Origin of the sequence: Bacillus sp. FSL W8-0183, from assembly GCF_038006825.1 — a bacterium.
Lineage (GTDB): Bacteria > Bacillota > Bacilli > Bacillales > Bacillaceae > Bacillus > Bacillus altitudinis.
Genome location: NZ_JBBOVY010000001.1, coordinates 2,013,598 through 2,071,268, shown reverse-complemented (window position 1 = coordinate 2,071,268; position 57,671 = coordinate 2,013,598). Strand labels below are relative to the sequence as shown.

The window sequence follows — 57,671 nt, the reverse complement described above, 5'->3', positions numbered from 1 at the left end:
AAGAATGAAAGATTACATGCAGCAAAGCGGGGTTCGGCTTCTATGGAACACGGCTAATATGTTTAAGCATCCAAGATTTGTTCACGGTGCAGCGACATCCTGTCATGCCGATGTATTTGCCTATGCAGCTGCACAAGTGAAAAAGGGCATCGAAACAGCAAAGGAACTCGGCGCAGAAAATTATGTTTTCTGGGGAGGACGAGAAGGTTACGACACACTACTGAATACAGATATGAAAAGAGAGCTTGACCATTTGGCGACCTTTTTGCATATGGCGGTCGATTATGCAAAAGAAATTGGATTTACAGGTCAATTTTTAATTGAGCCAAAGCCGAAGGAACCGACAACTCATCAATATGATACGGATGCAGCGACATCAATCGCCTTTTTAAAACAATATGGATTGGATACACACTTTAAATTAAATATCGAGGCCAATCATGCGACATTAGCGGGTCATACGTTTGAGCATGAGCTGCGTGTAGCAAGAATTCATGGACTGCTCGGTTCCGTTGATGCCAATCAAGGAAACTCCCTTCTAGGCTGGGACACAGATGAATTCCCAACGGATTTATATGCCACAACACTCGCCATGTATGAAATTTTGCAAAATGGCGGACTTGGAACAGGCGGTCTCAATTTTGATGCAAAAGTCAGAAGAGCCTCCTTTGAACTGGAAGATCTTCTGTATGCCCATATTGCGGGGATGGATGCATTCGCAAAAGGGCTGCGGGTGGCTCATAGACTCATTGAAGACCGTGTGTTTGAAGATGTGATCAAGCACCGGTACCGTAGTTTTTCTGAAGGAATTGGACGGGAGATTTCAGAAGGAACGGCAAACTTTCATACATTAGAAGAATATGCACTGAAACATCCGCTCATCAGAAACGAATCTGGCAGAGAGGAACAGCTGAAAGCCAGATTGAATCAATATTTGTTAGAAGATTAATGGAGCGGGCTGCTGTTTTGAAGGAGTGAACACATGAAGTATGTGATGGGAATTGATCTTGGAACGAGCGGAGTCAAAGCGATATTAGTAGATGAGAGCGGGAAGGTATGCTGCGAGACGACTAAATCTTACCGCCTCATTCAAAGCAAACCAGGTTATTGTGAGCAAAATCCTGAAGACTGGGTAGAGCAGACGATGGCCGCGATGACAGAACTTATGGAGAGAAAGCCTGTTCAGTCAATGCAGGTAGAAGGCATCAGTTTTTCTGGACAAATGCACGGACTTGTTTTATTGGATGAATCCCTTCAGGTGCTCAGGCCTGCTATTTTGTGGAATGACACAAGAACAACATCGCAATGCGTGCGCATGACAGAAAAGCTAGGAGGCAGGCTGCAAGCGATCACAAAAAACCAGGCGTTAGAAGGGTTTACACTGCCAAAGTTGTTATGGGTAAAGGAACATGAACCAGAAATTGATCAACGAATCCATTTGTTTTTACTTCCAAAAGATTATGTCAGATATCGATTAACCGGCGCTATTCATATGGACTATTCTGATGCGGCTGGTACGTTACTGTTGGATATTGGAGAACAAACATGGAGTGAGGAGATTTGTCAAACCTTTGATATTCCGATTCGTATTTGCCCGCCGCTCGTTTCATCGGAGGCGGAGGTTGGAACACTTTTGCCGCAGATCGCAAAGGAAACCGGGATGACAGAAGAGGCGAAGGTTTTTGCAGGTGGAGCGGATAATGCTTGCGGTGCCATTGGTGCCGGCATTTTATCATCAGGTCACACACTATGCAGCATTGGCACATCAGGTGTCATTCTTTCCTATGAAGAAAATCATAACAGAGAGCTGAATGGAAACTTGCATTTATTCCATCATGCCAAAAAAGACGCTTTTTATACAATGGGAGTCACTTTATCAGCAGGTTATAGCCTCGATTGGATAAAATCTTTACTTGCTCCAAATGATTCGTTTAAAGCCCTTTTAGCCGGAGCAAAGGATATAGCGCCTGGCGCAAATGGATTGCTGTTTACGCCATATTTAGTTGGGGAAAGAACGCCTCATGCAGATTCAGTCATTCGTGGAAGCTTCATTGGATTAGACAGCCGGCATGAAAAAGCGCATATGGTTAGAGCTGTGCTCGAAGGAATCACTTTTTCATTAAATGAATCGATCGCTTTATTCAGGCAGGCCGGAAAAAGAATAGATGCTATTGTGTCCATTGGTGGAGGTGCGAGAAGTCATACATGGCTTCAAATGCAGGCAGATATTTTTCAAGCTAAGGTGATTCAGCTTGAAAATGAGCAAGGGCCTGCGTTAGGTGCAGCGATGCTTGCAGCAGTTGGATGCGGCTGGTACGAGTCACTCGAGGCGTGCGCGGATCAGTTTATCCATCAAGCGGCCGTATTTACACCAAATCAACAGCATGTCGATGTATATGATCATCTCTTTCGTTTGTATCAAAGCATTTATACAAACACAAGAGACATTCATGCGGATCTAGCACAGTATCGATAATCTAGTAGTGAGTGGGGCATGAAAGGAGGTGATGAATTCGTTTCATCTTAGAGATGACAGAATCAAAAGGATGAAAAAGGAGAGGAATGGACGATGAATTTGAGAAAATTAAGACTGTTGTTTGTGATGTGTATTGGACTGACGCTTATACTGACGGCTGTACCAGCCCATGCGAGAACTATTACGAATAATGAAATGGGTAACCATAGCGGGTACGATTATGAATTATGGAAGGATTATGGAAACACCTCGATGACACTCAATAACGGCGGGGCATTTAGTGCAGGCTGGAACAATATTGGAAATGCTTTATTTCGAAAAGGAAAAAAGTTTGATTCCACTAGAACTCACCATCAACTTGGCAACATCTCCATCAATTACAACGCAAGTTTTAACCCAGTCGGGAATTCCTATTTATGTGTCTATGGCTGGACACAATCTCCATTAGCAGAATACTACATTGTTGATTCATGGGGCACATACCGTCCAACAGGCACACATAAAGGAACATTTTATGCAGACGGGGGCACATATGACATTTATGAAACAACCCGTGTCAATCAGCCTTCCATTATCGGGATCGCAACCTTCAAGCAATATTGGAGTGTACGTCAAACGAAACGTACAAGCGGAACGGTCTCCGTCAGTGCGCATTTTAAAAAATGGGAAAGCTTAGGGATGCCAATGGGGAAAATGTATGAAACGGCATTTACTGTAGAAGGCTACCAAAGCAGCGGAAGTGCAAATGTGATGACCAATCAGCTGTTTATTGGCAATTAAAAAAGTCAAAGAAAAGAGCCGGGAGCAAAACTCCTGGCTCTTTCTATCATAATTTTTCAACTTCGACTCTGCCGGAAAAGAACGTCGCACCACCGCCCATATCTGCCAAACGATCAGGTGTGAGGCCATTCACCAAATGTTTTTTGCCTTTTTGGTCTGCCCATAATCCCTGGCTGACAACAACGCCAGATAACACATTTTGTCCGACTGACACGATGAGCTCGCATTCTCCTCGATCATTCAGCACACGAACCATGTCCCCATCTTTAATCTGTCTTTCTTTTGCATCTTTTTCATTCATATGAAGCTTCGGACATTTCTCAAGCTTTTGATGCTTCTCATGAAGAGAGAAGGTGGAATTAAGAAAATTATGGTTTGGTCCCGGTATAAACGTCAGTGGATAATCACTTTCCTTGAATAAAGGTACATAGGTTGGAAGGGCTGGATATCCATCTTTTTTCATTTGTTCAGAGTAAAGCTCAATTTTCCCGCTTGGGGTAGGGAGCTTTAAATCTTCGAAAGGCCCTCGTTTTGCTTTGATCCACTTTTTCTCTTTTAACGCTTGATATGAAATGTTTTCATAGTGCGGATTTTCAGGATGATGAAGAGCTTGTTCCATTAGTTCCGCATCTGTGTCTTTAAAGGCTTCATCTTCAAAGCCCATCGCATGAGCCAAAAGCCGAAACACTTCTGTGTTTGATTTGCTTTCTCCATAACGTTCTATAACAGGTTCTTGAATTTGAATGTAATGATGCCAGTAAGAAGTATAAAAATCCTCATTTTCAAAGGCAGAGGTCGCTGGCAGAACAATATCCGCATAAGAGGCTGTCTCTGTCATGAACAAGTCATGGACAACCGTAAATAAGTCTTCCCGCATTAAACCGTCTCTTACTTTATTTGCTTCAGGTGTCACAACAGCCGGGTTGCAAGAGTAGACAAAAAGAGAATCAATAGAAGGTTCTGCGTTCGTTAGCACGCTGCCCAGCTGATTCATATTAAATGTTCTAGGTTTGCGTTCCTTTAATAATTCCGGCCGCTGAAGAGCGATTTCATTATAACTAAGAAAAGAAGAGTTCGATTTCATCGCACCGCCGCCTTTGTGCAACCATTGACCGGTGAGGGCAGGGAGGCAGGAGATGGTTCGAATACTCATACCGCCATTATCGTGATGCTGTAGCCCATTGCCAATACGAATGAGAGACGGCGATGTCTCTGCGTACATTCTCGCAAGTGTGATGATGTCTTCTTTCGGGACACCCGTGATCTGTTCAACCGTTTCTGGATCGTACTGCTTCACATGCTCGCGAAGTTCATTGTGACCGACCGTGTAAGTCTCTAAAAATGACGCATCTGTGAGGTCTTCTTTAAAAAGGACATGCATGATCCCAAGAGCTAGCGCACTGTCAGTGCCAGGGCGAAGCGGGATGAACCAATCTGCCATCCGGCCCGTTTGGTTTTTGTGCACATCAATGACGACAATTTTAGCCCCTTGCTTTCGAGCTTTTTGTGCCAACGTGATTTGATGCATATTGGTTGAAACCGCATTGATGCCCCAAAAGATAAATAGTTTCGTATGAATGGTCTCTTCTGGGTCTGTCCCGATGCTTGCGCCCATTGTATATTTATAGCCAGTTGTTCCGGCTGATTGACAAATGGTTCGGTCTAGCTGACTTGAGCCAAGTCGATAGAAAAAGCGGCGGTCCATTCCTTCTGCATTGAGATTCCCCATATTCCCATAGAAGCTGTAAGGCAAAATGCTTTCTGGTCCTTTTTCTTCGATCAGCTTTGTCCATTTTTGACGAATGGTTTCAATCGCTTCTTCCCACGTAATTGGAGCAAACTGCCGGTCACCTTTTTGACCTACACGTTTTAATGGTGTTGTCAGACGTTTTTCATCATATAAACGAGCTGTGACATTCCGCACTTTATTGCAAATGTTTCCTTGAGTGACTGGATGATCTGGATCTCCTTGAACTTTAACGATCTTTCCGTTCTCTTTATGTATTAAAAGACCGCACTGATCAGGGCAATCTAACGAACAAACTGATTTGAATATTCCGTCTTTCATTGCTGTGTAATCGGTCATACGTTTAGCTTCCTTTCCGAATTCCGTGATCACTGTACATATGGATTTTATTTTAGCATGTTCAGACGAGGAAGGTAAGGATAAGCATATGAAAAAAAGCCCCTAATGAAAGGGACTTTTAAAAACGGGTGACCTGCACAGGGAATTCTTTGACCCCAAACACAAACGTGCTTTGAATCGGTTTCAGCTGATCTGCCGCACAGGTGATTTCTCGAAACGTACGGAGTAAAATCTCAAGTGCTAGATGAGCCTCAAGCCGGGCGAGAGGGGCACCAAGACAAAAATGGATGCCGAAGCCAAAGCTCAAATGTGGATTTGATTTTCTGTCAAGACGAAACGTATCTGGATCGTCAAACTTCCGTTCATCACGATTCGCAGATGCCACCCAGCTGATAAGATAGTCTCCTTTTTCAATGTGAGAACCGGCAATCTGAACATCCTCTGCTGCAACTCGCCCAATCGCTTGAACAGGCGGATAATAGCGTAGCGTTTCTTCTGTCAATTGAGGAATGAGAGACAGGTCTTGCCGCACTGATTCGGCGATATGCGGCTGCTCTGTTAAAAGTCGTACGGCATTTGTGATTAAATTCGTTGTTGTTTCATTACCAGCAACGAGTAAGAGTATACAAAAGCCAAGCAGTTCATTTTCTGATAAACGCTCACCGTCAATTTCCGCTTGGATGAGAAGGGAGATTAAATCATCGGCTGGCATTTCTTTTCGTTTTTGGATCAAATGAGCAAAGTACTCTGACAGCTCTTTTTCTGCTTGTTTTTGCATGTCGACAACGGCTTGAACAGCTTCTTTTGAATCATCTTTGGCTCCTGCAACTAGAGCATCTGAATGTTTTTTGATCAGCTCTCTGTCTTTCACTTCTGCACCGAGAAGCTCGGCGATGATCATGACAGGTAGGGGAGCGGCCAGATCTTGCACAATATCGAAGGTCCGTTGATCCTTTACTTGATGTAATAGATCATGGGTCAAGTCTTTGATCTTTTCTTCTATTTGTTTGATCGCTTTTGGCGTGAAGGCTTTATTGACGAGTGCTCTCATTTTGGTATGTTTTGGAGGGTCCATTGTTAAAATACTCGTTTTAGATGTGCTTCTTCCTCGCTGTGATGAAAACACTTTTGGCTGCTTCAGAACGGACTGAATATCAGCATATCGAAAAAGATCCCAGCACTTTCTCGTTTCATCGTATCGAATATCACCCTGCGATCGTAATTCATTGTAGATAGGGAATGGGAAAAGAAGGTCATCTGTAGATCGGATTTCTTTCATTGGGATGACATTGACGTAATTTTCTTTTACTTTCATTATGAACGCTCCTTTTTCTCTTGATTCCCTTTCACGGTATCACCACAAAAAAAGCATTTCAACGGACATGTTTTCTAAAATATGTCAATAGTCTAATCGAAAGATTCAAACACATTCTTCCTATAGGAAAATAGAAAGCCATCAAAATGATAGCGCTTTCTAAAAACTAGAATTGAAGTCACCGAAACCAAAAATAAAATGGTGAATTCAGTCGAACGAAAGGGTACTATGATTCAAATCTGTATAGTTCTTTTGATCTAAATTGATGATTTTAAAAAACACGGCTAACATACATACCGCAAGCTGTTCAGCGTGTATTCGGGACTTTTGAAAAGCGCTGGCTCTTTCTTGACACGATTTCTCATCATGTTACGATAACTAACGTGCGAAAAACACGAACAAAAAGCGAACAAGGGAGAGGATCAATATCATTGATCAAAAGAAAGTTGCTTTCATTGGAGCAGGTTCTATGGCGGAAGGAATGATTGCAGGTATTGTGCGATCAGGTCAGATGCCGCTCAGCCAAATTTACGCAACAAACAAGCAAAATAAGCAGCGATTAAACGAACTAACGAAACGCTACGGAATCCAAACAGCCACAATGGATTCATTTCCTTTTGAAGAAATGGATATGTTGATCCTGGCAATGAAGCCAAAGGATGCTGAAACAGCACTTGAATCATTAAAACCTCATATTCAGAAAGATCAGCTCATCCTGTCTGTACTTGCAGGTGTGAAATCATCGTATATTGAAGACATGCTGCATGAAGGGCAGCCTGTTATGCGAGTAATGCCAAATACGTCAAGTACGATTGGGGCGTCGGCGACCGCTTTATCTGCTGGACGTTATGTGAAAAATGAACATGTAAGCATGAGTCGGGCTCTTTTATCTGAAATGGGAGAAGTGTATACCATTCAGGAAGAGCAAATGGATATTTTCACAGGAATTGCCGGAAGTGGTCCAGCTTATTTTTATTTCTTAATGGAAAGAATCGAAGAGGCTGGAGAAGAAGCTGGCTTATCAAAAGAAATGTCCCGTCAAATCGGTACACAGACACTTCTCGGTGCAGCGAAGATGCTGCAAGAAACAGCTGAAAATCCTTCTGTCCTCAGAGAAAAAATTACGTCACCTAATGGAACAACTGCTGCAGGACTAGATGCATTAGATGATTTTGGCGGAGGAGAAGCCATCAAACAGGCCGTCAAACATGCCGCCAATCGATCAAAAGAAATAAGTGAACAGCAAAAACAAAAAGTAACGATATAAATAGAGCCTCAATACAGGAGTGATAAGGTGTACGCAGATAAAGAGAGAAAACGAATTGTTGTGAAAATCGGAAGCAGCTCTCTTACTAGCTTTCAAGGTGAGATTAGTTTAAAAAAACTAGAAAACCTCGTCAATCAAATTGTAAAACTCAAAGATGAAGGACACGAAGTCATTTTGGTCTCATCTGGTGCGGTTGCAGCTGGTTACCGAAAATTAGGATTTATTGATAGACCGAAAACACTGCCAGAAAAACAGGCGTCTGCCTCAATAGGGCAAGGGCTTTTAATGGAGTCATATTCTACTTTATTTTTATCGCACGGTTATATTGCTTCACAGCTATTAATTACAAGAAGCGATTTTTCAGATGAAACGCGCTATCAAAATGTGCGAAATACAATGAATGTGTTATTAGATCGGGGGATCATCCCGATTATTAATGAAAATGATACAGTGACGATCAATCGGTTGAAGTTTGGAGATAATGATACATTGTCTGCAAAAGTAGCTGGACTGATTGATGCGGATTTCCTCGCTATTTTATCTGATATTGACGGCTTGTATGAAGATAACCCTCATACAAACCCGAATGCGAAGAGAATTCTCGAAGTCACAGAAATCACAGAAGACATCGAAGCAGCCGCTGGAGATGCGGGAAGCAGCGTTGGTACAGGCGGAATGAAATCAAAACTCGACGCCTTTAAAATTTCAATGGCCTCAGGCATCAATGGCTTTTTGGGAAAAGCCGATACACCTCACATTTTAGACAAAGCCATCAACGGGACAGAGGACGGCACTTATTTTACAGCTGACGAAAATTTAGCGCCGCTGAATTATAAAAAACAGTGGATTGCTTTTCATTCTGGCCCAAAAGGCGAAATCGTTGTTCAAGAGAAAACACAGGAGCTTCTCATGCATCGTGAGAAAAGTCTGGATTCTGACGGCATAGTCAATGTAAAGGGTTCGTTTAAAAAAGGCGATGTTGTCCGTATTTTAGATCAAGATGAAAGAGAAATAGGGCTTGGCATTGTCAATTATGCGTCCGACGAACTCGCACTGAACGGTGACTTGCTACAGGATGAAGTGGTGCATGTCGTAGATCTTGAAGCGTTTGTTTGTCATTTAGATTTATCAATACCAGTTTGCTAATCATAAGGGAGGAATTTCATGACACTGACAGCTGAAGTTGTCACATCGGTCAAAGAAAAAGCGAAAAAAGCAAAGCACGTATCAAAAAAACTAGGTTTACTTCAAACAGAGGAAAAAAATGAGGCGCTGCTGAAAATAGCAGAAACACTCGAACAGCAAAGTGATTTTATTTTACAGGAAAATCAAAAGGATTTAGAGGCAGGAAAAGAAAAGGGCTTCTCTGAAGCATTAATGGATCGATTAATGTTAAATGAAGAGAGAATTCATGAGTTTGCGGAAAGTTTGCGGCTTGTGACGAGATTAACAGATCCTGTTGGAGAAATATTGGATGAATGGACTCTTGAAAACGGCTTACATGTGAAAAGCCGAAGAGTACCGCTCGGCGTGATCGGGATGATCTATGAAGCGAGACCGAATGTCACTGTCGATGCAGCAGGGCTTGCCCTCAAGGCAGGCAACTCAGTGATTTTAAAAGGCGGTTCCTCCGCTATTTCTTCCAACAAAGCCATCGTCCGCGTCATTCATGAGGCATTGGATCAAACAAAGATCCCTCGTGATGCGGTACAGTTTATTGAACAAACAGACCGTTCATCGGTTCAAGCGATGTTTCATCTAAAAGAGTGGATTGATGTTTTAATTCCGAGAGGCGGAGCTTCTTTAATCAAAACAGTTGTAGAAGAATCGACCATTCCAGTTCTTGAAACAGGGACAGGGAACTGCCATATCTTTATTGATCAAACAGCGAATGTAGAAAAAGCCATTCAGATTGTCATCAATGCGAAAACAAATCGTCCGGCCGTTTGTAATGCGCTTGAGACTCTGATCGTTCATCGCGATTGGCTGAAAGAAAATGGTGCAGCATTGAATGAAGCACTCCTTCAGCACCATGTCACTGTGCATGGAGATCAAGACGCTCAATCTTTCTTTTCCGAAGCGGTTCCTGCGGAGGAAGTAGATTGGACAGATGAGTATTTAAGTCTTGATCTTGCGGTGAAAGTCGTTGACTCAATTGAGGACGCCATTCACCACATTGATCAGTACGGAACGAAACATTCAGAAGCCATCGTAACAGAGGATGAAAAAAACGCACAAATCTTTCTAAACGAAGTCGATGCGGCCGCTGTTTATCATAACGCATCTACACGTTTTACAGATGGCGGTGCACTAGGATATGGCGCTGAAATTGGCATTTCTACTCAAAAGCTGCACGCAAGAGGCCCAATGGGACTTCCTGCACTGACAACGACAAAGCTGCTTCTATCTGGTGATGGTCAGATTAGAAGCTAGAATGAATGTAACGAACACTACCTTTCTTACTTGGGGTAGTGTTTTTTTAGTGTATGATAAAAGAAGAGAGAAAAAAGGGGGAACGACATGGAAACGATCAACACATCGATCTATTTAAGAGATTTCAAAGAAAGCGATGCTGAAGCACTGACAACACTTGAATATGAAAATCGCGAGTTCTTTCAGCCATTTACTTCATTTAGACAAGAGGATTTTTACACCATCCCCGAACAATTGAAGCGAATTCAGATATTTCAGCAAAGCCGCCAAAAAGACGAAACGTATGCAAAAGGAATTTTCCACCGTGCGTCACATCAGCTCATTGGCACAATCACATTATCTGGTGTTGTCAGAGATGTTCTTCAAAGCGCCTGGCTTGGATACGGACTTGATCAAAAACATAATGGAAAAGGCTACACAACTGAAGCAATTGCCCTCATGCTAGATGAGGCATTTCATGTGCTGGATCTTCACAGAATTGAAGCAGGTGTTCAGCCTCATAATATAGGTTCCATACGAGTACTTGAAAAGGCAGGTTTTCAAAAAGAAGGTCTATCTAGACAAAATGTAAAAATCAATGGGGAGTGGAAAGATCATTATTTGTTTGCGATTCTTGCGACGGATGAAAGGCCTCACATTATATCAAAATAAAAACTCCCCAGATGAGGGGTTTTCACTGATTTTAATAAAATTTATCTGTTGACTTAGGCTGGACATGGTCCTTTCCATGTCCAGTTTGCTAGCTTTTTGAGATTCATGGCAGCGAAAGTAAGCATCGCCTATATTGAAACTTTTTTGAGTCCACGAAGTTTCGTCCAATTGACTTTGTGTACAGTTATCTAAAAACGAGCAGGACTTGCATATCTCTGAATCAGACGCATATTGCTTATAGCCTTCTCTAGTCGTTGTACGATAATGCCCGTTGGGGCAAATGTAACAATCAAAATATGCATCATACACGTATTCATTCTTTTCAAATAACCAGCTTTTGTTCTTGGCGAATGCGAGATTTTGTCTACACGCTGAAACTCCCCCATATGAGGGGGAGTTTTTTTATGAACTTGAACGGTCTTTTTTCATGACTTTCTCAAATTTGAAAAATTCAAATGTCTCAGGCGCTAAAGGGTCATTTTCTTGATCGTTCTCATGAGGCAAGCTCGGATCTGGATGGTGCAAGTGATAAAACTCAACAATCTGAAACCCGCATTTGTTCACATAAAAATGAATGTTGCGCTTTTCAAAATAAGGAGTGACAACTTCCCACACCTTCGTTTCTGGATATTGCGCCTCAATGGCTTTCCATGCTGCCTGACCAATGCCTCGGCTGTGAGATGATGAAGAAATGTATAATAGGTCCACCGAATTGCGGTGTGTGAGAGGGTTGATTTTTAAAACAACCCCTCCTGCCTTTTGACCGTTTAGTAAAATATGATAGACAAGGTTCTCAGTCGAATAAAAAGATTCATCAATCGACTCATCAGGAGGAATTGGTCCACCTTCTGCATCGCCAAATGTATCAATGATGCCAGCTGTGAAAGCATCTTGCAGTTCTTTTTTCATCAAAGGGAAGTCTTCTTGATTTGCAAGTGATAATGTGACTTGATCTTGTGCGATTTTGTTCATGTGTAAATCCTTTCTCCACATATGTGGTGTTTCTGCATGTTATCATAAAGGATGGAGTAACTCCATAGTCAAGAAAGGAGCCCTAAAAATGATGAACGATGTTCAAAAAACATTTTTAACTGGAGAATTTGCGGCATTATTTGAAGTGAAAAAAGATACACTGCTCTATTATGATAAGATCGATTTGTTTAAGCCGGCAGGTGTTCAGGAAAATGGGTACCGTTATTATACATTTGAACAGTTTGATCATTTCATGGCCATTCAATCTCTTCGCGCTGTTCAATTTCCGATCAAGCAATTAAAACAATACTTTACTGAGCCTTCTCAGGAAAAATTGCAAAGTCTTGCGGTTGAGCAAGCAGAAAAGGTCGGGGAGGAGATCCAAAAACTACAGGATATTCAATCTTTTCTTTTTCGTGTGATCGAGACAACGAATGAATTATCATCAGTGAAAACAGGGGAGGTCTTGTTTCAAGAACTGCCAGAAGAACCGATCGTCCTCAGTACATCAAACCCGATTGATTCAAACACACCTATAGAAGAAATTTCTCGAATTGTAGGAGAATTTCTGAAAGGGATTGGTATTAAAGGTGCCGCGGCAAATGGTTCTGTTTTAAACAAGGAGCAGTTTTTGCAGCGTCATTATCATCAATCTGATAGGCTGTTTTGCCGAATGGAAGGGCCGGATGCAGTCAAAAAGCCTGCGGGTCTATATGCAGTCATTTATCAACAAGGAACATATGAAGAGATGGAGACTGCCTATTCACGTTTATTAGATCGAATCGAAGCAGAGGATATGATACTGGATGGGGATGTCTTTGAGGAGTATTTACTTCATTCTCTGATGTCTAAAAATGAAGCGGATTACATGACGAAACTTAGTGTGAAAGTCAGAAAACGGGAAGCTTAAGGCATAACAAAAAGGATAGACAGGCATTTTTACATGCTGTCTATCCTTTTTGGTGTTGTTTAACCGACTTGGTTTTCGGCAAATTGACTCATATAGAGGTCGGCATAAAAGCCTTTTTCTTTCAAAAGCTCACGATGAGTTCCTTTTTCAATGATCGTGCCATCTTTCATGACTAAAATGAGATCGGCATCTTTAATCGTTGAAAGTCGATGTGCAATGACGAAGCTTGTTCTGCCGTTCATTAATTCATTCATCGCTTTTTGAATATGCATCTCTGTCCGTGTATCGACACTGCTTGTTGCTTCATCTAAGATTAATATCTTCGGATCAGATAAGATGGCACGGGCGATGGTTAACAGTTGACGCTGACCTTGTGAGAGGTTGCCGGCATCTTCTGTTAAGAGTGTGTCATATCCATCTGGAAGGGTGCGGATGAAATCGTCTGCATAGGCATGTTTAGCGGCCTTCAACACATCCTCTTTTGAAACATTTGGTCTGCCATATGCGATGTTGTCATAAATTGTGCCTTCAAAGAGCCATGTATCCTGAAGAACCATCGCAAATAAGTCACGCACTTGCTCTCGGCTGAGGTCGGTTGTTTTTACGCCGCCAATGCGAATGGAGCCTTGATCTAGCTCGTAAAAGCGCATTAACAGATTAATAATCGTTGTTTTTCCAGCGCCTGTTGGCCCAACAATGGCCACCGTTTGTCCTTCTCGGACTTGTAAATTCAAATCTTTAATAATGGGTTGATCTTTCTCATAACCGAAGTGAACGTGCTCAAAGGCCACATCTCCGGAAAGGGATTTAAGATCAATCGCTGCATCTTCTTGCGCATGTTCTTCTTCTTCATCCAGAATTTCAAACACCCGTTCAGCAGAAGCGATAGCAGATTGAACTAAGTTTGCAACACTGGATGCTTGCACAAGCGGCTGCGACATTTGTTGTGTGTATTGGATAAATGCTTGCACATCCCCAACACGAATATTCCCATTAATGACAAGAATTCCGCCAGCAACACTTACCGCCACATAGCCAAGATTCCCAATAAAGGTCATCATCGGCATCATTAAGCCAGAGATAAATTGTGCTTTTCTTGAAGATTCATATAGTTGTTCGTTTAATTGATCAAATGTATCAATGGCTTTCTTTTCATAGCCATACGCACGAACCGTCTGATGTCCTGTGAACATTTCATTAATATGTCCATTGATCATCCCTAGTTCTTTTTGCTGTGCTTTAAAATGCTTTTGCGAAAATGATGTAATGCCTCGAATCGCAAACAAACTAAGAGGCAGCGTCAAACAAACAAGCAGCGTCAGCAGCGGACTGATGAAAAGCATCATGACGACAATTCCAATGACTGTAATAACAGATGTGATCACTTGCGTGAGTGCCTGCTGTAAAGAAGTATTAATATTATCAATGTCGTTCATCACCCGGCTCAGCGTGTCTCCGTGTGTTGTTTTATCAAAATAACGAAGGGGGAGACGTGTGAGCTTGTCATTTGCTTCTTGCCTTAATTCAGCAATGGTCTGCTGCGAGACACCCGCCATTACATATTGCTGCACGAATGAGAAGAGAGATGCTACGACATATAATAGAACAAGCAGCAATAAAATGCGTGAAATGACATCGAATTGAACGCCAGTTCCTTGTGTAAAACTTTCAAATAGGGAAGAGGTGGCATCCCCAAGTAATTTTGGACTGACGACATTAAAAACGGTTGAACCGATCGCTGCAATCAGGACAATGATCAGCTGAAATTTCCTCGGTTTTAAATAGCCCGTTAAACGAAGAAGTGTTTTTTTAAATTCCTTCGGTTTTTGTACTGGGCCGCTTGGGTGACCGCCTTTATGTCCCATTCCAGAAGACATTTTTTTACTCATCCTTGCTCCACCTCCTGACCTTCCTGTGATGCGACTATTTCTTGATAGACAAGGTTATCTTTCAGTAACTGTTCATGTGTACCGATACCTGCTATTTTTCCATCATCTAACACAATGATTTTATCGCTATGCTTCACTGTGCTGATTCTTTGGGCCACAATAATCAAAGCAGCATGCTCTTTTTCAGCTTCTAGCGCTGACCGAAGTTTTGCATCCGTTTTGTAATCAAGGGCAGAGAAGCTATCGTCAAACAGGTAGAATGAAGGTTTTCTTACGAGTGCTCTTGCGATCGAAAGACGTTGTTTTTGACCGCCAGAGAGATTCGAACCCCCTTGGTCTATCTCTGCGTGAATTCCGCCATCTTTTTGCAAAACAAATTCTTCGGCCTGTGCTGTCCGCAGTGCCTGCCAAATCTCGTCATCTGTAGCATCTCGTTTGCCAAAGCGCACATTATCAGCAATGGTTCCGCTAAATAAAATGGCTTTTTGAGAAACATAACCCATCTGACTTCTCAGTTTCTCTTGAGGCAATTCTCTAATATCGACACCATCTAATGTAATTTTTCCTTCTGTTGCTTCATAAAAACGTGTCATCAGCTGAAGAAGGGTCGTTTTCCCGGAACCTGTACTGCCGATGATCGCCGTCGTTTCACCCTTTTTGGCTTCAAACGTCATGTCTTGAACGGCTGGTTTTTCAGCATTTGAATAATAAAATGACACATTCTCAAAGCGAATGGACTGGGCTGGCTGATCAAGTTTAGTGACAGCTTCTTTTTTGTCTTTAATTTTTGGTTCTAGATTTAACACTTCATTCATCCGTTTAGCGGATGCCTGAGCTCTAGGCACCATAATAAAACTCATAGACAGCATAATGAGTGCCATTAAAATCATCATCGCATATTGAATGAAGGCGATTAGATTCCCGACTTCCATCTGTCCGGCATCAATCCGATTAGCGCCAATCCAGACAATGCCGATATTCGTGAAGTTCATGATAATGAGCATAAAAGGGAACAAGTACGCCATTAATCGATTGACTTTAAGGCCAGTATCCTTATACGATGTATTGGCTTCTTGAAAACGTTCTTTTTCGTCATCTACTCGGTTAAACGCTCGAATGACCCGAATGCCTGAAAGCGACTCTCTCATAATCAAGTTCAGCCGGTCCGTTTTTTTCTGAAGCTGGCCAAAGAGGGGGATTGCTTTTCTTGACACCAAATAAATGAACCCGCCAAGAAGGGGAAGAGCTGCTAAAAAGATGAGAGATAACACAGCATCTCTAGATACAGCCAAAATAATTCCACCAACGAGCATAAGAGGCGCCCGTGTCATCATTTGTAAGATCATGATCGTGACATCTTGAACTTGTTTCACATCATTTGTTGATCTTGTAATAAAGGAAGATGTCCCGATTTTTTGAAATTCTTCTAATGAGAATTGTTCGACATGCACAAACAGCTGTCTTCTCATATCACGCCCGAAGCCTAGAGCTGTCTTAGATGACAAGTAGGACTTCCAAATCGTGAGCAAGATGGCAAGTAAAGAACAAGCCACCATCCAGCCCCCAACCTTCCATATATAAGCGACATCTCCTTGGACGATCCCGACATCAACGATATCTGCCGTAAGCGTCGGTAAATACAGCTGGAGCATACTGCTTAAAAAGGTGAGAATCACAATGGACACAACGGATAGCCGATAGGGCTTTAAAAACGATAAAATTGATTTCATACGATTACCTTTCTTCCATATAGTCTGTTGTTCTGTAACTCATCATATACAAAGAGGGATTATTTCTACAAATGAAATGTCTTGTTTTAATGAATTATTTATATTGTTCAATTTTTGAAAAGAAGTCCTTTACAAACATATAAAAATCATGGGCAGAAGGAGACATCTCTCTCGATTTAGAAGCAATAATTCCGACCGTTCTTCTCACTTGAGGGAAATCAATGGGAATTTTCACTGTAAATCGCGGTGTTGTTTCATAAAAAGCACTTTCGGGTAATAAAGTAACGCCCATACCCGCTGACACAAGACCTTTAATGGCATCCAAATCTTCTCCTTCAGATGAGATAGTTGGCTCATAGCCAGCCTGCTTACAGGCATCAACCGCAATTTGTCTCAGCACATATCCTTCAGGAAATAAAACGAAATGGTCTTTTCTCAAATCACTTAAATGAATACTTCTTTGCCCGCTAAAGGGGTGACTAATAGGTAAAAGGGCATAAATGCTTTCGGAAAACAAGATATTTCCTTCTATTTGAGGATCGTTTGTCGGGACGGGTCCTAAAAAGGCAAGATCAATGTCTCGATTTTTGACAGCTTCAATCAGAAACTTATAGGAACCTTGACGAAGTAAAAAATCGACCTCTGGATATTCCAGCTTAAATGCGGAAATGACAGAAGGGAGCACTTGGCTTGCTAGACTTGTAGGAAATCCAATGTTCACTGTCCCTTTGTGGGGGTCTAAGTATTCATCAATTTGTTCTTTGGCGTAATCTATCGCTTTTAGGGCGGTTCTGACATGGTCCAAAAATTGTCTGCCGATTTTCGTTAATTTGATATTTCGTCCTTCTCGTTCGAATAAAGCCACTCCAAGTTCTTCTTCTAAATTGGCAATCTGCCGGCTGATGGCAGATTGGGCAACGTGTAAGTTTTCAGCCGCTTCTGACACGTGTTCACGGTCAGCAACTTCTACAAAATAACGTAATTGACGAAGCTCCATTTTTGCACTTCACACCCATCTATCTCAAAAAGAGATTGTTTTGATCTAAATTATATATTGTTTATATTAATTTGAAAACTTAAAATAAGTTACAGAGTTTGTGAGATTTTATTACTGTGAAAAAACGGATCTTTTAAACGGGGGAGAGAAACGATGACTTATAATCAACTACCACAACCACAAGGTCTCTACCGTCCTGAATTTGAACATGATGCATGTGGAATCGGACTGTACGCCCATTTAAAAGGGGAGGCGACACATAGCATCGTCAAAAAGGGATTGCAAATGCTGTGCCAGCTTGATCACCGCGGCGGGCAAGGCAGTGATCCGTATACAGGTGATGGTGCCGGTTTAATGGTACAACTGCCAGACGCTTTTTTTAGAAAGAACTGTCAAGACTTTGCACTTCCTGAAAAGGGCCGTTACGGGGTAGGAATGGTGTTCTTTTCAAAAGATGATGATGCCAAAACGCGTCAAGCGATCGAACAAAAGATCAACGGCTTCATTAAACAAGAAGGGCAAACATTAATTGGCTGGAGAACGGTCCCTGTTGATGCTGGGAAAATTGGAACGGTTGCAGCGAAGAGCTGTCCGGTTGTCCGGCAAGTGTTCATCGGAGCAAACGACAACGTAACAGACCGTTTGTCATTTGAACGAAAATTATATGTCATCCGTAAGCAGGCTGAAAACTGGGGAACAGCAGAGGAAAAACAATTTTACTTTGTCAGTCTGTCTAGTCAAACCATTGTATATAAGGGGCTTTTAACATCAGATCAAGTTGATGCTTTTTATCTTGATCTACAGGATGAAACATTTGTTTCTGCATTTTCACTCGTTCATTCAAGATTTAGTACAAATACATTCCCGACATGGGAACGAGCGCATCCAAACCGTTACTTAATTCATAACGGAGAAATCAACACATTAAGAGGAAACATCAATTGGATGAGAGCAAGAGAACAACAATTCGTGTCTGAAGCCTTCGGAGAAGATCTAGACAAGATTTTGCCAGTGCTGAATGCAGACGGAAGTGATTCATCCATTTTAGACAATGCCTTTGAATTTTTCGTGCTTGCAGGGCGTACTCCTGCTCATACAGCGATGATGCTGATTCCTGAGCCGTGGACGGAGAATACGCACATGTCTAAAGAGAAACGGGCATTTTATGAATACCATAGTTCGTTAATGGAGCCTTGGGATGGTCCGACAGCGATTTCGTTTACGGATGGTAAACAAATCGGCGCCATCTTAGATCGGAATGGATTAAGACCTGCGAGATACTACGTGACAAATGACGATCACATCATTTTCTCATCTGAGGTCGGCGTCATCGACACAAATGAAGAAGATGTGAAGTATAAAGACCGTCTTGAACCAGGTAAAATGCTGTTAATCGATTTAGAAGAAGGACGCATTATTTCGGATGAAGAAGTGAAATCTTCGATTGCGAATGAACTTCCTTATCAAAAATGGCTCGATGAAGAAATGGTTCACGTCAATCGCTCTGAAGAAAATTCAGAAAATTCTAGTATAATGAGTGATTTGCTAACACGTCAGCGTGCTTTCCATTATACGTACGAAGACATTCAAAAGTATTTAATTCCTTTACTAGAAGAAGGAAAGGACCCAATCGGCTCAATGGGAAGTGATACACCGCTTGCTGTGTTATCAGATCGTGCGCAGTCGCTGTTTTCTTATTTCAAACAGCTGTTTGCTCAAGTGACGAACCCGCCGATTGATGCCATTCGTGAGCAGCTCGTTACATCAACCATGACTTGGTTAGGTGCTGAGGGAGATATTTTACATCCAAATGAATATTCATGCCGAAGAATTAAACTTTATACACCCGTTTTAACAAGCGGGCAGTTCAACGGCTTGAAAACGATTGTTCATAACGCCTTTAAAAGCAAAACGATTCATACACTTTTCACTGATGACCTAAAACGTGGTCTTGATGCGATGTTTGAAGAGGCAGAAAAAGCCATTCGTGAAGGGGTATCTTTACTAATTCTTTCCGATCGTGACATGACGGAAGAAAAAGTGCCGATTCCACCACTTCTTGCATTGAGTGCACTTCATCAGCATCTTGTGCGTCAAGGCTTACGAACAAAGGTGAGCTTAATCGTCGAATCTGGAGAAGTAAGAGAGGTTCATCATTTTGCCGCACTGATTGGCTACGGTGCAGATGCGATCCATCCGTACCTCGTTTACGAAACATACAAACAGCTTATTGCTGAAGAAGCGATTGCGATTAGCTTTGATGAAGCTGTCACAAAGTTTGGGAAAAGTGTGACTGAGGGCGTAGTTAAAGTAATGTCTAAAGTGGGAATTTCCACTGTCCAAAGCTATCGAGGCGCACAAATTTTTGAAGCTGTCGGCATTAGTGAAGATGTCATCCAGGCGTATTTCACAGGAACAGCTTCTCAGCTAGGCGGTATTGATCTTGACACCATTGCAAATGAAGCAAAGCTTCGTCATGAGGCTGGGTATCAGGCATCAACAGATCAAACGCTAGAATCAGGCAGTGAGTTCCAGTGGAGAAAAAATGGAGAGCATCATGCCTTTAACCCAAAAACCATTCATACCCTTCAGTGGGCATGCCGCAACGAAGATTATGATTTATTTAAGCAATACACGAAGGCAGCGGATGAAGAACGAATTGGTTTCCTTAGAAATCTATTTGCTTTTCGTTCAAAACAAAAGCCAGTTCGTCTAGAAGAAGTTGAATCTGCTGAATCCATTGTACGCCGCTTTAAGACAGGTGCGATGTCATTTGGTTCACTAAGTAAAGAAGCGCATGAAGCACTAGCGATTGCGATGAACCGAATTGGCGGCAAAAGCAACAGCGGAGAAGGCGGGGAAGACCCTGCACGCTTCACAGTAGATGAGCACGGGGATGATCGCAGAAGTGCGATTAAACAGATTGCTTCTGGCCGCTTTGGCGTGAAAAGTCATTATTTAGTCAATGCAGATGAACTGCAAATTAAAATGGCGCAAGGTGCAAAGCCGGGAGAAGGCGGACAGCTGCCAGGAAATAAAGTATATCCTTGGGTCGCAGACGTACGTGGTTCTACGCCAGGTGTTGGCCTAATCTCACCACCGCCTCACCATGATATTTATTCAATCGAGGATTTGGCTCAATTGATCCATGATTTGAAAAACGCAAACCGTGATGCACGCATCAGTGTCAAGCTAGTTTCTAAAGCTGGCGTTGGTACGATTGCAGCAGGTGTAGCAAAAGGGACAGCGGATGTCATCGTAATTAGTGGATATGATGGCGGTACTGGAGCTTCTCCGAAAACAAGTATTAAACATACAGGACTTCCTTGGGAGCTTGGATTGGCAGAAGCGCATCAAACCCTTGTCTTAAACGGCCTTCGAGAGCGAGTCGTTCTTGAGACGGATGGCAAATTAATGACAGGACGCGACGTTGTCATGGCTGCGATTTTAGGAGCAGAAGAATACGGCTTTGCGACAGCTCCACTTGTCGTATTAGGATGCGTCATGATGAGAGCATGTCATTTAGATACTTGCCCAGTCGGTGTCGCTACTCAAAACCCGGAACTTCGCAAAAAATTCATGGGTGACCCTGATCACATTGTCAACTTCATGATGTTTATTGCAGAGGAAGTAAGAGAAATTTTAGCTGAACTTGGCTTTACATCAATGGATGAATTGATAGGGCGTACGGATGTCTTATCAGTAAGTGAAAGAGCAAAATCACACTGGAAAGCAGGACAGCTGAACCTTGAAACCCTGCTTTATCAGCCAGAGGGACCACGCACATTCAGAACGCCGCAAAATCATAAAATTGATGAATCACTGGATATGAATGAGATTCTCCCTTATGTACAGGAAGCGCTCGATCATCAAACACCGGTTGATCTGTCACTAAACATTCGCAACATTCACCGTGTAGCTGGAACGATTACGGGCAGCGAAGTGTCTAAGCGCTACGGAGAAGAAGGTCTGCCAGAGGATACGATCACACTTCGGTTCACTGGTTCAGCTGGACAAAGCTTCGGCGCATTTGTTCCAAAGGGGATGTCTTTATATTTAACAGGTGACTCAAATGACTATATCGGCAAAGGACTCTCTGGAGGCAAAATTGCTGTCAAAACATCTGATCACTTTGTACAAAATGGACATGAGAACGTGATTGTCGGTAACGTTGCATTTTACGGCGCGACAAGCGGAAAAGCGTATATTAACGGTCGTGCAGGTGAACGATTTGCCGTGCGTAATTCAGGTGTCAATGTGGTCGTTGAAGGAATCGGTGATCACGGCTGTGAATACATGACTGGCGGACGTGTTGTCATTTTAGGTGACGTCGGGAAGAACTTTGGCGCAGGGATGTCTGGCGGTATCGCTTATGTGCATACATCCGATGCAAAACAGTTCAAAAGAATGTGCAACATGGAAATGATCATGTTTGAAAAACTCACAGATCACGAAGAAGAACAAGAAGTGAAGCAAATGATTCAGGAACACCTTGATTATACAAACAGCTCAAAAGCAGCAGCGCTTCTAGAGAACTGGGCACAAGAAAAGAATCAATTCATTAAGATCATTCCGAGAAATTACAAAATGATGCTTCAAAGCATTGAGGAACAAAAACAAGCAGGCCTCAGCCACGAGGAAGCTGTTATGTTCGCATTTGAAGCAAACACAAAACCGAAAAATAAAGAAACGGCAAACGGGCAAAAAGCAGCCGTCGCTCATTAAGAAAGGGGAGAGGACAATGGGCAAAGCAACAGGTTTTATGGATTATAAAAGAGAAAAGCCAAATGAACGTGACCCTCTCACTCGTCAAAATGACTGGAAAGAATATTCAGCTCCTTATACAGATGAGGTATTGAAACAGCAGGGTGCTAGATGTATGGATTGCGGAACACCGTTTTGTCAAATTGGAATGGAGATCAGGGGCGGCGTTTCTGGCTGCCCGATCTACAATTTAATTCCAGAATGGAATGACCTTGTCTACCGGGGCAGATGGAAAGAAGCGCTTGAAAGACTACAAAAAACGAACAATTTCCCTGAATTTACTGGAAGAGTATGTCCAGCACCTTGTGAAGGCTCATGTACCGTCGCGATCAATGATCCAGCAGTATCGATTAAAAATATCGAACGGACGATCATTGATAAAGGTTTTGAAAATGGCTGGATTACACCAAGAATTCCTTCAAGTCGTACAGGGAAAAAGATCGCCATTGTCGGATCAGGACCAGCAGGACTGGCAAGTGCAGACCAACTAAACCAAGCAGGACACGCTGTAACCGTGTTTGAACGATCTGATCGTCTAGGCGGACTGCTCACTTATGGTATTCCAAATATGAAGCTCGACAAAGAAGTCGTTGAGCGCAGAGTTAAACTGCTAAGACAAGAAGGCATTGACTTTGTGACCAACACAGAAATTGGTGTGGATATCACGGCTGATGAACTAAAAGAACAGTTTGATGCGGTCATCCTTTGTACAGGTGCACAAAAGCAGCGTGACCTGTTAATTGAAGGCAGGGAAGCAAAAGGGATTCACCTGGCAATGGATTATTTAACACTCGCAACAAAAAGCATGCTTGATTCAGGATTCAAAGATAAAAACTTTATTGACGCAAAAGGGAAAGACGTCATTGTGATTGGCGGAGGAGATACAGGTGCTGACTGCGTCGCAACTGCACTTCGCCAAAAAGCAAAAAGTGTTGTTCAATTCGGAAAGCATCCAAAGCTTCCAGATACACGTGTAGGGGATAACATGTGGCCAGAACAGCCTTATGTCTTTTCTCTAGATTATGCTTACGAAGAAGCACAAGCAAAATTTGGAGAAGACCCGCGCCAATATTCGATTCAAACCACAAAGATTGTGGCTGATAAAAATGGGAAGTTAAAAGAGCTTCATACCATTCAAATGGAAAAGGTGAAAAACGAGCAAGGGAAGTTTGAATTTCATGAGATTCCAGGAACAGAGAAGGTATGGCCAGCTCAGCTAGTCTTTATTGCGATTGGTTTTGAGGGAACTGAACAGCCACTAGTGAAACACTTTGGCGTGAACAGCAAAAACAATCGGATTGACGCAAAATATGGGGAATATACAACGAATGTAGAAGGCGTATTTGCAGCGGGAGATGCAAGACGCGGTCAAAGCTTAATTGTCTGGGCAATTAACGAAGGCAGACAAGTGGCGCACGAGGTAGACCGTTATTTAATGGGGAGTTCGGTTCTGCCAAAATAGGTCAAACAAAGGGTGTTTACCATATATAGAGAAAAGCCATGACCAAAGAGTGGTCATGGCTTTTTATGATTCAGACATGGTTGGCTGGATAATGACTTTTTTACGTTTGAACTGGGATACAACCAAACAGAGGAAGACAGCAAGAACAAAAAGAGAAATGGTCAAAAAGCCAAACGTATAGGAGCCCGTCATTTCTTTTAAACTGCCAAGAACGTTTGGTAAAAAGAATCCCCCAATGCCTCCTGCAGCCCCTACAATTCCAGTCACAATCCCAATTTCCTTATGAAACACTTGCGGGACAAGCTGGAACACCGCCCCATTCCCCATACCAAGACACATCATTCCGACAAATAAAAGCGCAATGACCACTGGTAAAGCAGGTAGACTACTCACTGCCCCTAAACAGATACCAATCAAAGCAAATAAACCGAGCAGTACTTTCATCCCGCCAATTTTATCGGCAATCAAACCGCCAACTGGCCGAAAGAAGCTGCCTGCCGCCACGCAAAGCGTCACAAAATCACCGGCATGAATTTTTGAAATCGCATATTGGTCCACAAAGAAAATACTCAAGAAACTTGAAAGGCCGACAAAACCACCGAATGTAATTGCATAAAGAAGACAGAAAAACCACGTTGTCTTTACTTTAAAGACTGAAAAATAGGACCGAAGCGGCTGAGGGGCCGGCTGGTTTGGTGCATCTTTTGCTGTGAAAATAAAAAACAAAAAGACGAAACTTAAAGGAATAAGAGCGAGCCCCATTACTGTATGCCAGCCATACATCTCCGCAAGTCTTGGTCCAAAGAGTGTCGAGATCAGTGTTCCGCTGTTTCCGGCGCCGGCAATTCCCATCGCTACCCCTTGTAAATGAGGAGGGTACCAGCGGCTTGCCATCGGTAAAGCGACCGCAAAACTCGCACCTGCAACCCCTAATAAAATCCCGATCAGTACTAGCTCTGAAAGAGTTGTACCACCGAAAAACCCCCATATGAGCGGAATGGTGGTCAAAATCATGCCCATCATCGCTGTTTTTTTAGGTCCCATTCGGTCTGTTAATAGGCCTAGCACAATTCGAAAAAAAGATCCGGATAAAATCGGAATGGCTACAATCATGCCTTTTTCTATTGTCGATAAGGCAAAATCTTGTGCAATAAAAGCACCGAGTGCCCCCAGCAAAACCCAAATCATGAAACTCACGTCAAAATATAAAAATGAACCAAACAATGTCTTAGGGTGACCACTAGAAGTCAATTCTGAGAGTTTCACAAAACCCCTCCTTTATTTTGAATTTTCTGACTTAAAGATAGCGAGTTGATAGAAGGAATGGAAGTATTGTGTTAGAAAAAATGACATGGATAAACACTTTTTTACAAATGTGTGCCATAATCTAGGCAAACATTGCTTTGGCGCAAAAAGCTAGAAAGGTTGATCTCACATGGCAAAACGTAAACTCGTGTTTATCGGAAACGGCATGGCGAGTATGAAATGTATCGAACATATCGTAAAGAAACAGCCAGAACGCTATTCCATCACGATCATTGGAAAAGAGAAGCACCCGGCCTACAACCGAATAAAACTTTCGTCAGTTTTACAAAAAAGTGAATCGTTGTCTCAAATTGAACTAAAGCCAAAAGAATGGTACACCAAACATGACATCACCATCCAAACAGGCGAAACGGTTGTGCACATCGATACAAGCCGGCAATTGCTCATGACAGAAGCACGCCGGAATATCCCGTATGACAAACTGGTTATCGCCACAGGCTCATCGCCTCATTTTCTGCCTATACAAGGCGTATCCAAAAAAGGGGTCTATGCTTTTCGTACGATTGACGATTATGAGGCCATTTACGCTGATTCTTTACGCTATGAGCGTGCAGCAGTCATTGGAGGTGGTGTACTTGGTGTGGAAGTGGCCGCTGGTTTACAGATCGCTGGACTGAAGACAACCTTGATTCATCACACGGATTGGCTTATGCAACGCCAATTAGATGAAACAGCTGCAGGGCTTTTGTCTCAACAATTAAGTCGCAAGGGGATTCAGGTAAAAACAAATGCTCATACGATTGCATGTTTAGGAAACGAGAGAGTAGAAGGCGTTCTGTTAAAAAGTGGAGATATCGTGGATGCTGATCTCGTGGTTTTCACAACGGGGGTCCGTCCGAATATAGAGCTTGCAAAACAGCACGGCATTCATACAAGAAAAGCCATTGTTGTAAATGATGTCATGCAGACAAACGTTGAGAATATTTATGCTATTGGAGAATGTGCAGAGCATAAGGGGATGGTGCACGGTCTTGTGCAGCCTATTTATGAACAAGCAAACGTGCTTGCGAATCATTTATTAGATGAACTGGTCACGAATTTACCTCCTGCCATTTATTCAACAAAATTGAAAGCAAATAACATATCTATTTATTCTGCTGGCAGTATTGTAAACCGATCCCCCTCCGCTTCAGTGGTGACTTACTTAGATGAAGAACAAGAAGTATATAAAAAACTAGTGTTTGAACATGATGTGCTCACAGGCGTTGTATTAGTTGGTCAACTTGAGAGAGCTGAGCAGCTTTTGCAGGATGTAAAAGTGGGGCGTGATAAAAGCGTAGTCATGAAATCACTGAATGAAGAGCAGATATCCCCTTTAGATTCATTAAAAACAGAGGATCTCATCTGCCAATGCCATACGGTGACGAAGGGAGCGATATTCAAAAGCATATCGGTCCATCAGCTGACAAATTTAGAAGAGATAAAAAAACAGACAGGGGCCGCAACGGGCTGCGGAGGCTGTCAAGAGCTTGTTCGTGCCTGCTGCCATGTCTCATCAAATCAGCTAACGGAAGCACTGGACACGTTTTGCTCGTGCACAAATGTAGAGAAACAGACCATTTTTTCGTATATAAAAAATCAGCATCCGCTGAATGAAGAGCAAGTAAGAAGACAATTTAATTGGATGACAGATAACGGCTGTGAAAAGTGCCGAGCAGCCATTCCATACTATCTTGAGCAGTTTCAAGATCTTTTCGTAAAAGACAGCCCATCAGATCATGAGCACATACTAATGCCTCAGTTATATGGTGGCCGTCTTGATCTGACATTTTTACAGATGATAACCGGATTATTAGAGCAAAAGCAAATTCAGCACGTAGAACTAACGGAGAATAAACGAATTCGGCTGATCGGTATTTCACAAGAGGCCGCCCATATTGTAAAAGAACATGGACACATCATGCCACAAGAAAGCAAGAGACTTTCTCATGTTCTTTCATGTGATTGTCGTCACGATCCATCTGTCACAACACTTGTCATGGAGATCGAAAGACAACTAGAAAACACGCTTTTACCTGCAGTCACATCGATTCATATCGCTGGTCCTTCCTGCGTATGTCATTTCAGCCCCATCTATGACATCTGCATCAAGAAGCAGCTGGATGAATGGGACATTTATATAGGAGGCAGCATACGTCAACCTAAGGCAGGTCAGCTTTTTTATTCTGTGAGCCGAACGGATGAGCTGATTCCTTTTTTAAAAGCACTGCTTGAAGACTATAGAAAACGTGCATATTTTCAAGAATCTATTGGAGACTGGATCCAAAAAAACGGCAGCATTTCCATCCGAGAAAAATTGCTCGATGAGGAAATGAGAGAAGAGCTCTGCGAGCAATTTGAGCAAAGTAGACAAAAGGGTGTGAATGTATGAATCAATCTTTTTTACAATATGTGCAGCAAACATCAGAGCAGCAAGAGCGAAAAAGGGTGTTCCCATCTCAATGTCCGTTTTGCAGTATGCAGTGCAAAATGCAATTAGTCGAGCAGCACGCAGAAGGGCGAACACGCTACCAGACGATAGGTATTCATAATCCAACCACGTTCGGCAGGATCTGTATGAAAGGGCAGCATGCCCACCAGCACGCACTGCACAAGGAACGATTGAATCACCCCCTCATCAAAAGAAACGGTCAATTTGTCAAAGTGACTTGGCAAGAGGCACTTGACGAAATCAAAGCACGCACTCAAACCCTTCAGACGGAACATGGGCACGATGCTATCAGTGTGTATGGTAGTGCATCGATTACAAATGAAGAAGCTTATTTACTCGGAAAATTTGCAAGGGTCGCCCTTAAAACGAAATACATTGATTACAATGGAAGACTGTGTATGTCTTCAGCAGCAACAGCAGCTAACCAAACATTTGGACTTGATCGGGGTCTAACCTTTCCGCTTCGTGACATCAAGCATGCCCGGGTTTTACTATTGGTTGGAACCAATATAGCGGAATGTCAGCCGACCCTCATGCCGTACTTGGAAGAAGCTAAAAAGAACGGGGCATTTCTCATCGTGATCGATCCGCGAAAAACAGCAACAGCCAAACTAGCAGACTTACATGTCAGCTTAAGGCCTGGGTCAGATGCTGCACTCGCAAATGGAATCTTACACGTCATGCTTCATGAACAGTTACTAGACGAAGAATTTATTAAAAAACGAACATCAGGTTTTCAAGAAATGAAACAGCAGATTTCACACATGTCCCTGCCAGACATTACGCAGCAAACCGGTGTATCGATGAAAGTCATTCAAAAAATAGCGAGAAAATTCGCACGCGAAAAAACAGGCATGATTCTGACTGCAAGAGGCATTGAGCAGCAAATAGACGGGACAGCATCCGTTCGTAATTTCCTGAATATTCTGCTTGTTACTGGGAAAATTGGCCGGATTGGGTGTGGCTATGGTGCGATTACTGGGCAAGGAAATGGACAGGGTGCAAGAGAGCATGGACAAAAAGCAGATCAGCTTCCTGGTTACCGTGATATCACAAACCCAGTACATAGAAAAGAAATGGCTGAAATATGGAAGATCGATGAAAAAGAACTGCCTGGAAAAGGTGTATCTGCTTTTGAAATGTTTGAAAAAATGCAGAAAGGAGAGATAAAAGCGCTCTTTTTAATGTGTTCTAATCCCGTTCAATCAGGTCCGCATGCAAGCTTTATCAAAAAAGCCATCGAGCAGCTGTCCTTTTTTGTCGCAATTGATTTATTTATCTCTGAGACGGCTGCACTCGCAGATGTTATTTTACCAGCTTCGTCATATTTAGAGGACGAAGGGACCATGACGAACATTGAAGGACGCGTTACGCTGAGAGAAGCAACCTATCCACTCAAACACCAAAGAAAGCACGATTGGCAAATCATTTGTGATATAGCAGCAGTATTAGGCAAAGGCGGCTCTTTTTCTTTTTCATCTGCAGAAGACATCTTTGAGGAATTGAGAACAGCAACGAAAGGAGCCAAAGCCGATTATTCCGGTATGACCTATGACAGGTTAAGGAAGACGCAAGGCATATTATGGCCCTGCTCTCATTTGGAAGACCGAGGAACAGAAAGACTATTTGAGCATCAATTCTCACATCCTGATAAATTAGCAAAATTTGCAGTCGTTGCACATGGACAACAGGGTGCAAAAGAACCAGTCAGTCCAGAATATCCACTCTATTTAACGACCGGCAGGGTGATGGCTCATTACCAAACGGGCGTTCAAACAAGAAAAAGCACCTCTCTTGTTGCCCGGCAGTTTGAAGCTTATGTAGAGCTTCATCCTGATACAGCCAAAGCTTACGGGATTCAGCACGGGGAACTCGTCACCATCCAGTCAAAACGAGGTAGTGTCATCATGAGGTGCCACATAACAGATAGCATCCGAAAAGATACTGTGTTTGTTCCGTTTCACTGGAATAAACATCAATCAATTAACCTATTAATTGGTAAACAGTTAGATCCACACAGTAAAATGCCAGGTTTTAAATATTGTCCTGTACAGCTGTCAGCCTACAAGAATTGAAAACTATGTGAGAAATTTTAACATGTATTTTCCATCTTTGTTTAGATTATGGTACTTTCTAAAAAACGATCACATGAGGGGTGTTTTTCATGAAAGAAAAACTCGTATTAGTAGGGAATGGTATGGCTGGTATCCGAACGCTCGAAAACATTTTAAAAACGGACAATGAACGATTCGACATGACTGTATTTGGAACTGAGCCGTATCCTAACTATAATCGGATTCTTTTATCGAAAGTTCTCCAAGGGGATACAAAGACAGAGGATATTACGTTAAACGATTGGAATTGGTACAAGGAACATCATATTCAGCTGTTTACAAATGAGACCATTGTGAAGATCGATCCAGACAATCAAACCGTTATGAGTGATCAAGGACGGACCGTGCATTATGACCGTTTAATTTTAGCGACAGGGTCACTCCCGTTCATCCCGCCCATTCCAGGGAGCGATAAAAAAGGGGTAACAGCTTTTCGTACATTACAAGACACAGAGGAAATGGTCAAAGCATCTATGATGTACAAAAAAGCAGCCGTCATTGGAGGCGGGCTCCTTGGACTTGAAGCCGCGCGTGGTCTATTAAACTTAGGTATGGAAGTGACCGTCATTCACCTTGGCTCTCATTTAATGGACCGTCAGCTCGATCCGGTGGCAGGTCAGCTTCTGCAAGCAGCTTTAGAAAAACAAGGCATGAGCTTTCTATTAGGAAAACAGACAAATGAGATTTTAGGAGATACAAGGGTAGAAGGGCTAACATTTTCAGATGGTTCTACATTAGAGACAGATATGGTGGTCATGGCAGCAGGAATTAAACCGAATCACAAGCTTGCCGAAACGAGCGGCATTGAAGTGAACCGGGGGATTATCGTCAATGATTTCATGGAAACAAGTGTCCCGCGGATTTACGCAGTCGGAGAATGTGTTGAACATAGAGGACAAACGTACGGTCTTGTCGCGCCATTATACGATCAAGCAAACGTGCTCGCACAGCATGTATGTGACATGTCTCCGGCGCCTTATGAAGGATCTGTACTATCGACACAGCTAAAAGTATCAGGGGTTGATGTATTTTCAGCTGGAGATTTTATAGAAAACGATGAGAAAAAAGCGATTAAAATTTTTGATGAACAGCAAGGTATTTATCAAAAACTAGTCTTCCAGCAAAACCGCTTAGTCGGCGCCGTCATGTTTGGAGAAACAAGCGATGGACCACGTTTATTCTCGTACATTAGAGAAGGTGTTGATATGTCAGATATGGAAAAAGTATCTGTCTTAACATCAAATGAGCTGGCGCAAGAAAACACGATTGAACAAATGGCAAACGACCATATCGTTTGTGGCTGTAATGGTGTCTCAAAAGGTCAAATAGTGGCAGCTATTCAAAAAGAAGGCCTAACGACTATACAAGAGGTCAAGCAATGTACAAGTGCTTCTAGATCATGCGGAGGCTGTCAATCTGTTGTGGAAGAGATTTTATGGCACACTTTAGGCGATGATGCAAACCGCACTGCGCAAAAAGAAACCATCTGCGCCTGCACCACCTTATCAAGAGATGAAGTGATTCATGAAATCAAAGAGAAAGGTTTGCAGCATGTCAAAGAAGTGATGAATGTACTTGACTGGGAAACAGAAGAAGGCTGTTCAAAGTGCCGGCCTGCACTGAATTACTATTTAGGGATGATGTATCCTCTTGACTACAAAGATGAAAAAAGCTCGCGATTTGTGAATGAACGAATGCATGCCAACATCCAAAACGATGGTACCTATTCGGTCGTTCCACGTATGTACGGGGGCGTGACTAATGCTAATGACCTGAGAAAAATAGCGGATGTCGTTGACAAATATGAGATACCGCTTGTGAAAATGACTGGAGGTCAGCGAATCGACCTTTTAGGTGTCAAAAAAGAAGATTTACCAAAAGTATGGGCTGATTTAGATATGCCGTCTGGTTATGCTTACGGAAAATCATTAAGAACCGTCAAAACTTGTGTTGGAGAACAATTTTGCAGATTCGGAACGCAAGATTCCATTTCTCTTGGGATCGCACTTGAAAAGAAATTTGAAGGACTTGCCACACCGCACAAAGTCAAAATGGCCGTATCAGCCTGTCCAAGAAACTGTGCTGAATCTGGGATTAAAGATCTTGGCATCGTAGGTATCGATGGGGGATTTGAATTGTATGCTGGCGGGAATGGAGGGACACATTTACGAGCTGGAGACTTATTAATGAAAGTAAGTACAGCAGAAGAAGTAGAACAAATGGCCGCAGCCTACCTTCAATATTACAGAGAAACCGCAAATTATTTAGAGAGAACATCCGCTTGGGTTGAACGGCTTGGATTGAATCATATCCAAACGGTACTGCTAGATGACAAGAAACGTGCAGCACTCATCGAAAGAATGGACATCGCACTTTCAACTTATGAAGAACCGTGGCAAGAGATTCGAGAGAACGAAACAGAAACAAGACAATTATTTCAAAAGGCAACTGCTTCCGTCTAAATCAATTGAAGGGATGAGACCAGATGACAGTTTCAATTGTAAAAGTTCATATTGGTACAATATCAGATTTCCCGTTGCAGCTAGGGAAAACAGTCGCAGCCGGTCCACTTGAATTAGCTGTTTTTCAAACCTCTAACAAGCAGTTCAAAGCCATTGAAAATCGCTGTCCTCATAAAGGCGGTGTACTAGCTGAAGGAATGGTGAGCGGAGATCATGTCTTCTGTCCAATGCATGATTGGAAAATCAATCTTTCATCAGGAAATGTTCAAGAACCGGATCATGGATGCGTGAAAACATATGAAGCATTGGTTGAGGGAGACGACGTCTTTATTTTACTGCCTTCATAAATGGTTTAGAACCTTCCTTTCCTGTACATGCTGTAAGTACATGCAGTGAGAAAGGAAGGTATATGTGTGCCATTTTTTAATATTTTGATTGAACTCTTTATCGGATTTTTCGCTTTATTTTCCATTACAAAGCTATTAGGGAAAACACAATTTGCACAAATCACGCCGTTTGATTTTATTTCTGCATTGATTTTAGGGGAGATGGTCGGTAACGCCATTTTTGATCCAGAAGTCAGCGTGCTACATATCCTTTTTGCAGTTGCAGTCTGGGGCGTTTTAATCTACACAGTTGAATGGCTTTCACAAAAATTCAAATCCATTCGCGCTTTTTTAGAGGGAAGACCCACTCTTGTGATTGATAAAGGAAAGATTCACTACAATCGATTAAAGAAAAATATGCTCGATTTAAATCAGTTGCAGACGCTGATTCGAGCGAAAGGGCATTTTGCTCTTAATGAAATTGAATTTGCCATTTTGGAAACGGATGGGTCTGTGAGTGTGCTTCCAAAAATGAAATATGCACCAGCTACAGCCGAAGATGTGAACGTGAAAGGAAAAGAAGTCACATTGCCTAGAACGTTTATTATCGACGGAGAGATTTTAAAAAAAGATTTAAAGGAAGCTGGATTTGATGAAGCGTGGCTGCGAGAGCAATTGAAAAAGCAGCACATATCCTCCTATAAAGACGTCCTATTTTGTGAATGGATTGAAAATGAAGGAATTTATGCGATGAAATATGAAAAAACATCCACAACCTAACACAGTGGATGTTTTTTTGTGTTTTTTTGTTTTATAACTGAATAGGATCAAAAAGAATACGTCAATGAAAACGTTCACAATATAAGGGGGAGATGTGTGATGAAGTATGGAAAACGACTGCTGATGATGGTATTGGCCTTACTGCTTTTTGACTCAGCTTATGCGCAAGCAGCTGGACACAACCATCAAACAAACCGCGTGCTTATTGTCGGTCAAAAAGGAAATGGGACATTTCGAACGGTTCAATCTGCCATTGATGCGATACCAGTGAACAATCAACAGCAAACGACGATATATATTAAAAATGGTGTGTATAAAGAAAAGATTCTCCTTCCGCAAAATAAGCCGTATGTGTCCTTTATTGGAGAAAATCAGTATCAGACGATTCTGACGTATGATGATACAAATGCAAGCAGCGGGAGCACAACCAATAGCTCAAGTACAATGATTCGGGCAAATCATTTTTACGCAGAAAATATCACGTTTCAAAATACAGCTGGCCGAAACGCAGGGCAGGCGGTTGCCCTTTATGTATCCGGGGACCGGGCTGTGTTTAAACACGTACGTGTTCTCGGTTATCAAGATACACTTTATGCCACAGGCACAGGGAGACAATATTATGAAGATTGCTATATCGAGGGCACGGTTGACTTCATCTTTGGTTCAGCAACGGCTGTATTTAAAAGAGCTGAAATAAAAAGTCTTGGAAACGGGTATATTACAGCGGCATCCACAACAGAAGCTCAAAAGTATGGCTACGTTTTTATTGATTCCACATTAAATAAAGGAACGGCTGCGTCTCAATCTGTGTACTTAGGCCGTCCATGGAGACCTCATTCGGCCGTCACGTTCCTCCAAACAAAAATGGATGAACATATTAAAGCTGAGGGATGGCATAACTGGGAGAACAAAGACAACGAAAGAACGGCTAGATATCAAGAATATGGATCAACGGGCGCAGGGAGTCATGTGGCAAACCGGGTGAAGTGGTCAACGATATTAACAAAAAACGAAGCAAGTCAAATCACCGTTCAATCCGTACTTAGCGGAAACGATGGCTGGAATCCTGAAAAAAGGTAAAAGAGGCTTGTCAGTTTTCGTCAAAGAAAGCTGACTTTTCTGTTTTAAAAACCTTTGAGAACAAACGTTCTTTTGTGTATAATGAACATAATCTGCTAAATTTGGCTGCTTTTCTAAAAAGGAGGGATTGCGTGAAACGTTTCTCACAGGTCATGTTTTTACAACTATGTATTTTGTCGATGTTATTTCTCCCTTTTTCAGTGAAAGATGAACAACTAACGGCTCATGATGATCAATCAAAATGGATCACTTCTTTAGACGAATTCATTCGAACAGCACCTGATTTAGAGGGCGCAATTGCTGGCATCAGCGTACGCGATACTTCTGACACTTCTCTTCTTTATGAACATCAAGCGGACATCCGTCTGACTCCTGCTTCTAATATGAAATTACTCACATCTGCTATCGCACTCGATCTACTGGGTGAAACACACACTTTTCCAACAGACGTTTGGATAGATGGTTCAATTCACAAAAAAACATTGCACGGCAATCTTTATCTCCGAGGCACTGGAGACCCGACATTGTTAGAAAGCGATTTTGCCGCATTAGCCAAACAAGTCAAAAAGGCCGGAATACATACGATTCGTGGACAGCTTTTAGCTGATGATACTTGGTTTGATGATACAAGGTATTCCATCGATCTGCCGTGGAGTGATGAAGATCAATATTACGGCGCTCAAATATCTGCTCTTACTGCTTCACCGAATGAGGATTATGATGCAGGGACGATCATTCTCGAAGTCAATCCGGGAAAGAAAGCAGGGCAGAAGGCCAGCTATGAGATGATCCCGAAGACTGACGTCGCTCAAGTTGTCAATCAAGTGCAAACTGTGCCAGAAGGCGGAAAGAAGAAAATATCTTTTAAACGCTCTCACGGTACAAACAAAATTACACTGACTGGAACGATTCCGCTAAAAGCATCCTCGTCTAAACAATGGGTCGCATTATGGGAACCGACAACGTATGCTTTAGACTTAATGAAACGAGCATTAAAGGCTGAGGGGATTCAGCTGAAAGGACCACTCAAAACAAAACAAGTTCCTAAAAAAGCGAAAAAAATCGCTTCCCATTCATCAATGCCTTTATCCGATCTTCTTGTTCCGATGATGAAATTAAGCAACAATACACATGCAGAAATTCTGTTAAAAGAACTTGGGAAGCGGGTAAAGAACAAAGGGAGTTTTGACAAAGGGCTTGACGTGCTGAATGAACGTCTTCCTGCCTTTGGCATAGATCCATCCATGACTGTGTTGAGAGACGGATCAGGCATATCACCGATTAACCTTGTTTCTGCAAATCAATTCACGTTATTTTTGACAAACATTCAAAAGGAAAAATGGTTTAACACCTATGTCCATGCACTTCCGTTAGCTGGGGCAAGTGAGCGTATGGTGGGAGGTACATTAAGAAATAGATTGAAAGAACCAGCTACACTAGAAAAAGTGCGTGCAAAAACAGGTACGCTATCAACGGTCAGCACACTATCTGGATATATTGAAACGCAGAGTGGAAAAACGCTTGCTTTTTCCATCTTATTGAATCATCTCGTTGATGACGAAAAAGGAAAAGAGATAGAAGACCGCATTGTCAGCATGTTAGCTGAGGATCTTTAGACAGAGAAGGAGAACCATCATGACGTTAGATAATAATCAATCTTTAGTAAAAACCATGTCGATCTTTCTAATTCCACTTTTATTAAGCAATATTTTGCAATCAATTGGACAGCTTGTTTCCATTGTGCTTGTCGGTAGATGGATTGGAGAGGATGCAGTAGCTGCGATTTCGGCATTCTTTCCACTTTTCTTTTTACTTGTTTCTTTTTCCATTGGGATTGGATCAGGGAGCTCGATCCTGATTGGACAAGCATACGGAGCAAAAAATGAGCAGAGGTTAAAGGAAATTATCGGTACAACGCTTTCGTTCACCTTTTTAATCGGACTTTCTTTAGCTGTCATTGGAGGTTTTTTTGCCACAGATATTTTACATTTGATGGGGACACCTGCAAATATTGTGGAGGAAAGTGCGGCATATGCCAGAATCCTATTCATCTCCATGCCCATCTTATTTCTTTATTTTGTCTATACAACTTTTTTACGAGGAACAGGAGATTCAAAAACACCATTTTATTTCTTAATGATTAGTACAGGAACCAATATTTTATTGCTGCCAATTTTATTATTCGGCTGGCTTGGTTTACCGGCATTTGGTTTATATGGTGCTGCGTATTCTTCTGTGATTTCTACAATCGTTACGTTTATCATTCTTCATATCTATCTTTATAAAACAAAGCACCCGCTGCGCATTGATGCGTCGGTTAGAAAGCATTTATTGATGAAAGGGGATTTATTAAAAACGCTATTAAAGTTAAGTATCCCTTCTAGTATTAATATGATTCTCATTTCTTTATCAGAAATTGCTGTCATTTCTTTTGTCAACGATTATGGATCACAGGCGACCGCAGCTTATGGCGTTGTCAACCAAGTTGTAAGTTATGTACAGATGCCCGCAGTGAGCCTTGGTATTGCGGTTTCTATCTTCGCCGCACAATTCATTGGCGCAGGAAACATGAATCGTTTGAAAGATGTCATTAAAATTGGGCTGGGGCTAAACTTTGCGATAGGCGGATTGATTATTATTTTCGTCTATATTTTCGCACCACAAATTTTATCTATCTTTTTAACAGATCCTGCAACGATTGATATTGCATATAGTTTGGTCGTGATTACCCTATGGAGCTATCTCATTTTTGGAACAGCACAAATCGTTGCAGCCACAATGAGAGCAAGTGGCACAGTTCTATGGCCGACCATCTTTAGTATTTGTTCCATTTGGCTTGTTGAAGTACCAGTGGCTTATGTGCTATCACACCATACATCGCTTGGGATCAAAGGAATCTGGATAGGATATCCTGCAGCCTTTTTTGTAAACTTATTGCTCCAATACGGCTATTATCGACTGGTATGGAAGAAAAAGCAGATCGTTGCACTTGTCCAATCATAATGTGAGCCCATTCAATTCATCATTTCGAAAATCATCGAATCAAATGATTTAAAAATTAAATCGTTTTATGTTATGGTGTTGAAAGAATGAAACTAGTATGATTTTTGAAAGAAATGGGGCATCATGTATGAGTCAATCAGTTTTACAACGTGCAGCATATTCCGTGTTAAATTTATCCTCTGTAACAGAAGGTGGCACAATCAAAGAGTCATTTGAACATAGTATGGATTTAGCAAAAAAAGCTGAGAAGTGGGGCTACCATAGATATTGGCTTGCGGAGCATCATAATATGGAAGGGGTTGCGAGTTCAGCAACATCCGTCTTGATTGGATATATTGCTGGAGGGACTGAAAAGATCCGGGTTGGTTCTGGGGGGATTATGCTTCCAAACCATTCTTCACTCGTCATTGCAGAACAATTTGGAACACTGGAGACTTTGTATCCAGGGAGAATTGATTTAGGTCTTGGCAGGGCACCAGGAACAGATCAGTTAACGGCAAGGGCACTTAGACGTAATCTTCATAATGGGGAGGATTTCCCTGAGCAGCTTGAAGAACTTCGGCAATATTTCAAACCGACTGGTCAGGTCAAAAAACATGTAAGAGCCGTTCCGGGAGAAGGATTGGATATCCCGATTTGGCTTCTTGGTTCAAGTGGTTTTAGTGCAAGGCTTGCAGGAGAACTGGGACTGCCATTTGCCTTTGCGGCACATTTCTCCCCTAAAAATACCATTCCTGCTTTAGAATTATACAGACAGTCATTTCAACCTTCAGATGTGTTAAAAGAACCTTATGCGATGGTTGGTGTGACGGTTTTTGCTGCTGATCAAACAGAGCGGGCTGAATATTTGGCGACGTCTCATTATCAGCGCTTCTTGAGCCTCATTCGCAATACACCAGGAAAACTCAAAGCCCCTGTTGAAAGTATGGATGGGCTATGGAGTCCATATGAGAAGGCGATGGTGGACGAACAATTAAGTTCGACGATGATCGGGGATAAACAAAAGGTGAAAAAAGAGTTAGAAGCCTTTATTGAGGCGACTCAAGCAGATGAAGTCATGATTAATTCTGATATGTTTGACCATCAAGAAAGAATGCGTTCTTATGAAATCATTGCAGAGATATTTCAAGAGGAACAAGAAAAATAAGAATAAAAAAAAGAACTGCCAAGAGCAGTTCTTTTTTATTTATGCTTTAGTAAACACGCGAAATGGTTGTCCAACTGGCAGTACTGTACGACCAAAATGTGTATTCAGCACAACAGCTGCAGAACCATAAAATGAAAGAAGAGAAATAATCAATTCTGCAATACCAGCCATCGTATGAGTCACATCGTACATCACACCAAACGAGCTTAGGGACAGGCCAATGAATAAGAAATCAATAAAGACGAAAATCAAAAACAATACTTTATGTGTTTCCATTGCACCGATCGTCATAAATAAGCTGAAAATCAAATAACCAATAAAAGCAAAACCTAGTTGTTTTGGGTCCGCAGCTCCCGCAAGCGTTTTCCCAAAAACGCCCGCTTGAATGAGCCAAGTGGTTCCAACGCCCATCCAAAAAAGACCGAATGCGCCGAAGGCAGTGGCTCCAAAAATATTATGATGCTTTGAATCTTGTATGGACGCAATCAGCTGCGCGATTCCTCCAAGGAAGATAGCCCAAGGTAAAATAAGGGATGTGCCATCTGTGATTCCTAGTTTTTGTGAAGACGCAACAAGCGTCACCATTGCTAAACCAAACAAACCAAGTGGTGTTGGGTCTGCGATTGATAATCGAATTGCTTGAACATTCTGTTTTTCCATAATGACCTCCTACAATTTGCACTTACAAAAGATACTCGAATTCGATAGAAACGTCAAGCTCTTTTTTAGTAGACACTTGCAACGTCTTCCAAATAAATCTATATTTAATACAATACATCATACATGTGATAGAAAAAGAGGGATGAGAATGAGTAAAGGCTTAGCTGGAAAGACCATTGCCATATGCGGAACAAGAAAAACAGAAGAAATGCGTACACTTGTTGAAAAGCAAGGAGGACAAGCTGTTATTCGTTCTCTTCAGGGCACTGTATTTTTAGCCAAAGAGGAATTGAAGCCAGGCATAGAAACCTTTGTAAAGAAGGGAGCTGACTGGGTCATTTTAACAACGGGTATCGGCACAGACACATTAATTGAAAGTGCAGAAGAGCTGCAGCTTGGAGAAGCTTTTATGAACATTTTATCAAGTGCCCATATCGCTTCAAGAGGATACAAAACGTTCGCGGCTCTAAAAAAACACGGCATTCAGCCAGATGTTTCTGATGAAGATGGAACCGTTCGTGACCTCATTTCAAAGTTAGAAGACAAAGAACTTCAAGGTAAACGGGTCATGGTGCAGCTTCACGGCGAAAATGCACCAGCTCTCATTGATTTTTTACATCACAAGGGAGCAGACGTTTTGCAGCTCATGCCATATCAGCACACGCCCCCTGAACCAGAGGCGGCGGACACTTTGCTTCAAGAAATGAAAGAAGGGAAGGTCCATGCCGTTTGTTTTACAACCGCTGTTCAGGTTCATGCCTTTTTCAAACTAGCAGAAGAATGGGACAAAAAAGAAGAACTGCAACATCTATTCGAGCAGCATGTATTAGCTGTAGCTGTTGGAAAAGTCACAGCTGAAGCTTTAAAAGAAGAGGGGATAAGCCGCATTCTAGCCCCTTCACTTGAAAGAATGGGTGCAATGATTATGGAATTATCTCAATATATGAAAAAACAATCGACGCACGCATAGAAAAAACGCCTTTCACATGACGAGTGAAAGGCGTTTTCGTTAGATTGTCCGTTTTCGATTTGTGCGAATTTTTTTCAAAACGAAATACAGTACGATCAGAACGATGGCAATGACCATAATTGGTGTTGTATACGTGTGAGCGACACTTTGAATGTGGTCCCATTTTGTCCCAAGCTGCATTCCAAGATAAATAAATAGGATGGACCAAGGGATGGCGGCTAATCCGGTCAAAAGAACAAATTTGAGAAATGGCATCTTTGCAATACCAGCTGGAATCGAGATCGCGTGGCGCACGACTGGGATAAAACGAGCTGTAAATACGACACCAGTTCCATATCGGTCAAACCAGCGTTCTGCCGTGGCAATATGATGCTCATGGATGAATAAATACTTCCCATACTTTGTTAAAAAAGGTCTTCCGCCGTAAAGGCCGATCCAGTAAATAAAGCACTGGGCAAGTGTTCCTCCAATAACCCCAGCGATGACGGCTCCAACAAATCCAATGCTTCCTGTTGACACCATATATCCGCCGTAGGCAAGTACAATTTCACTCGGAATAATTTCAATCATCAGTCCAAGTGCAACACCTGCGTAACCAAGGCTTGTCAGCCAGGTTAAAATTTCATTAAACAAGGTTCCCATTCATTTCACTCTGCCTTTAAATACGAATTTTCTTCAAGCATCCTTATAAGAGCCTATGCTTGTTTTGCTTCTCTCATGAGTATACTTTGCATATATGCTAGCATGGCTGGCCGCATATCATGACGCATTAATCCAATTTCAGCCGCTGCCTTAAATGAGCCCAGCTTATCACCAACGTCAAATCTCATCCCATCTAATTGTTTTGCATAAATGGGTGATTCATGTGCAATGATTTTCAGCGCATCTGTCAGCTGGATTTCGTTCCCAGCACCTCTCTCAATTCCTTGTAGAATAGGAAAAATCGATGGTGTTAACAGATACCTGCCCATCACGGCTAAATCGGAAGGAGCTTCATGAATAGCTGGCTTTTCCACTAAGTCTGTGACTTCAAACACTTGACCGTCTACTCTAGCTGGTCTTATCATACCATACTTACTGACATCTAGACGATCCACTTGCTGGACGCCAATGACCTCTCTTTGTTTGTCTTCAAAGACTTCCATGAGCTGAGAGAGTGCAGGTCTTTCTGACACCATGACATCATCACCTAAAAGGACCGCAAAAGGATCATTGCCAGTAAAATGACGTGCACATAATACCGCATGTCCAAGACCTAAGGGCTCCTTTTGACGAATATAATGAATATTGGCCATATCCGCAATATGTTTGATTTCAGCCAGCTGTTCTTTTTTTCCTTTTTCAAGCAACGTGTGTTCTAGCTCAATCGAACGGTCAAAGTGATCTTCAATCGATTTTTTATTTCTTCCTGTGATAATCAGTATATCTTCAATGCCTGATTGAACAGCCTCCTCAACTATGTATTGAATGGCGGGTTTGTCGATAATCGGCAGCATTTCCTTTGGCTGTGCTTTCGTTGCGGGTAAAAAACGTGTGCCTAATCCGGCTGCTGGTATAACGGCTTTTTTAATGTTCAATTGAATCATCGCTCCATTTCTGATCGTTTGTTTTCTGATGGAAACACCCATAGGCGGCTTCCAGTAAAAGTGATCATCATGCCAAGAAGGGTACCAATCGCTTTACTAATGAATAATGAGAATCCTGCTTGTTGCATGACATATAAGACAACATAGGTGAGGAGACACGCTGCGCCGTTGACTGTGGCCCACTTGATCCATTCCCACCTGTCCGCTTTCTTTTTTACTTGGAACGTCCATTTTCGATTCCAAACATAACTGTTCATCATTCCTGCTGTATAGGACAGGCACTGTGCAAGAAAAGAGGGAACAAAGCAAGCAGTGAAAAAAAAGAAGAACAGAAAGTCAATCATCGTATTGCTTGCGCCTACAGTTAAAAATGTGACATAGGTCCGAATATTTTTCTTTGTCATGCGAAGGATCATCATCTCCTAGTGTTTGAGTGGGTGTATGAATACTGTACAAAAGCGAGTTGACGAATCAGTGAAGAAAAGATGAAAAAAACATGAACAAGCGATATCTGTTTTTTCACCAGCTCGTGATATAATTTGTAAGATGAAACGAACGGTGGTGCACATGCATGTATTTAACAATTGGAGAAACAGCTGAATACTTAGAAGTATCAGAAGCATATGTTGAAAAATTAATCCAGCAAAAAAAGATTCGTTACGTATTTGACGGGGAATCGTATCTCATTTATCAAGGGCAGTTTCAAACCCATATGAAACAGCTAGAACAATATAAAGAGCTCATTCAAGACATCTTAAATGAACCAATCCCTGAGGACCCGGACGTAAAAGATGAAGATTAAAAAAGACTGTACGAGAAGGGAGAACCTTTTCATACAGTCTTTTTTATTGGCTGACACCCGTTTGGACAATGTTCATATGACAATTCACTTGGACATCTGCATCAGGGTAGAGTTTTTGCCATTTCTCCGGTGTCATGGCTTTATCTTTAGAGCGATATCTCAAACCAAGTCCAAGTGGATCAATTTTTTGCTTTTTAAAGGATTGAACAAGGTCTTGCCCTTGCTGGGCCACACGCTTCTCCACTTCTTTTTCAACATGCTGCAAGATAGAAGGCGTATCGATTTTTTTTGATTTCATGAATTCTTTTAACTCACCTTTCAGCTTGATATCAATGGTGATATGAGGCTTTTTTGAAAGGTTTTCAGTTGGTTTAATGTGATAAGACACATGTGATTTGATATTTTCAATAACAACATGGGTTTTCTTTTTGTCATTAAATCGAAACTCATAAATCCCGTTTTTGTGATTTTCAATCATCGCTTTAAAAGTAAACGTATCTTCCCCTGGAATATGCCCAACCATTTTTTCTTGATCGAAAAGAGCGACACCTGACACTTTAATAGAGTTGCTTGTATTTTTAATGTAAGGGAGGTAGGCATCCACGCCTTTTGCCATCATCTGATTCATAAAAATATGCTGATTGGTCACAGGTTGATTGCCGTTTCGCATGTTTTGAGCCAGTAAATCTGAAAGATATACACCGATATTTAAGTTGGTTTGATTCATTTTTGTATGCAATAAATCTTCAACTTCTCCGTCTACTATGGCAAATACTTGACGAGACCCAATGATCGGATCACGATAGATGTAATTCATCAAATCAATCATACCCACTTCTTTCGCCAGCTTTTCACTTATTAAAATCACGAGTACTTGTCCCATGACAACGGGGAAAGGCGATTTTTCCGAAACAAGAAACTGAATATTACTAATGGTATTTGACTTAGCACTTACAATTTGATAGCTTCCTTGTTCTTCGCTTTTAAAAACAGGGAAAACAAAGAAGCCCTTCATTTCTCCATCTTCCAATAAGTCAAATCCCGCCGCCTGCGAGATACTTAATTCATCTAAGAGACGAGGCTGTGCACAGCTCGTTAAGAAAAGACTCAATAACATGAGACATATCAGAATAGAATGTTTCATGCTCGTTTTTTCACCCACCTTTTTTTCAGCAGCAGCCCAATGATCATACATCCAATCAATCCATAGATGAGGATGTATCCGCTATATTCCACCCATTTATTAAATGTCTCAAATGAGGTAGCTCTAATAAAAAATGAAAACATGACGAGAATGAGAAGGCTGAGAACTATTAACGTGGTGCGCTGGCTCGTGTGAAACACTTGTTTTGCCATTCTGCTGGCTGCCCATAATGGAATAGCGATATTTGGAACGATAAGCAAAAGCCATAGCGACACTTCAATAAATTCAAAGCGCTGGATAAACGGAAGTTTGACAATGCTGGTTAATGTCAATGTCGGCCATTTCGTTAGTTCGAGCTGAGCACTTGAGTAGTACGCTATAGAGACGAGAAATACAAGCAAATTCAGGCATGTCGTTAGCAACACTCCCATATGTGCAAATTTTTGCGACGTTTGTGCTTTTTTAATAAAGGGATAATAGACAAGCAATGTTCCAAAACCAAACATGGATAAAGAGGCATCTTTGACCCCCATCATGAGTTGTGAAAATGAATGATCAAACATTGGGAACATAAACCGGATGTGACTATATTTCATGACATAAAAGCAGATAAAGGTCATCCAGTACGTTAGAACAATGCTAAAGAATGCCCAGCCAGCGATTGTTCTAAATCCGCCTGTGTGAATGTAATAGACGAGGATGAGCAGCACTGATGCAAATAAAAGACCAGGAATTTCTTTAAACAGCCAAACATGGATCACATCCATATAATGAACAAGCACAATCAAAGACAATGAAGAAAAATACAAAATGTAGAGAATGTTGATGAATTGTCCGAGCCATTTACCAAACACAGATTGCGTAATGTCACTAAATTCGTCAGTAGGTGCTTTTTTAAACAAAAAGTAAATGAGGAAGATCATCAAATTGACGCTTGCACCAGCAATTAAAATGGCGATCCACCCATCATTATTAATCGTCCGGACAAGATTCGTCTGGAAATTTAAAATACCAACACCTACTTGATTGGCATTGATCAGAAAAAACACAAAAAAAGGGGATACTTGAAATTTTTCTTTCACAGAAGAAGAGCTCATGCCTTCACTTCCTTATTCATAAAAATCATTTTTCCCCTTACGGCCTTGCTTTGGCTTTTGGCGGTGTATTGTTTCATTTTGCGGCCGTAAATTTTCTGGACGTTTTTTCAAAAAGCGGAGCTGGGGACGAATCAAACTACCCTTTAAATCGGCCAATCGAAGTGGAAAGATTGGCTCTAAGTAAGGCTGGCCTATAGACGTTAATTTCATTAAATGTGTAAGAAGAAAAGCCCCCATTAGCGAAATCCCTAGCGCTCCCCACACTTGTGCAGCAAAAAGGAATGGGAAACGTAAGAGACGAATGGTTGTCCCCATTTTATAAATAGGGGTGACAAAAGAGGCAAGAGCTGATAATGCGACTATAATGAGCAGGATATTACTTGTTAATCCCGCTGCAACCGCAGCCTGTCCTATCACAATACCTCCAACAATCCCGAGCGTCTGTCCGACTTTTGCAGGAAGGCGAGACCCGGCTTCCCTAAGTAGCTCAATCGATATCTCTAAAAATAATGCTTCAATAATAGGCGGAAAGGGAACGAGATAGCGTGATGCTACTATCGTTTCTAATAAGTCCTTAGGAATCAGTTCATAGTGAAACGTTAAAACAGCTACATACAAAGGGGTTGCAAAAATAGAAAATATCACTGCAAAAATGCGTAACAGCCGAAAGGAGGATGCTGCGATCCAAGACATGTTATAGTCTTCCATTGTAGAAAAATACTCGAGTAAAATTGTAGGTGCAAGCAGGGTATGAGGCGAACCGTCAACCATAATGGCTATTTTTCCTTCCGTTAGACCTGAGGAAACCCTGTCTGGCCGTTCTGTATTTAAAAACAATGGAAAGATTGTATTGGACACATCATAAAGCATTTGCGCAAGATAATTAGAATCTAGAATTTGGTCATAGTCAACATCTTGAATCCGCTGAAGAACGGTTTCAATGTTCTGTGGGTTGGCGATATCCTCTATGTATACAACGGCTACTTTCGTTTGAGAAAGGGTACCAACTGTGTGTTCAACTACTTTAAGGTCAGGAGTGGGCAGCCTGCGTCTGAGCAAGTTTAAGTTTGTATCCAGCCCTTCCACAAAGGCTTCCTGCGCACTGATAATCCCGAATTCAATCTCAGGTTGGCTCACTTGTCTGCCTTTCTTTTCTTCAATCGGCAAAAGGAGCGCTTTGCCCCAGTCTGTCTCAATTCGAACAGCAATACTGCCTCGATGAAGCGCTTCTTCCACTTTTTGAAGGTCCCTCGTAATCACAGCTTGTTCGATTGGGATGTGTTCTTTCAGCTCTTCAAGGTTGGGTGTCAGATGCAATTGCTGAATAAAAGGCAAGATTTGTTCATGAAGGAGATTGCCATTAATTAAAGGACGAAAAAAAGAAATTCTATAAAGGAAACCTCCGGAACTTGATAATTCATTGATAAAATCAGAGGAACGCGATAGTGCCTCAAATACTGAATTCGGGTCTTTCTGTTTTGATTTGTTTTTCTTCAGCACTTGAACCATCTCCTTCCGCGATTTTCCTCTATTATCCAACCAATCGTCTGAAGATATGCATAAAAAAAGCGTTCAGCTTCATGAGCTGGACGCTTTTTTTCCATATTGAACGGCTTCTAATAAAAAGTCAGCCAGATGAATCGCTCTCATGCTAGGCGTATGTCCTGCCTTTTTGACGCCTGCTGCCATTTGTAATTGACAGCCTGGATTCGACGTCACAATGGCAGCTGCAGCTGTGTTGCTCGCTTCCGTCATTTTATGATCTAAAATTTGCATCGACATGTCTGGCTGCAAGATATTGTAGATTCCTGCAGATCCGCAGCAGCGGCCGGCATCTTTCATTTCTTTAAACGTTACCCCTCGAATGGCTTTCATGAGCACCCTCGGCGCCTGTTGTACATTCATCCCATTTCGTAAATGACAGGAGTCTTGATAGGTGATCACTTGCGCTGGCAAAACCAGTGGCACGCGGCGGTGAAACTCCAGCTCCACAAGGATGCTTGATATATCGGTTATTTTCTGTGAGAAGGCTTTACTTCGTTTTTGAAAATCTGGGTCATCCTGAAGCAAATGATCGTAATCACTTAAAAAGGCACCGCAGCCGCCCGCGTTCATGACAATCGCATCGGCATCTGTTTCCTCGAATGCTTCAATATTCCGCTTGGCTAACTGTTTTGCTTGGTCTTTTTCTCCGCTATGACCATGTAGCGCGCCGCAGCACGTTTGTATAGGAGGAACGATCACATCGCAGCCTGCCAGCTGCAAGAGATGAATGGTCGCTTTGTTTGTGTTTGAGAAAACTGTATCCATTAAACAGCCAGTAAAAAACGCCACCCGTTTTTTTGCCTGACCAATGGCTTTATATTCATTCAAACGTTTTTTCTTTTGAGGCGGTACCTTTGGAAGTGCCTGTTCCATCAACTGTAAATGGGAGGGAAGCACCTTCAGTATGCGCGTCTTCCTGGCGGCTGTTTGCAGACCAGATGTTTGATAAAATCGAAGAAAACTAGCAGCTTGTCGCATACGACTTTGTGACGGAAAGAGACCTTTAAACACAACACGTCTCATCAATTTGACAGGAAATGATAGTTTTTTATGTTGTTGAATAATGTCTCTGGCATCTTCTAGCAACTGTCCATACTTGACGCCAGAAGGGCAGACTGGTTCACATGCACGGCAGCCAAGACAAAGATTAAGGGAATGTTCAACATCTTCATCTGGCTCAATGACGCCATCTCTTACAGCTTTCATTAACGCAATTCGGCCCCGAGGAGAGTGCGTTTCTTGTTGTCCAGATTCAATATAGGTAGGGCAGGAAGGGAGGCAGAAGCCGCAGCGCATGCAATTAAGCAGCTCCTTTTCATCCATTTGCTCCTGAAACTGCTGCTGGATCTCTTTTTGCTTAGAAGAAGAACTCATGAGACCACCACTCGCTTTCTTGAGGCTTTTCCAAACACTTTATCTGGATTCATGATATTTGCTGGGTCAAGTGCCTGTTTAATCGCCTTCATGGCAGCGATTCCTTCTTTTTTGACCTTCAGCTCCAAATAGGGGGCTTTCATGAGACCCACGCCATGTTCGCCTGTAATCGTGCCGCCAAGTGCAACGGCTTTTTCAAAAATGGCCTGAAAGGCAGCTTCTACACGTTTCATTTCTTCTTCATTTCTTGCATCTGTCGCACAAGTGGGGTGTAAGTTGCCATCACCTGCATGACCAAACGTACAAATGTTCACCTCGTACTTTCGTGCAATGTCTTCGATTGCACGAACCATATTGGCAATTTCAGACCGGGGAACGGTAGCATCTTCTAAAATCGTTGTAGGACTTAATCGAGCAAGGGCAGATAAAGCAGAGCGTCTCGCTGTTAAGAGTGCACTTGCCTCTTCTTCTGAATGTGCAATCTTGACGCTTTTAGCCCCGTGCTGCTCACAGACTTCTGCGATTTTTTGGATATCACGAGAAACAGCTTCAGGGTTGCCGTCCTGTTCAATTAATAACACAGCTTGAACGTCGGTGGGCAGGCCGATGTTTGCAAAATCTTCAACGACTTCAAGGGTCGGCTGATCCATAAATTCTAATGTAGCAGGAATGATACGCTCAGCAATGATGGCCGATACAGAAGTCGCAGCTTCTTCAAGGCTTTCGTATAAACAAAGCATTGTTTGTTTCGTTTCTGGAAGCGGCAGGAGCTTTAGCACTGCTTCTGTGACAATCCCGAGTGTTCCTTCTGAACCAACGAACAATCGAGTCATATCATACCCAGCAACATCTTTTGCAAGCTTTCCGCCTGTTTTGATGATGTCACCATTTGGCAAAACCACTTCAAGCCCAAGGACATAATCTCTTGTCACTCCATACTTTAACCCCCGCAGTCCCCCTGAATTTTCGTTAATATTGCCGCCTAATGTGGAAATTTTCATAGAGCTTGGATCAGGCGGGTAGAAGAGACCTTTTTCCTCTACTTGATGAATCAATTCCTGCGTAATTAAGCCAGGCTGCACCGTTGCGGTTAAATTTTCTTCGTCTATTTCTAATAATTGATTCATTCTAGTAAAGAGAATCACCAATCCGCCCTGAGTAGGGCATGTTCCTGCGCACAGATTCGTCCCTGAGCCTCTTGGGACGATCGGCACTTTGTAAGAGGCGCACAGTTTCACAATTTGCTGCACTTCTTCTGCTGTGCCAGGTGTCACGATGGCATCTGGCATCTGTTGAAAATTTGGTGTCGCATCATAAGAGTAGGCAAGACGATCCGCCTTGCTGTCTTGGACATTGGGCGCACCGACAATCTCTTTTAATTGATTTGAAAATTCTGAATCTAGCATATGCAATCACTCCCGCTCATTTAACGTCTCTTTTCTACCAGTATAAAAAAAGAACCGTCACATGACTATAGACGATTCTACAAAATATCAGGCTGTTTTATCGCATTTTTTGTATCATGATCTAAAAGCAGCAAGGCCAAATAAAAAAGCATCGCATCTTGCATGCGCTTTGGATCAAGTGTCGTTAAATCCTGAATCCGTTTTAATCTGTAATGAAGTGTATTAATATGGACATGCATAGCTTCTGCTGTATGTTTCAATGAGTAATCCGAAGCGATGAGTACCCGCAATGTTTTCACTAGTTCAGGATAGGGGAAAAGGGACGCAATCGTTCGATCAAGAAACGCATCTTTTGTTTCCTGACTGATTTCCTCCATAAAAAGTTCAAGCGTCAAATCTTCATCAAACACAATGGGTGTTTCAGCATGCGCCAATTTTAAAGCGCGAAAAGCTTGATGAAAGGACTGCTTCATGACATGAGAAGCTGCTGGTTTTCCTGCCCCCATTAAAATCCTCGATGGTGACAGCGCTGTGAGCGCAGCATGAATATGGAACAAGCGCTTGTGCCATGTATCACGACCATCTGGTGTGGCTTGTAGCATGAGCAAAAAACGTGCATGCCCCCAGCGCACAATGATCTCCTGATTGGTGAGTTGCAATTTGTCCTTCATCAGTTTGTATTGATCCTGCTTCATAAACGATTCGTCTTGACAATCAATGAGAATAGCGACACGCTGCTTGTTGACATCAAAGCCAAGCCGCTGCGCCTTCTCGGTCATACCAACCGCTGTCTCTGGCAGATGAAGCCAGTCGAATACAAATGCTTCAAGCTGCCGTTCATCTGTTTCCGTTTCTTGAAAAAATTCATGCTCTTGAATGAGCAGCTCCGTCATTTTACGTAAAATGTCGCCAAAAGGGCAGACATGCCTTGGATCACCTGTCATTCCAATGACCCCAATGACTTCTTGTTTGAAATAAATAGGCAGATTGATACCGGCTTTGACGCCTTTCATCTGCAGCACATCATCCTTTGTGAGAATTCGTTTCTGCCCTTCTAAGGATGTGACATATGCTCCTTCATGAAATTGACCAATGCGTGCTGGATCTGTTGCAGCAATAATGGTACCGTTTGTTTGTGTGATGATGATTTCTTCCGTCAGTACCTTTTTGACCTCATCTACGATTTTTTCTGCCAGTGTCATTGTGAGCAAAACGGTCCCCTCCGAGATGTTTCTTTTTCCACTATCATACCATCATATGCTCAGGCATATCTTTCTTTTCATGTGTTATGCTAAAATAAAAAACGCATATGAAGTAGATGAAAGGAGATACAGTCATGTCACTGCAAAATCGCTTACAAGATTTATTGAAAGAAGGGCAGGCGCTCACCGACTTCGAATATAACAAAGCCGCAAGTCAAAATTGGCCGCTAGATGGGGCAAAAATGACAGAAGAAGCACGCTTTGCTGATGTTTATATAGAACGTGTAGACAAGGAATCGGAGGAAATGATTCAAACAGAAAATGCTTCCTTTTTAAATACACCTCTTACATACGTAAAAAAACAACAAAAAGAATTCATTTATATCGAGTCGAAGTGGTTTGATGTGGTGAGAGCCGACGGACTTGCCATAGAATGGGATGAAGTATTTCAGACGTATACCGTGTTATTCGGATTGAAGCGTCCTAAAAAAGATACTGGATTACTAAAAGAGATGCTCTCAACATTAAATGGTGCTCAGCTTCAATTTAATGGACAAGACGGGTTATTTGATATCAACATTCCGCTTCTTGAACTAGAAGACATCAAAGAAGATACGCCTTTAATTGGTGTGATCTCAGCAGTGTACCGCTATTTATTCAACTTGCTCATGCAACTTGAAAATGAATGAATCAAAAAACGGCTCACATTCCTGAGCCGTTTTTTAGAGCAATCCTCTTATGAATTGAGCCTCACTCATCCCGAAGCTCCAATCGGCGTCTCCATTTTCCACGATGGAGATCATCACATCCGTCTTGGCAATCCCGCATTCTTTTTCTATACGTTCTGCGATTTGTGCATAAAGCTGTTCCTTTTGCTCTTTCGTCCGCTGTTTACTGACAACACTAATGACAACAAGATCCTTTGTTCTCGGATAACCAAGCCCAGTGTCTTCAATGATCATCTCTTCAGGGCGGTGCTGATGAACAATTTGATAGCGATCTCGTTCAGGTACCCCAAAGGCATCAACCATTGCTTCATGGCAAGTGTCCAGCAGTTTTTTTAATTCCTCTTTTGAACGGCCTTCTATCATGTCAAATCGTAACAACGGCATCAGGTCAACCTCCAAACATGTGTTAAATGTACAATCATAATGTAACCAACACTTCGCCGTTTCACTCTTTTGCGCATAAGAAAAAAGCCAAAACATTGACGCTTGGCTTTTTTGCTCTGGACTAAGGCGTGACAAATTTCACATCATGCTCTTTTCCATATTGAAGGTAATCTTCATTTGGTTGTTCATTCGTCACGACGATGTCTATGTCTTTTAAGTCACAAAACGTGGTCAAGGCATAATGGTCAAACTTACTATCATCGACTAATAAAAAGGTTTTGGCGTTTTTTTCAACAAGCGTTTTTTTAATATCTGTCTCAAGCGGGGAGGAATTCGTCACGCCATGATCAATGGATAAACCCGTTGACGCAATAAATGCTTTATTGACATTGTATGCTTTTAGGCGCTCAACACTTTGATAACCAACGAAAGAATTTGTTTTTCGCTCTAGCATACCGCCGGTTGAAAAGATGGTGAGGTGTTCATAAGGCATAGCCTGTGTAATGAAATCCACGTTATTTGTCACAACGGTAATCCGTTTCTCCTTCAAATAGGGAAGCATCTCCAGTGTCGTTGTACCAGAATCAACAAAAATCATATCACCATGTTCAACAAAAGCGGCGGCAGCCTGTCCGATCAATTGTTTTTTACTCAGCTGACGAGTCTTTCGCTCCTGATACACCACCAATGTTGAGTGATTCACAGCGACGCCGCCGTACACTTTCTTTAGCACGCCGGATTCTACCAATGCTTGTACATCTCGGCGTATGGTGTTTTTTGAGACGCCAAAATGCGTCACAAGCTCATCAAGAGAGGCAGATTCCCGGTCAAATACATACTCTTTTATTTGCTGAATACGTTTTGTTTTTATCATGCTACAACCTCCAATCAATACGAATATGCTGATTCTATTATAACAATAATTCCACGTAAAAGATGTCACTGATCAACATGGGAGAATCGAATGATCTTTTTCTCTTATCTTTTCTCATTTTTCATAAAAGCGTATGATAGAGAAAAGAGGATAGAAAGGATTTTCACTTCTATGAATCAACACAATATACAATTTTCAAAGCTTGCAAATTTTAGAGAAGTAGGGGGACTCCAAACAACGGATCAGATGGTCATCAAACAAGGAATGATTTATCGATCTGCCGATTTATCACGTCTCACGAAGCAAGACATATTGACGTTCTCAACACTTGGAATTCAAACGATTTGTGACCTGCGTACAAGCTCAGAACGAAAATCACACCCGCCAAAGATCATGGAACATGACAAAATTGTTCATATCCCTATGCAGCCTGACAGCATGATGCCTAGCAAATGGACCATGTTTCGTATGCTAATAGCAGAAGGAAAATCTCTATCCTTTACACCGATCATGAAAGAAGTATATCAAAGCATGCTCTATGAGCGAAAAAAAGAGATTCAGCAATTGTTTACATTACTGTCCGATGAAAAAAATTATCCGCTTATGCTTCACTGTACAAGCGGAAAAGACCGTACAGGCTTTTTATCTGCTCTTATTCAATTAGCAGCGGGTGTGCCGGTGCATACCGTTTTAAGTGAATACATGCGTTCCAATGAAGGCGTGAAAATGCTAGTGAAAAGACAAGAACGATTTGTTCGTATGATGAGTTTATATCGGGTGTCAAAAGAACAAATTCAACCCCTGCTTGGTGTGCAGCAAGATTATCTTGAAGATGTACTGAATGAGATGATGGATACATACGGAAATGCAGAGCGGTATTTAGTAGAAGCCTGCGACGTCCCTAAAACTCAGCTGCTTAAAGTAAAAAACATCTTGCTTACACCATCTGCTGGCATTCCATCACAAAACGCAGAATAAACTTAATATGAGGTGATGCAAAACATGCTGAAAAAGATCGGTATGACGGTTCTGACACTAGTTTTCATGGGTGTCTTCTTATTGATTCCGTCTAGCAGTCTAGCTCGTTCGATGCCAAAAGGGAAGCTTGAGAGCACAAGAGAGATGCGTGCAGTGTGGGTCGCATCAGTTTATAACTTAGATTGGCCTTCAAAGAAAGGACTGCCCGCAGATGAGCAGAAACAAGAGTTCATTCAACTGTTAGACGATATCAAAGCGATGAATATGAACGCCGTCATCATGCAAATTAAACCAACAGCAGATGCCTTTTATCCATCAAAATTTGGTCCATGGTCTGAATATTTGACTGGTACACAAGGGAAAGACCCTGGATATGACCCGCTTGAATTTATGATAGAAGAAGCACATAAACGCGGTCTTGAATTTCATGCTTGGTTTAACCCTTATCGAATCACCATGAATCATACCGATCTCAACCGGTTATCAGCCGATCATCCTGCAAAAGCACATCCTGATTGGACCATCGCCTACGGAAATCAGCTGTACTTTAATCCAGGCATTCCTGATGCTCAGGACTTCATTGTTGACGGGATAGAGGAAGTAGTGAAAAACTACGATATTGATGCGGTGCATATGGATGATTATTTTTACCCGAATAAAATCGCTGGTGTGCCATTTCCAGATCAAGAAACGTATGAAACTTACGGGAAGAAGTTCACTCATATAGAAGATTGGCGAAGGGATAATGTGAACGAGCTAGTGAAGCAGATCAATAACACCATTAAGAAAGAAAAACCGTATGTGAAATTTGGTATTAGCCCATTTGGTGTATGGCGCAACATAAAAGATGACCCAACCGGTTCAAACACAACTGCAGGGATGACCAATTATGATGATTTGTATGCTGATACAAGAGAGTGGATACAGCAGCACCATATTGATTATATCACCCCGCAAATTTATTGGAGTATCGGCTTTCAGCCCGCTGCCTATGATGTGCTGACGAAATGGTGGTCAAATGAAGTGAAGGGGCAGCCTGTTCACTTGTACATTGGTCAAGCGACGTATAAAATCAATCAAAACAGTGATCCTGCTTGGTCTGATCCTGAGGAGTATTTTCGCCAGATCGAGCTGAACAGGCAGTCACAGCTCGTACAAGGAAGCATGCATTTTAGTCTGAAAGATATCAATCGGAATCCCTTGAATGTAAAGAAACGATTAATAGAAGAAACCTATAGCAAACCGGCTCTCATACCAGAGATGCCATGGCTTCATCAAAAAGCGCCAAAAAAACCAATCATTCAATCTGTGAAAAAGACAGAGGATGGTGCAGTTTTACAGATACAAAATGATCCGCGCTCTAGTGCATCCTATTATGCAGTCTATCGATTGTCGAATAAAGGGACATACGAATTTGCGCAAACGGTCAGAAAAGAAACAGGTTCCTTCACACAAACGAAAGACATTTTAGCAAATCAAAAGAAGAGCTATACCTATAAAGTGACAGCACTCAATCGCCTTCATCATGAAAGCAAACCTTCTACAAAAACAGTAAAATAACAAAGACAGCATAAATGAGGGGTTTCCTCCATTTATGCTTTTTTGCTTTCTCTATTTTTCTACTATTTTTATTTTAATTTTCTGAATTCAATCAAGCTTGGCATGAAGAAGCTATTTCAATAATAAATATGATAGAAAAGCGCCAAAGGGGGAAGCAAAATGGATTTTGAATTAACGAAAGAGCAGCAAATGATCCGTCAGATGGTCAAAGAATTTGCAAAAACAGAAATTGCACCACACGCTCAAACTGTTGATGAACAGGCAACATTTCCGGTGAACACATTTCAAAAAATGGGGGAGCTCGGTTTTATGGGTATACCCTTTCCAGAGAAATATGGAGGTTCTGGAGGAGATACGATCTCGTATGCACTGGCAGTAGAGGAAATTGGCAAGCAGTGTGCGAGTACAGGTTTAAGTTATGCCGCAGCGGTTTCCTTAGGCGCAAGTCCACTTTATTACTTCGGCACGGAGGAGCAAAAGATGGACCATCTTGTTCCATTAGCCTCTGGAACAGCGCTTGGCTCCTTCGGATTAACAGAACCAAACGCCGGATCAGATGCAAAAGGAACAAAAACAAAAGCCATTAAAGACGGACAAGAATATGTCATCAGTGGGGAAAAGTGCTGGATCACCAATGCCAATTATGCCAGAACAATTATTGTCACCGCTGTGACAGATCATGATGAAAACGGACGGCCAATCATCTCCGCCTTTATTGTGGAGAAAGGGCAAAAGGGACTTTCAATTACAAATCCATATGACAAAATGGGGGTTCGCGGTTCAGATACGGCTGAAATCATTTTAGACGAAGTGCGTGTACCAGCGCATCATATATTGGGAGACAAATCGAAAGGATTCAAGCAATTTTTATATACATTGGACGGCGGACGAATTTCCATTGCAGCCTTATCTGTCGGAATTGCACAAGCTGCACTTGATGCTTCACTTTCCTATGCAAAAGAAAGAAAGCAATTTGGAAAGACGCTCTCATCCTTCCAGGCCATTCAGTTTAAGCTGGCGGATATGGCGATGCAAATAGAGCTTGCAAGACAAATGGTCTGGAAAGCCGCTTGGCTGAAAGATCAAGGCAAACCATTTACAAAAGAAGCGGCCTATGCCAAACTGTTTGCTTCAGAAATGGCTACAAAAGCAAGTCTTGATGCTGTCCAAATTCATGGCGGAACAGGCTATATGAAAGAATGCGGTGTTGAACGGCTTGTGAGAGATGCCAAGCTCATGGAAATCGGAGAAGGAACCTCTGAAATTCAGCGGCTCGTGATCGCAAGACAGTTGTTAGCGTAATACCTTAATGAAAACGCTTACTACACATGAGGGAGGAAAGCAATGATGTCGATTCACCCGCAAACGATTGGCTCCCTATTAAGAGAAAAAAAAGAACAGCATCCAGCACATGAAGCCATTGTTTACCCAGAACGTTCTTTACGTTATTCGTACGAAGCGTTTTATCGAGAGGTCAAGGAAACAGGTAAAGGTCTCATGGCATTAGGGGTTCAAAAGGGAGATCACATCGCCATTATGGCACCAAATATACCTGAATGGCTCATTCTTCAATTTGCCTGCGCCTCCATTGGTGCTGTTCTTGTCACTGTGAATACCAATTTTCAATCACAGGAACTCGCCTATTTACTCAAGCACTCTGACAGCAAAATGTTGTTTATTGTAGACGGCTTTAAAGAAACGTCCTATGTCAACATGCTTGAAGAGCTGATTCCAGAACTTCAAACCGCTCATCAAGAGGAGATCACTTCCACACAATTTCCTTATTTAAAAAGATGTATCTATATCGGTCAGCATCTACCAAACGGCATGCTCAGCTGGGATCGTCTTCAAGTGGCAGCCAAAAGAACCGAAGATCATGAATGGGAGAAGCGAATGAATGAGCTCACGCCTGATGACGTTATTAATATGCAGTACACTTCAGGCACAACCGGCTATCCAAAGGGCGTCATGCTCAGCCACACAAACATCGTCTGTAATGCGAGTCAGATCGCAGATTGTATGAAATTAACAGAGCAGGACCGTATGTGTATCCCAGTACCGTTTTTTCATTGCTTCGGCTCTGTTCTTGGTGTACTTGCTTGTCTCACAAAAGGGGGAACGATCATTCCACTTGAATCATTCCATCCAGAACGAGTCCTTCAAACAGTAGAAAAAGAAAAATGCACCGTTCTTCACGGTGTACCAACCATGTTCATCGCAGAGCTCGATCATCCAAATTTCCACTCTTATGACCTGTCCACATTACGAACGGGGATTATGGCCGGTTCACTCTGCCCATCCCACGTCATGAAAGCAGTCATTGAAAAAATGGGACTGAGAGAGCTCACGATTGCCTATGGTCAAACCGAAAGTTCACCCGTCATTACCCAAACAAGAACCGATGATTCGTTTGAAAGACGCGTTCAAACGGTCGGACGTGCGCTTCCTCAAATTGAAGTCAAAATTGCCTTACCAGGAACGTCAGAAGAAGTGCCAAGAGGACAGCAAGGGGAGCTTTGTACAAGAGGTTACCATGTCATGAAGGGCTATTATAAAAACGAAGAAGCAACAAATGAAGTCATTGATGAGGACGGATGGCTTCATACAGGGGATTTAGCTGAGATGGATCATGACGGTTATGTGAAAATCACAGGCCGGCTCAAAGATATGATCATCAGAGGCGGAGAGAATGTGTACCCAAAAGAGATTGAGGATGTCCTATACACTCACCCTGCCATTCTTGACGCACAGGTCGTTGGTATTCCTGACGAGACATACGGCGAGGAAGCAGCCGCATTCATTCGGCTAAAACAAGGGAAGTCGGTCTCAATTGAGACATTAACGAGCTATTGTCAGTCGCAAATGGCACGCTACAAAATCCCGAAATACTTTTTCATTACAGATGAGTACCCAATGACCGCCTCAGGCAAAATTCAGAAATTCCGCTTGAAAAAGCAGGC

General features: G+C 42.1%; 45 protein-coding genes and 1 pseudogene (2 of these 46 only partly in view). 26 read left to right on the top strand and 20 right to left on the bottom strand.

Features of this window, described 5'->3' with window-relative positions:
- The 3 genes from xylA to NSQ64_RS10760 all read left to right on the top strand — a co-directional run.
- Positions 1–949: the 3' portion of a xylose isomerase gene (gene xylA / locus NSQ64_RS10770; RefSeq protein ID WP_024718319.1), read on the top strand. It extends 389 nt beyond the left edge of the window; 949 of the gene's 1,338 nt are visible here — the last part of the coding sequence; its start codon lies beyond the left edge, outside the window; its stop codon occupies positions 947–949.
- Positions 950–982: 33 nt separating this feature from the next.
- Positions 983–2,476 (top strand): xylulokinase, encoded by a 1,494-nt coding sequence (xylB, locus tag NSQ64_RS10765; protein WP_341016440.1) that lies wholly within the window; start codon positions 983–985, stop codon positions 2,474–2,476.
- Positions 2,477–2,569: 93 nt separating this feature from the next.
- Positions 2,570–3,256 (top strand): glycoside hydrolase family 11 protein, encoded by a 687-nt coding sequence (locus tag NSQ64_RS10760; RefSeq protein WP_008346560.1) that lies wholly within the window; start codon positions 2,570–2,572, stop codon positions 3,254–3,256.
- A 46-nt stretch (positions 3,257–3,302) separates the two neighbouring features.
- Here NSQ64_RS10760 and NSQ64_RS10755 read toward each other — a convergent pair whose 3' ends face one another.
- Positions 3,303–5,342, bottom strand: coding sequence for a molybdopterin oxidoreductase family protein (locus tag NSQ64_RS10755; protein WP_341016438.1), 2,040 nt, complete (start codon positions 5,340–5,342; stop codon positions 3,303–3,305).
- A gap of 118 nt (positions 5,343–5,460) precedes the next feature.
- The gene (locus tag NSQ64_RS10750; RefSeq protein ID WP_125590404.1) at positions 5,461–6,657 is read right to left on the bottom strand and encodes a cytochrome P450; all 1,197 of its coding nucleotides are present in this window, start codon (positions 6,655–6,657) and stop codon (positions 5,461–5,463) included.
- A gap of 469 nt (positions 6,658–7,126) precedes the next feature.
- Between NSQ64_RS10750 and proC the strand changes: the two genes are divergently transcribed.
- The 4 genes from proC to NSQ64_RS10730 all read left to right on the top strand — a co-directional run bounded on the left by proC (position 7,127) and on the right by NSQ64_RS10730 (position 11,008).
- Complete coding sequence (proC, locus tag NSQ64_RS10745; protein WP_008346567.1) at positions 7,127–7,924, top strand: pyrroline-5-carboxylate reductase; 798 nt, start codon at positions 7,127–7,129, stop codon at positions 7,922–7,924.
- A gap of 27 nt (positions 7,925–7,951) precedes the next feature.
- Positions 7,952–9,070: a glutamate 5-kinase gene (gene proB, locus NSQ64_RS10740; RefSeq protein WP_025207481.1), complete on the top strand. Its 1,119-nt coding sequence runs from the start codon at positions 7,952–7,954 to the stop codon at positions 9,068–9,070.
- An 18-nt stretch (positions 9,071–9,088) separates the two neighbouring features.
- Positions 9,089–10,357 carry a glutamate-5-semialdehyde dehydrogenase gene (locus NSQ64_RS10735; RefSeq protein ID WP_025207480.1) on the top strand — a complete coding sequence of 423 codons (1,269 nt, stop codon included), beginning with the start codon at positions 9,089–9,091 and terminating at the stop codon, positions 10,355–10,357.
- Between the two features lie 87 nt (positions 10,358–10,444).
- Positions 10,445–11,008 (top strand): GNAT family N-acetyltransferase, encoded by a 564-nt coding sequence (locus NSQ64_RS10730; protein WP_144665595.1) that lies wholly within the window; start codon positions 10,445–10,447, stop codon positions 11,006–11,008.
- A 53-nt stretch (positions 11,009–11,061) separates the two neighbouring features.
- On the opposite strand, the pseudogene NSQ64_RS10725 reads toward NSQ64_RS10730, so the two are convergent.
- Positions 11,062–11,355 (bottom strand): annotated as a pseudogene (locus NSQ64_RS10725) (IS5/IS1182 family transposase); the annotation flags it as partial.
- A gap of 55 nt (positions 11,356–11,410) precedes the next feature.
- Complete coding sequence (locus NSQ64_RS10720) at positions 11,411–11,980, bottom strand: GNAT family N-acetyltransferase (protein ID WP_268417845.1); 570 nt, start codon at positions 11,978–11,980, stop codon at positions 11,411–11,413.
- Positions 11,981–12,068: 88 nt separating this feature from the next.
- Here NSQ64_RS10720 and NSQ64_RS10715 point away from each other — a divergent pair, with 88 nt between their 5' ends.
- Positions 12,069–12,890: a MerR family transcriptional regulator gene (locus NSQ64_RS10715; protein WP_341016431.1), complete on the top strand. Its 822-nt coding sequence runs from the start codon at positions 12,069–12,071 to the stop codon at positions 12,888–12,890.
- Positions 12,891–12,949: 59 nt separating this feature from the next.
- Here NSQ64_RS10715 and NSQ64_RS10710 read toward each other — a convergent pair whose 3' ends face one another.
- From NSQ64_RS10710 to NSQ64_RS10700, 3 genes are all read right to left on the bottom strand, one after another.
- Positions 12,950–14,779, bottom strand: a complete 1,830-nt coding sequence (locus NSQ64_RS10710) for an ABC transporter ATP-binding protein (protein WP_341016429.1) — start codon at positions 14,777–14,779, stop codon at positions 12,950–12,952.
- On the bottom strand, positions 14,776–16,509 hold the full coding sequence (locus tag NSQ64_RS10705; protein ID WP_341016425.1) for an ABC transporter ATP-binding protein: 1,734 nt from the start codon (positions 16,507–16,509) through the stop codon (positions 14,776–14,778). Before NSQ64_RS10705 ends, NSQ64_RS10710 begins: the two co-directional genes overlap by 4 nt.
- A gap of 94 nt (positions 16,510–16,603) precedes the next feature.
- Positions 16,604–17,506: a LysR family transcriptional regulator gene (locus NSQ64_RS10700; RefSeq protein WP_024718330.1), complete on the bottom strand. Its 903-nt coding sequence runs from the start codon at positions 17,504–17,506 to the stop codon at positions 16,604–16,606.
- A 153-nt stretch (positions 17,507–17,659) separates the two neighbouring features.
- On the opposite strand from NSQ64_RS10700, the gene gltB reads away from it, so the two are divergent.
- Positions 17,660–22,231 carry a glutamate synthase large subunit gene (gene gltB, locus NSQ64_RS10695; RefSeq protein WP_277518513.1) on the top strand — a complete coding sequence of 1,524 codons (4,572 nt, stop codon included), beginning with the start codon at positions 17,660–17,662 and terminating at the stop codon, positions 22,229–22,231.
- Positions 22,232–22,247: 16 nt separating this feature from the next.
- Positions 22,248–23,732 carry a glutamate synthase small subunit gene (gltD, locus tag NSQ64_RS10690; protein ID WP_217967074.1) on the top strand — a complete coding sequence of 495 codons (1,485 nt, stop codon included), beginning with the start codon at positions 22,248–22,250 and terminating at the stop codon, positions 23,730–23,732.
- A gap of 63 nt (positions 23,733–23,795) precedes the next feature.
- On the opposite strand, the gene NSQ64_RS10685 is transcribed toward gltD, so the two are convergent.
- Positions 23,796–24,998, bottom strand: coding sequence for a nitrate/nitrite transporter (locus NSQ64_RS10685; RefSeq protein ID WP_017367412.1), 1,203 nt, complete (start codon positions 24,996–24,998; stop codon positions 23,796–23,798).
- 169 nt (positions 24,999–25,167) lie between these two features.
- Between NSQ64_RS10685 and nirB (NSQ64_RS10680) the strand changes: the two genes are divergently transcribed.
- The 9 genes from nirB (NSQ64_RS10680) to NSQ64_RS10640 all read left to right on the top strand — a co-directional run bounded on the left by nirB (NSQ64_RS10680) (position 25,168) and on the right by NSQ64_RS10640 (position 38,401).
- The gene (gene nirB / locus NSQ64_RS10680) at positions 25,168–27,429 is read left to right on the top strand and encodes a nitrite reductase large subunit NirB (RefSeq protein WP_341016419.1); all 2,262 of its coding nucleotides are present in this window, start codon (positions 25,168–25,170) and stop codon (positions 27,427–27,429) included.
- The gene (gene nasC, locus NSQ64_RS10675; RefSeq protein ID WP_341016417.1) at positions 27,426–29,564 is read left to right on the top strand and encodes an assimilatory nitrate reductase catalytic subunit NasC; all 2,139 of its coding nucleotides are present in this window, start codon (positions 27,426–27,428) and stop codon (positions 29,562–29,564) included. The genes nirB (NSQ64_RS10680) and nasC overlap by 4 nt, the downstream gene beginning before the upstream one ends.
- An 89-nt stretch (positions 29,565–29,653) precedes the next feature.
- Complete coding sequence (nirB, locus tag NSQ64_RS10670; protein WP_341016415.1) at positions 29,654–32,065, top strand: nitrite reductase large subunit NirB; 2,412 nt, start codon at positions 29,654–29,656, stop codon at positions 32,063–32,065.
- Positions 32,066–32,088: 23 nt separating this feature from the next.
- A complete protein-coding gene (gene nirD / locus NSQ64_RS10665) occupies positions 32,089–32,412 on the top strand; it encodes a nitrite reductase small subunit NirD (protein WP_008346593.1) in 324 nt (107 codons plus the stop codon).
- 66 nt (positions 32,413–32,478) lie between these two features.
- The gene (locus NSQ64_RS10660) at positions 32,479–33,171 is read left to right on the top strand and encodes a DUF421 domain-containing protein (protein ID WP_008346595.1); all 693 of its coding nucleotides are present in this window, start codon (positions 32,479–32,481) and stop codon (positions 33,169–33,171) included.
- A gap of 99 nt (positions 33,172–33,270) precedes the next feature.
- A complete protein-coding gene (locus tag NSQ64_RS10655) occupies positions 33,271–34,251 on the top strand; it encodes a pectinesterase family protein (protein WP_341016413.1) in 981 nt (326 codons plus the stop codon).
- Between the two features lie 131 nt (positions 34,252–34,382).
- Positions 34,383–35,867, top strand: coding sequence for a D-alanyl-D-alanine carboxypeptidase/D-alanyl-D-alanine endopeptidase (gene dacB, locus NSQ64_RS10650; protein ID WP_341016411.1), 1,485 nt, complete (start codon positions 34,383–34,385; stop codon positions 35,865–35,867).
- A gap of 19 nt (positions 35,868–35,886) precedes the next feature.
- The gene (locus NSQ64_RS10645) at positions 35,887–37,254 is read left to right on the top strand and encodes an MATE family efflux transporter (protein WP_035703202.1); all 1,368 of its coding nucleotides are present in this window, start codon (positions 35,887–35,889) and stop codon (positions 37,252–37,254) included.
- A 127-nt stretch (positions 37,255–37,381) separates the two neighbouring features.
- Positions 37,382–38,401, top strand: coding sequence for an LLM class flavin-dependent oxidoreductase (locus NSQ64_RS10640; protein ID WP_008346608.1), 1,020 nt, complete (start codon positions 37,382–37,384; stop codon positions 38,399–38,401).
- Between the two features lie 39 nt (positions 38,402–38,440).
- Here the strand turns inward: NSQ64_RS10640 and NSQ64_RS10635 are convergent, their stop codons facing one another.
- A complete protein-coding gene (locus NSQ64_RS10635) occupies positions 38,441–39,061 on the bottom strand; it encodes an acetate uptake transporter (RefSeq protein ID WP_007499188.1) in 621 nt (206 codons plus the stop codon).
- A 148-nt stretch (positions 39,062–39,209) separates the two neighbouring features.
- On the opposite strand from NSQ64_RS10635, the gene NSQ64_RS10630 reads away from it, so the two are divergent.
- The gene (locus tag NSQ64_RS10630; RefSeq protein ID WP_058337187.1) at positions 39,210–40,031 is read left to right on the top strand and encodes a uroporphyrinogen-III synthase; all 822 of its coding nucleotides are present in this window, start codon (positions 39,210–39,212) and stop codon (positions 40,029–40,031) included.
- Between the two features lie 39 nt (positions 40,032–40,070).
- On the opposite strand, the gene NSQ64_RS10625 is transcribed toward NSQ64_RS10630, so the two are convergent.
- The 3 genes from NSQ64_RS10625 to NSQ64_RS10615 are packed head-to-tail and all read right to left on the bottom strand — an operon-like array spanning position 40,071 to position 42,021.
- Complete coding sequence (locus NSQ64_RS10625) at positions 40,071–40,673, bottom strand: DedA family protein (protein ID WP_007499192.1); 603 nt, start codon at positions 40,671–40,673, stop codon at positions 40,071–40,073.
- Between the two features lie 53 nt (positions 40,674–40,726).
- On the bottom strand, positions 40,727–41,608 hold the full coding sequence (gene galU, locus NSQ64_RS10620; RefSeq protein WP_039167895.1) for a UTP--glucose-1-phosphate uridylyltransferase GalU: 882 nt from the start codon (positions 41,606–41,608) through the stop codon (positions 40,727–40,729).
- A 5-nt stretch (positions 41,609–41,613) separates the two neighbouring features.
- Positions 41,614–42,021 carry a GtrA family protein gene (locus tag NSQ64_RS10615; protein WP_234925054.1) on the bottom strand — a complete coding sequence of 136 codons (408 nt, stop codon included), beginning with the start codon at positions 42,019–42,021 and terminating at the stop codon, positions 41,614–41,616.
- A gap of 167 nt (positions 42,022–42,188) precedes the next feature.
- On the opposite strand from NSQ64_RS10615, the gene NSQ64_RS10610 reads away from it, so the two are divergent.
- Positions 42,189–42,419 (top strand): excisionase family DNA-binding protein, encoded by a 231-nt coding sequence (locus NSQ64_RS10610; protein ID WP_008346618.1) that lies wholly within the window; start codon positions 42,189–42,191, stop codon positions 42,417–42,419.
- A gap of 43 nt (positions 42,420–42,462) precedes the next feature.
- On the opposite strand, the gene NSQ64_RS10605 is transcribed toward NSQ64_RS10610, so the two are convergent.
- From NSQ64_RS10605 to NSQ64_RS10580, 6 genes are all read right to left on the bottom strand, one after another.
- Positions 42,463–43,563 (bottom strand): Ger(x)C family spore germination protein, encoded by a 1,101-nt coding sequence (locus tag NSQ64_RS10605; protein WP_024719423.1) that lies wholly within the window; start codon positions 43,561–43,563, stop codon positions 42,463–42,465.
- Positions 43,560–44,660 carry a GerAB/ArcD/ProY family transporter gene (locus NSQ64_RS10600; RefSeq protein WP_113767137.1) on the bottom strand — a complete coding sequence of 367 codons (1,101 nt, stop codon included), beginning with the start codon at positions 44,658–44,660 and terminating at the stop codon, positions 43,560–43,562. The genes NSQ64_RS10605 and NSQ64_RS10600 overlap by 4 nt, the downstream gene beginning before the upstream one ends.
- Positions 44,661–44,672: 12 nt before the next feature.
- The gene (locus NSQ64_RS10595; protein WP_341016405.1) at positions 44,673–46,160 is read right to left on the bottom strand and encodes a spore germination protein; all 1,488 of its coding nucleotides are present in this window, start codon (positions 46,158–46,160) and stop codon (positions 44,673–44,675) included.
- Positions 46,161–46,238: 78 nt separating this feature from the next.
- Positions 46,239–47,579 (bottom strand): (Fe-S)-binding protein, encoded by a 1,341-nt coding sequence (locus NSQ64_RS10590; RefSeq protein WP_341016403.1) that lies wholly within the window; start codon positions 47,577–47,579, stop codon positions 46,239–46,241.
- Entirely contained in the window at positions 47,576–48,985 is a 1,410-nt protein-coding gene (gene glcD / locus NSQ64_RS10585; protein WP_268431991.1) for a glycolate oxidase subunit GlcD, read from the bottom strand. Before glcD ends, NSQ64_RS10590 begins: the two co-directional genes overlap by 4 nt.
- Positions 48,986–49,062: 77 nt before the next feature.
- Positions 49,063–50,196 carry a CdaR family transcriptional regulator gene (locus tag NSQ64_RS10580; protein ID WP_341016400.1) on the bottom strand — a complete coding sequence of 378 codons (1,134 nt, stop codon included), beginning with the start codon at positions 50,194–50,196 and terminating at the stop codon, positions 49,063–49,065.
- A 125-nt stretch (positions 50,197–50,321) separates the two neighbouring features.
- On the opposite strand from NSQ64_RS10580, the gene NSQ64_RS10575 reads away from it, so the two are divergent.
- Positions 50,322–50,876, top strand: a complete 555-nt coding sequence (locus tag NSQ64_RS10575; protein WP_341016399.1) for a branched-chain amino acid aminotransferase — start codon at positions 50,322–50,324, stop codon at positions 50,874–50,876.
- 33 nt (positions 50,877–50,909) lie between these two features.
- Here NSQ64_RS10575 and NSQ64_RS10570 read toward each other — a convergent pair whose 3' ends face one another.
- Both NSQ64_RS10570 and NSQ64_RS10565 read right to left on the bottom strand, forming a co-directional pair.
- Complete coding sequence (locus NSQ64_RS10570; protein WP_341016396.1) at positions 50,910–51,299, bottom strand: tautomerase family protein; 390 nt, start codon at positions 51,297–51,299, stop codon at positions 50,910–50,912.
- A gap of 121 nt (positions 51,300–51,420) precedes the next feature.
- On the bottom strand, positions 51,421–52,173 hold the full coding sequence (locus NSQ64_RS10565; protein ID WP_017359514.1) for a DeoR/GlpR family DNA-binding transcription regulator: 753 nt from the start codon (positions 52,171–52,173) through the stop codon (positions 51,421–51,423).
- A 90-nt stretch (positions 52,174–52,263) separates the two neighbouring features.
- On the opposite strand from NSQ64_RS10565, the gene NSQ64_RS10560 reads away from it, so the two are divergent.
- From NSQ64_RS10560 to NSQ64_RS10545, 4 genes are all read left to right on the top strand, one after another.
- On the top strand, positions 52,264–53,151 hold the full coding sequence (locus tag NSQ64_RS10560) for a tyrosine-protein phosphatase (protein ID WP_341016394.1): 888 nt from the start codon (positions 52,264–52,266) through the stop codon (positions 53,149–53,151).
- 24 nt (positions 53,152–53,175) lie between these two features.
- A complete protein-coding gene (locus NSQ64_RS10555; RefSeq protein ID WP_341016392.1) occupies positions 53,176–54,711 on the top strand; it encodes a glycoside hydrolase family 10 protein in 1,536 nt (511 codons plus the stop codon).
- A gap of 159 nt (positions 54,712–54,870) precedes the next feature.
- Positions 54,871–56,013, top strand: a complete 1,143-nt coding sequence (locus NSQ64_RS10550) for an acyl-CoA dehydrogenase family protein (RefSeq protein WP_268431994.1) — start codon at positions 54,871–54,873, stop codon at positions 56,011–56,013.
- Positions 56,014–56,055: 42 nt separating this feature from the next.
- On the top strand, positions 56,056–57,671 hold the 5' portion of the coding sequence (locus NSQ64_RS10545) for an AMP-binding protein (RefSeq protein WP_341016389.1). Its footprint extends 22 nt past the window's final position; only the first 1,616 of its 1,638 coding nucleotides appear in the window; the start codon lies at positions 56,056–56,058; its stop codon lies beyond the right edge, outside the window.

Coding starts and splice junctions, on each gene's coding strand:
- NSQ64_RS10570 (WP_341016396.1), bottom strand. CDS start 51,299: ATGCCGTTGTTACGATTTGACATGATAGAAGGCCGTTCAAAAGAGGAA.
- NSQ64_RS10635 (WP_007499188.1), bottom strand. CDS start 39,061: ATGGAAAAACAGAATGTTCAAGCAATTCGATTATCAATCGCAGACCCA.
- NSQ64_RS10750 (WP_125590404.1), bottom strand. CDS start 6,657: ATGAAAGTAAAAGAAAATTACGTCAATGTCATCCCAATGAAAGAAATC.
- gltD (WP_217967074.1), top strand. CDS start 22,248: ATGGGCAAAGCAACAGGTTTTATGGATTATAAAAGAGAAAAGCCAAAT.
- NSQ64_RS10610 (WP_008346618.1), top strand. CDS start 42,189: ATGTATTTAACAATTGGAGAAACAGCTGAATACTTAGAAGTATCAGAA.
- NSQ64_RS10590 (WP_341016403.1), bottom strand. CDS start 47,579: ATGAGTTCTTCTTCTAAGCAAAAAGAGATCCAGCAGCAGTTTCAGGAG.
- NSQ64_RS10600 (WP_113767137.1), bottom strand. CDS start 44,660: ATGAGCTCTTCTTCTGTGAAAGAAAAATTTCAAGTATCCCCTTTTTTT.
- NSQ64_RS10715 (WP_341016431.1), top strand. CDS start 12,069: ATGATGAACGATGTTCAAAAAACATTTTTAACTGGAGAATTTGCGGCA.
- NSQ64_RS10630 (WP_058337187.1), top strand. CDS start 39,210: ATGAGTAAAGGCTTAGCTGGAAAGACCATTGCCATATGCGGAACAAGA.
- NSQ64_RS10645 (WP_035703202.1), top strand. CDS start 35,887: ATGACGTTAGATAATAATCAATCTTTAGTAAAAACCATGTCGATCTTT.
- nirB (WP_341016415.1), top strand. CDS start 29,654: ATGAAAGAAAAACTCGTATTAGTAGGGAATGGTATGGCTGGTATCCGA.
- nirB (WP_341016419.1), top strand. CDS start 25,168: ATGGCAAAACGTAAACTCGTGTTTATCGGAAACGGCATGGCGAGTATG.
- NSQ64_RS10760 (WP_008346560.1), top strand. CDS start 2,570: ATGAATTTGAGAAAATTAAGACTGTTGTTTGTGATGTGTATTGGACTG.
- NSQ64_RS10550 (WP_268431994.1), top strand. CDS start 54,871: ATGGATTTTGAATTAACGAAAGAGCAGCAAATGATCCGTCAGATGGTC.
- NSQ64_RS10735 (WP_025207480.1), top strand. CDS start 9,089: ATGACACTGACAGCTGAAGTTGTCACATCGGTCAAAGAAAAAGCGAAA.
- xylB (WP_341016440.1), top strand. CDS start 983: ATGAAGTATGTGATGGGAATTGATCTTGGAACGAGCGGAGTCAAAGCG.
- NSQ64_RS10605 (WP_024719423.1), bottom strand. CDS start 43,563: ATGAAACATTCTATTCTGATATGTCTCATGTTATTGAGTCTTTTCTTA.
- nirD (WP_008346593.1), top strand. CDS start 32,089: ATGACAGTTTCAATTGTAAAAGTTCATATTGGTACAATATCAGATTTC.
- NSQ64_RS10710 (WP_341016429.1), bottom strand. CDS start 14,779: ATGAGTAAAAAAATGTCTTCTGGAATGGGACATAAAGGCGGTCACCCA.
- NSQ64_RS10700 (WP_024718330.1), bottom strand. CDS start 17,506: ATGGAGCTTCGTCAATTACGTTATTTTGTAGAAGTTGCTGACCGTGAA.
- gltB (WP_277518513.1), top strand. CDS start 17,660: ATGACTTATAATCAACTACCACAACCACAAGGTCTCTACCGTCCTGAA.
- NSQ64_RS10730 (WP_144665595.1), top strand. CDS start 10,445: ATGGAAACGATCAACACATCGATCTATTTAAGAGATTTCAAAGAAAGC.
- NSQ64_RS10625 (WP_007499192.1), bottom strand. CDS start 40,673: ATGGGAACCTTGTTTAATGAAATTTTAACCTGGCTGACAAGCCTTGGT.
- NSQ64_RS10705 (WP_341016425.1), bottom strand. CDS start 16,509: ATGAAATCAATTTTATCGTTTTTAAAGCCCTATCGGCTATCCGTTGTG.
- NSQ64_RS10615 (WP_234925054.1), bottom strand. CDS start 42,021: ATGACAAAGAAAAATATTCGGACCTATGTCACATTTTTAACTGTAGGC.
- NSQ64_RS10755 (WP_341016438.1), bottom strand. CDS start 5,342: ATGACCGATTACACAGCAATGAAAGACGGAATATTCAAATCAGTTTGT.
- NSQ64_RS10575 (WP_341016399.1), top strand. CDS start 50,322: ATGTCACTGCAAAATCGCTTACAAGATTTATTGAAAGAAGGGCAGGCG.
- NSQ64_RS10640 (WP_008346608.1), top strand. CDS start 37,382: ATGAGTCAATCAGTTTTACAACGTGCAGCATATTCCGTGTTAAATTTA.
- glcD (WP_268431991.1), bottom strand. CDS start 48,985: ATGCTAGATTCAGAATTTTCAAATCAATTAAAAGAGATTGTCGGTGCG.
- NSQ64_RS10655 (WP_341016413.1), top strand. CDS start 33,271: ATGAAGTATGGAAAACGACTGCTGATGATGGTATTGGCCTTACTGCTT.
- NSQ64_RS10560 (WP_341016394.1), top strand. CDS start 52,264: ATGATCTTTTTCTCTTATCTTTTCTCATTTTTCATAAAAGCGTATGAT.
- NSQ64_RS10565 (WP_017359514.1), bottom strand. CDS start 52,173: ATGATAAAAACAAAACGTATTCAGCAAATAAAAGAGTATGTATTTGAC.
- NSQ64_RS10720 (WP_268417845.1), bottom strand. CDS start 11,980: ATGAACAAAATCGCACAAGATCAAGTCACATTATCACTTGCAAATCAA.
- NSQ64_RS10555 (WP_341016392.1), top strand. CDS start 53,176: ATGCTGAAAAAGATCGGTATGACGGTTCTGACACTAGTTTTCATGGGT.
- proC (WP_008346567.1), top strand. CDS start 7,127: ATGGCGGAAGGAATGATTGCAGGTATTGTGCGATCAGGTCAGATGCCG.
- nasC (WP_341016417.1), top strand. CDS start 27,426: ATGAATCAATCTTTTTTACAATATGTGCAGCAAACATCAGAGCAGCAA.